Origin of the sequence: Pseudomonas sp. (assembly GCF_017744435.1) — a bacterium.
Taxonomy (GTDB): domain Bacteria; phylum Pseudomonadota; class Gammaproteobacteria; order Pseudomonadales; family Pseudomonadaceae; genus Aquipseudomonas.
Map to the genome: position 1 here is coordinate 1 of NZ_JAGIBG010000035.1, position 54,967 is coordinate 54,967.

Sequence of the window (54,967 nt, forward strand, 5' to 3'; positions counted from 1 at the left end):
CCTGTGGGAGCGGCTTTAGCCGCGAAGGGGCCGGTGCAGGCTTGAATCAGCCTTTGCCTTTGGTGCGGGTCTGATTCGGCCCGCCATTCTTCTCCAGGTGCTCGATGATCATCGCGGCCACGTTCTTGCCGGTGGTCGTTTCGATCCCTTCCAGCCCCGGCGACGAGTTCACTTCCATCACCAATGGCCCGTGGTTGGAGCGCAGGATATCCACACCCGCCACGCTCAGCCCCATCACCTTGGCGGCGCGAATGGCCGTCATGCGCTCTTCGGGGGTGATCTTGATCAGGCTGGCCACCCCACCGCGGTGCAGGTTGGAGCGGAACTCCCCTGGTTTGGCCTGGCGTTTCATCGAGGCGATCACTTTGTCGCCTACCACGAAGCAGCGGATATCCGCACCGCCGGCCTCCTTGATGTATTCCTGAACCATGATGTTCTGCTTCAGCCCCATGAACGCCTCGATCACCGACTCGGCGGCCTTGGTGGTTTCGCACAGCACCACGCCGATGCCTTGGGTGCCTTCCAGCACCTTGATCACCAGCGGCGCGCCATTGACCATCTGGATCAGGTCGGGGATGTCATCCGGCGAGTGGGCGAAACCGGTAATCGGCAGGCCGATGCCGCGACGCGACAGCAATTGCAGCGAGCGCAGCTTGTCACGCGAACGGGCGATGGCCACTGATTCGTTCAGCGGGTACACACCCATCATTTCGAACTGGCGCAGCACCGCGCAGCCGTAGAAGGTTACCGAGGCGCCGATGCGTGGGATCACTGCATCGAAACCTTCCAGCGGCTTGCCGCGATAGTGGATCTGCGGCTTGTGGCTGGCGATGTTCATGTAGGCCCGCAGGGTGTCGATCACCACCATTTCATGGCCCCGCTGGGTACCGGCTTCGACCAGGCGGCGGGTGGAATACAGACGCGGATTGCGCGACAGCACAGCGATCTTCATGCAGCACCTGTGACAGGGGAGAGGGTGGCCGGATAGGCCGGTTTGTCTTGTACGTATTTCAGGCCGGGGTTGACCACCAGCTGGCCGTGTATGAGCGCCTTGGAACCCAGCAGCAGGCGATAGCGCATGTTCTTGCGGCAGGCCAGGGTGAACTCGACTTGCCAGACTGCGTCGCCCAAGGCCAGCGTGGTGCGGATCACGTAACGGGTCTGTGCCTGGCCGTTGGAGCTCTTGATGGTCTTCATGGTCACCAGCGGCGCTTCACAGCGACGGTGGCGCAGTTGTACGACCGAGCCGAGGTGGGCGGTGAAGCGTACCCAAGGTTGGCCGTCACGTTCGAACGGCTCGACGTCGGTGGCATGCAGGCTGGAGGTGCTCGCGCCGGTGTCGATCTTGGCGCGCAGGCCCGCCACGCCGAGGTCGGGCAGGGCCACCCACTCGCGCAGGCCGATCACTGTCAGATGGTCAAATTTCTTCACGAAGCACACCCTGCGGATAAGGTGGTGAACTGTAAGCACGGCGGGGACTTTTTGCATCCGTCAGTTACGGTAGTACAGTTCGATGAAAGACAGAATTCGAGGAAACGAGATGGCACAAAAAGCCGAGGACGACGACAAGGTCCGCCTGGATAAATGGCTGTGGGCGGCGCGCTTCTACAAGACCCGCGCGCTGGCCAAGGCGGCGATCGAGAGCGGCAAGGTGCATTGCCGCGGCGAGCGCTGCAAGCCGGGCAAGGAACCTCGGGTGGGTGATGAATTCGTGCTGCGTACCGGGTTCGACGAGCGCACGGTTGTGGTCAAGGCGCTATCGGTGGTGCGGCGTGGGGCGCCGGAAGCGCAGACGCTTTATGAAGAGACTGAAGACAGTATGCGCCGGCGCGAGCAGGCGGCCGAGATGCGCAAGGCGGGGGCGATGGGGGTTACCACTGATGGTCGGCCGAACAAGAAGCAGCGGCGACAGATTCACCAGCTGCACGGAAGCTTTGAATAGCCGGGGCTGCAAAGCAGCCCCAGCGATCTAGCGGATTACCGCCAGTCGCCCGACCAACGGTAACTTCTTGGCAATAGCAAAGAGAGGTGCCGTCCAGCGCAACAGCAAGGCGCTGCCCTTGGCCGCCAACGGCGTGTGGCAACTCCAGCCCAACGCCAGTATCGCCATCAGCAGGCCGCCGATGTAATCGTCCTGTCCCCAGTGCGCCCCGGCCACTAGCCGCGGCATCATGAACAGGAAGGCCAGGCCCCAAACCACGAGGTGCTGCACCAGGCGGCGGCTGAACAGGCTCATGTACAAGGCCCAGATCAGCAGCACCGAGGCGTGATCGCCAGGGAAACTGTTGCTGGAACGGTCCTTCAGCTCCCAGGCTTTTTCCAGGTTCGGGTAGTAGCTGCTGAGGTGCACCACGTTGTCGAACACCATCGATGGGCTGTCATGTTGCCAACCCATTGCATCCACCCACTTGGAAAACAGCGCGCGAATCACCACTAATAGGAGCAGCGTGACCAGAAAGCCAAAGAAGGCTTCGCGAACATGGCTGGCCTTGAACACCCAGTTGCCACGGATCAGCATGGCCAGGAGGGTCAGACCGACGACGATGTCGAAGGGGCGCAGGCTGCCGATGGCCCAGATATGGCGCCAGGTCGTGTTGTCGGCCAGAGGCGTGTTGAGGCTATGGAATAGCCACTCGTCGAAAGTCAGGCACAGGATCTGGCCAATAGGCCATAACCAGAAACACAGTAGAGCGATGGGAAGCAGCGTACAGGCTGCCAATGGCCCCCAGGACCACCTTGCTTGGAACAGTGGTCGATTGTCCATAGAATACCTCTATTGCAAACAGGAATCAGAGCGCCTCGTGAGCGCTCTACCACGGGATCTCGCAGTGGTTCGATATCCCGTGTAACCATTTTGTCATCATTTTCAGATAGCCAAAACCTATGAGCGATTTGCCTGATACCGATTTCACCCAACGTTTCATCTTCGACGAGCGCGATGTGCGCGGCGAGTGGGTGTCTCTCGATGACAGCTACGCCGCGGTGCTGGCGCGTCATGAGTACCCGCAGCCAGTGCAGGCACTGCTTGGCGAACTGATGGCTGCCACCGCCTTGCTGGTGGGCGCGCTGAAGTTCGACGGCCTGCTGATTCTGCAGGCGCGTTCCGAAGGGCCAATCCCGCTGCTGATGGTCGAGTGCTCGGGCGAACGTGACATCCGCGGCATGGCCCGCTACGAAGCGGAGCAGATCCCGGCCGACGCTACCCTGGAGCAGTTGATGCCCGGCGGCCACCTGACCCTGACCATCGACCCGGTCAAAGGCCAGCGCTACCAGGGCACCGTCGACCTGGACGGCGCCAACCTGTCAGAGTGCTTCACCAATTACTTCGTGCAGTCGCAGCAGCTCAACACCCGCTTCTGGCTCAACGCCGAAGGTGGCAAGGCCCGTGGCCTGCTGCTGCAACAGCTGCCGCGCGATCGCCAGCCGGACGATGAAGAACGCGAAGACAGCTGGCAGCACGTGATTGCCCTGGCCAAGACGCTCAAGCCCGAAGAGTGGTCGGAAGACAACGAAACCCTGCTGCACCGTCTGTACCACGAAGACGCGGTTCGCCTGTTCGACATCCAGCCGCTGCGCTTCAAGTGCAGCTGCTCGCGCGAACGTTCTGGCAACGCGCTGGTCAGTCTGGGTGAGCACGATGCCAAGGCGCTGGTCGAGGAGTGCGGTGGCACGGTGGAGATCGATTGCCAGTTCTGTAACCAGCGCTATTTCTTCGATGCCAGCGATGTTGCGCAACTGTTTGCCGGTGGCGGCACGGAAGCGGCGTCAGAAACTCGCCACTGAAACGTTTAATTTCAGGTGAATCTCCTGTCGAATTGCGCAAAAGCGCAGTTCTGACAGGAGGGGCCTACTTTTTTTGGGCGTTTCTGGCATAATCCGGCCACTTTTTTCGCTGTAGTAGTTTTTTCGAGACAACTACAAAACGTTTGGAGCACTCGGCCTCGGGCCGGATGGGGTATCTCATGACGCAAGCCAACAACACCGTGTACACCGACCTGAGCGTCGATGAGCTGGTTAAAGAAGCGCTGTCCCGCGGTGAAGGCGTGCTGGCCGATACCGGCGCACTGGTAGTCGAAACTGGCCACCGTACTGGCCGCTCGCCGGCTGACCGTTTCATCGTCGAAGAACCTTCCACCCAGGACCAGATTGGCTGGGGCCCGATCAACCGCAAGTTCCCGGCCGACAAGTTCGATGCCCTGTGGGACCGCGTCGAGGCGTTCAACAACGCTCAGGATCACTTCGTTTCCTACGTTCACGTAGGGTCTGCTGCCGAGCACTACCTGCCGGTGAAGATGACCACCCAGACAGCCTGGCAGAACCTGTTCGGCCGTTGCCTGTTCATCAACCCGCAGCAGTACAACCCAGCTGGCCGCGACGAGTGGCAAGTTCTGAACGTCGCCAACTTCGAGTGCGTGCCAGAGCGCGACGGCACCAACTCCGACGGCTGCGTGATCATCAACTTCGCCCAGAAGAAGGTGCTGATCGCTGGCATGCGTTACGCCGGCGAAATGAAGAAAGCCATGTTCTCGGTGCAGAACTTCCTGCTGCCGGCTGCCGACGTACTGCCGATGCACTGCGCCGCCAACATCGGTGAAGCTGGCGACGTTACCCTGTTCTTCGGCCTGTCCGGCACCGGCAAGACCACCCTGTCGGCCGACGAGAGCCGTTACCTGATCGGTGACGACGAGCACGGTTGGGGCGAAGGCGTTGTCTTCAACATCGAAGGCGGCTGCTATGCCAAGTGCATCGACCTGTCCGAGAAGAACGAGCCGGTCATCTGGAAAGCCATCAAGCATGGCGCCGTGCTGGAGAACGTCGTGCTCGACGCCAACAAGCACGCCGACTACGCCGATGTCAGCCTGACCCAGAACAGCCGTGCCGCCTACCCGCTGGAGCACGTTGCGAAGGTCTCCGAGAAGAACCTGGGCGGTGAGCCGAACGCGGTCATCTTCCTGACCTGCGACCTGACTGGCGTTCTGCCGCCGGTTTCGATCCTGAACAACGAGCAGGCGGCCTACCACTTCCTGTCCGGCTACACCGCGCTGGTCGGTTCCACCGAAATGGGTTCGGGCGGCGGCATCAAGTCGACCTTCTCCACCTGCTTCGGCGCACCGTTCTTCCCGCGCCCGGCTGGCGTCTACGCCGAGCTGCTGATCAAGCGCATCAAGGCTTTCGGTTCCAAGGTCTACCTGGTCAACACCGGCTGGACCGGCGGTGGCTACGGCGTTGGCAAGCGCTTCAGCATCCCGACCACCCGTGGCGTGATCGCTGCCATCCAGAGCGGTGCTCTGGTCGGCGCCGAAACCGAGCACCTGGACATCATCAACCTGGACGTGCCGAAGGCCGTTCCGGGCGTTGAAACCGAGCTGCTCAACCCGCGCGCTACCTGGGCTGACAAGGCTGCCTATGACGAGGCCGCCCAAGGCCTGGCCAAGCTGTTCATCGAAAACTTCAAGAAGTTCGAAGTTTCCGACGCCATCAAGGCTGCTGGTCCTCAGCTGTAAGCTGACCCCGGCCGTAACGAAAAAGCCGCCCCCTGGGGCGGCTTTTTGTTTTCTGAGAACTGACACGGTCATTGTGGGAGCGGCCTTGCGTCGCGAAAGGGCCGCATCGCGGCCCCAGCAATATCTGCCTAAATGCAGAAACCCTGGGGCTGCTGCACAGCCCTTTCGCGACGCAAGGCCGCTCCCACATTGACGGTGGCAGGAAGTCAAAAACTGGAATTTCTGTTTCACTGTCTGCATCCACTGCCAAGACACGGGCCTACCAGATGACCGAATCCCCCAGCCGCACGGCTTTCTCCCACTTCCACCCAATCCTCACCCGCCCCCAGGACAACGACGTCAACGGCCACATCGCCGGCGCCACCGTGCACGGCTTCTTCGAGGCCGCCATCCAGGCCTTCCTCGTCGAACAGGCCGAGCTGGACCTGCGCGATGGCGAGCTGGCGGCTTTCGTGGTGAGTTCGGCGGCAGACTTCTTCGCCTTGCCGGGCTTCCCGGATGTGCTGGAGGTGGGGCTAGGGGTGACACGGCTGGCGGGCAGCACCGTGGAGTACCGCCTGGCGCTCTACCGTCCGGGGGAGACCGATGCATGCGCGGCAGGGACGGTGGTGCAGGTGTTCATCGAGCGCGCCAGCGGCAGGCCGGTGCCGCTGCCCGAGGCGTTACAGGCGATCCTGGCTGGCCTGCAGCTGGATACGCAGGCATGAAAAAGCCCTGCCGGTGAGGGCAGGGCTCTTTTTACCCGTGGGCTGAGCCTCAGGTATCAGTCGTGCCAGTGACGGTGCTTGCGGTGGCCATAGTGGCGGCCACGGTCATGATAACGACGGTCGTCGTAGTCACGACGGTAGCGACGGTCGTCATGGCGCTCGTCTTCATCGGCCTTGTTGCCCATGTAGTTACCCAGCGCACCACCAGCACCACCGCCTGCGGCCGCACCGATGTAGCTACCGGTGGTACCGCCCATCGAACGACCTACCACGTTACCGCCTGCAGCGCCCAGGGCGCCACCGATGGCGGCCTCGCCACGCTGGCGCTTGTCGGCACCCAGGGCGCCGCCGGCCGCACCGCCCAGACCGGCACCAATGGCGCCGCCGGTGCTACCACCGATGGAGTTGCCCACTACGGAGCCGAGTACCCCACCCAATGCGCCGCCAATGCCAGCCTCGGTATTGCCGCCTGCCATGGCAACGCCGCTGAGCAAGCTGAAAGACAACAACAGAATCGAGGAGTACTTCTTCATCAAGAGAGCCTCATAGGGATGACGTGGGCGAATTTGAGGCTACGGAGGGCGGCTGGCAACGAAAATCCGACGAGTAACACGAGTTGTACACAATTCTCTAAGTTACTGTATTTGCTGTGAAACTTTATCGTTTTTCGCGTGTCTGAGCTATTTATGACAAAGCCCTGAACCTCGCGGAACAGGGCTTTTTTCGTTTTTGCCGAGGCGTTCTGCTTACAGGATTCGGCCGTCGTCCCGGGCACGTTCCAGCTTGATGGCCACGAACTTGGACGTCGGTGTATGGCTGCCGTCGCCGATGCTTTCCAGCGGAATCAGCGGGTTCACTTCCGGGTAGTACGCCGCTGCCTGACCGGCAGGGATGTCGAAGGCCAGCAATGTGAAACCCTGCACACGGCGCACATGTTCATCGCCCCACAACGAGACGATGTCGACCTTCTGCCCAGGCTGGAAGCCCAGGCGGATGATGTCGGCCTCGTTGGCGAACAGCACCTCGCGCTGGCCGCGCACACCGCGGTAGCGGTCGTCCAGGCCGTAGATGGTGGTGTTGTACTGATCGTGGGAGCGCATCGACTGCATGATCAGGTCCGGCAATTGGCCGCTGGCGCGGACACGCTCGTCGATCAAGGTATCGGGCAGCAGGTTGGCCTTGAAGTTGGCGCGGCCCGTGGTGGTCTTCCACTGGCGGCTGCCGGCGCTGTTGCCCAGGTAGAAGCCGCCCGGGTGGGCCAGGCGCTGGTTGAAGTCGGCAAAGCCGGCAATGGTGTCGCCGATCAGGTCGCGGATGCGTGCGTAATCGGCCACCAGCCAGTGCCAGTCCACCGGCTGCTTGCCCAGGGTGGCGGCCGCGATACCGGCGACCACGGCAGGCTCCGAGCGCATCTGGGGCGACAGTGGCTTGAGTTGGCCATTGGAGGCATGGACCATGCTGAACGAGTCTTCAACGGTGACTGCCTGCGGCCCATCGGCCTGCAGGTCGATGTCGGTGCGGCCCAGGCACGGCAGGATCAGTGCTTGCTTGCCGTGGATCAGGTGGCTGCGGTTGAGCTTGGTGCTGATGTGCACGGTGAGTTCGCAATTGCGCAGGGCCTGTGCGGTACGCTCGGTGTCCGGGGTGGCCTGGGCGAAGTTGCCGCCAAGGCCGATGAACACTTTCGAACGGCCATCGAGCATGGCGTGGATCGCCTCGACGGTGTTGTGGCCGTTGTGCCGCGGCACCGGGAAGTTGAAGCGTTTTTCGATGGCATCGAGCAGGGCCACCGGCGGGCGCTCGTTGATGCCCATGGTGCGATCGCCCTGCACGTTGCTGTGGCCACGCACCGGGCACAGGCCGGCGCCCGGCACGCCAATGTTGCCGCGCAGCATCTGCAGGTTGACGATTTCCTGGATGGTCGGCACCGAATGGCGATGCTGGGTAATGCCCATCGCCCAGCACATGATCACCCGCTTGCCACGGCAGTACATGCGTGCAGCCAGTTCGATGTCGGCCAGGGTCAGGCCGGACTGCGCCTGGATGTGCTCCCAGGAGGTGGCGTCCACCGCAGCCAGGTACTCCTCCACGCCATGACCGTGCTCGGCGATGAACACATGGTCGAAGACTGCCGGCTCGCCGTTGGCCTGGGCTTCGCGCTCCCATTGCACGACGAACTTGGCCATGCCGCGCAGCAAGGCCATGTCGCCGCCCAGCGCCGGGCGAAAGAACGCGGTGTTGGTCGGGCGGTCGCTGTTGGTCAGCATCTCCAGCGGGTTCTGCGGGTGCTGGAAGCGTTCCAGGCCACGCTCCTTGAGCGGGTTGACGCAGACCACCTGGGCGCCACGTTTCACCGCGTCGCGCAGGGGGTCGAGCATGCGTGGGTGGTTGGTGCCCGGGTTCTGGCCCCAGACGAAGATCGCATCGGCATGCTCGAAGTCGTCATAGGTGACCGTGCCCTTGCCGACCCCGACGCTCTGGCCCAGGGCCACACCACTGGCCTCGTGGCACATGTTCGAGCAGTCGGGGAAGTTGTTGGTGCCGTAGGCGCGCACGAACAGCTGATACAGGTAGGCCGCTTCGTTGCTGGCGCGGCCGGAGGTGTAGAACTCGGCCTGGTCGGGGGTGGCCAGTTTGTTCAGTTCACGGGCGATCAGGGCGTAGGCGGCCTCCCAGGCAATCGGTTGGTAGCGATCGCTCTGTGGGTCGTAGACCATCGGTTCGGTCAGGCGGCCCTGGTACTCGAGCCAGTAGTCACTCTGCTGCAGCAGCGCGCTGACGCTGTAGCGCGCGAAGAACGCCGCATCGACGCGGCGCTTGGTGGCCTCCCAGTTGACCGCCTTGGCACCGTTCTCGCAAAACTTGACCATGCCGCTCTCGGGCGAATCGCCCCAGGCGCAGCTGGGGCAGTCGAAGCCGCCATTCTGGTTGGTCTTGAGCAGGGCGCGGAGGTTCTTCAGCGCGTTGTCGCTGCCGACCCAGGCCTTGGCCACGCTGCGCAGCGCGCCCCAACCACCGGCGGGGCCGTGGTAGGGCTGGTAGCGAGGAGTGGAGGCTGGGGCGTTGTCCGGGAGTTGCTGGTACGAGGTCACGGCTGTTACGACTCCGCCGCTGGGCTGTAGACCCGCGGTGCACTGTGTTTGGGCAGATGAATGAGGTTGAGGTTGTGCTTGCGTGCCCATTGCAGGGCAAGGCCGGTGGGCGCCGAGAGGCTGACCAGGGTCTGAATGCCAGCGCGCAGCACCTTCTGGATCAGCTCCAGGCTGCAGCGGCTGGTGACGATGGCCAGGCCGCCCTCGGTGCTGATGCCTTGGCGCAGCAGGGCGCCGATCAGCTTGTCGAGGGCGTTGTGCCGGCCGATGTCTTCGCGGCCCATCAGCAATTCGCCCTGGGCGTTCATGAACAGCGCAGCGTGCACGGCACCGCAGTGTTGGCCCAGCGGTGTGAACGCATCAATGCGCTCGCGCAGGCCCGCCAGCCATTGCGCCGGTGGCAACGGTGCGCCAGGCAGTGCGGTCAGCTCCGGCAGCGCCTGTTCCAGGGCTTCCACCCCGCACAGGCCGCATCCGCTGGTGCCGGCCAGCTGGCGGCGCTGGTTCTTCAGGTTCCAGAACGCACGGCTGGAGATCTCCAGGTCGGCGTACATCGCCGAGCCGCTGCCGGAGAGTTTCAGGTCATAGATTTCCGAAGTGCCTTCGACGATGCCGCTGCCAACGCTGAAGCCGACCGCGAAGTCTTCCAGGTCGGTGGGGCTGACCAGCATCACTGCCTGGTTCAGGCCGTTGTAGGCAATGGCCAGGGCGACCTCTTCGGCCAGCGGCGTGCAGGCGCGTTCGTCATCGCTGAGCTGGACGTAGTCGTAGGTGTTGCTGGCGGCGGGCAGGGCCAGAGGCGTCGAGGCCGCGCAGACCGGAGGTTTGCTTTGCATCGGGCGAGATAACCGGCGGCTATTTGATAGCACCAGCCTAGGCCGGCGGGCCGGGCGCGTCTAATCGCTAGGGTCTATGCCTTGATAGACCGCGTCGATGGGTCGCAGTGGGGCGGGCAGGGCAATCCTGGCCTAGACTCCTGGCTCCGAGGTTTACGTCAACAAGGAGCGCGTCATGAGCCTGTTCAGTTTCGTGAAGGAAGCCGGCGAGAAGTTGATCGACCTGCTGACTCCCGGCAATGCCAATGCCGAGGAACAGCTGAAGAAGCACGTGGAAAGTGTCGGCCTGGGCAACCCGAACATCTCGGCCACTGTAGAGGGTGACAAGGTCATTCTCAAGGGCGAGGTGGCCAGCCAGGAAGAGAGAGAGAAGATCATTCTCGCCGCCGGCAACATCGCCGGGGTGGCCAGCGTCGATGATCAGATCACCGTGACCGGGCCGGTCGTGGCGGCGGCAAGGTTCGTCACCGTGAAAAAGGGTGACACGCTGTCAGCCATCTCTGTGGTCGTGTATGGCAATGCCGGTCAGTACAACAAGATTTTCGAGGCCAACAAGCCGATGCTCAAGCACCCGGACAAGATCTACCCAGGGCAGGTGCTGCGCATTCCTGAATGATCCCTATCTGCTGTCCCGGCCCTTTCGCGGGTAAACCCGCTCCCACAGGTTTTTCATCACATTCAAATGTGGCGCCATATCTGTGGGAGCGGGTTTACCCGCGAAGGGGCCCTCAAAGGCCTACCAATAATTCCCGGTAGTCCTCGACCGCCGCAAACTCCTCGGTATCGCGCGGCTGCGCCTTGCTGTCCGGCTGGCGCACCGCCAGCAGATGCCCCACGCCAAAGCGCCGTGCACTGCGCAGGATGGCCAGGGTGTCATCGATGAACAGGCTGCGCTGCGGATCAAAGCCGATATCCGCTTTCAAGGCGTCCCAGAATTGCGGGTTTTCCTTCGGGTAGCCGTAATCGTGCGAACTGATCAGCCGTTCGAAATACGGCTCCAGTTCCACCCGTTCCAGCTTCAGTGACAGTGAGTCGCGATGGGCATTGGTGATCATCACCACGCGCTTGCCGGCCTTGCGAATGGCCGCGAGGAAGGTGTCGGCATCGGGCCGCAAGGCGATCAGGTCGGCGATTTCGCGCTTGAGCTCGCGAATCGGCAGATTCAGCTCGCGGCTCCAGAAGTCCAGGCAGTACCAGTTGAGGGTGCCGGCGTTGCGCTCGAACAGCGGCTGCAGCTCCATTTCCGCCATGGCCCGGCTGACCCCATGCAGCTCGGCGTAGCGCTGGGGCAGGTGGTCGAGCCAGAAGCGGTTGTCGTAGTGCAGGTCGAGCAGGGTGCCGTCCATGTCCAGCAGGACGGTATCGATGGCAGACCAGGGAAGAACAGGCATGGGAAACTCTCGATCAGTCGGCTAGCCACGGTATAGTAACCCGTTCACGCCAAGGAGCCGCCCCATGCGCCAGAAACCCACCGTACTCAGTCGCGAGATCGTCGCCAGCAGCCGCCTGTTCCGGGTCGAGGCCGTGCAGCTGCGCTTCAGCAATGGCAACGAGCGCACTTATGAGCGCCTGGTCGGCCGTGGCAACGGCTACGGCGCGGTGATGATCGTGGCGATGCTCGACGCCGAGCACGCGGTGCTGGTGGAGGAATATTGCGGCGGCACCGACGAATACGAGCTGTCGTTGCCCAAAGGCCTGATCGAGCCGGGTGAGGACGTGCTCGCCGCCGCCGACCGCGAGCTCAAGGAAGAAGCCGGCTTTGGTGCTCGCCAGCTGGAGCACCTGACCGAGCTGTCGCTGTCGCCTGGCTACATGAGCCAGAAGATCCAGGTGGTGCTGGCCAGCGACCTCTACGAGGAGCGCCTGGAGGGAGACGAGCCGGAGCCGATGCGGGTCGACAAGGTCAACCTGCGCGAGCTTTCGGCCCTGGCCATGCACCCGCAGTTCACCGAGGGGCGAGCATTGGCGGCGCTGTACCTGGCCCGTGACCTGTTGATCCAGCGGGGGCTGCTCGAAGCATGAACGACCTGCAACTGATGCACGAAGTGGTCAAGCTCGCCCAGTTGGCCGGCGAGGCCATCCTGCCGTTCTGGCGAGCCGAAGTGGCGGTGATGAACAAGGCCGACGATTCACCGGTGACGGCCGCTGACCTGGCGGCGCATCGGGTCATTGCCGATGGCTTGCTGGCGCTGGCGCCGCAGATCCCGGTGCTCTCCGAAGAGGACTGCAATATCCCGCTGGCCGAGCGCCAGGGCTGGAGCCGCTGGTGGCTGGTCGACCCGCTCGACGGCACCAAGGAGTTCATCGCCGGCAGTGAGGAATTCACCGTCAACATCGCGCTGGTCGAGAACGGCGAGGTGGTGTTTGGCGTGGTGTCGATGCCGACCAACGGGCGCTGCTATTTCGGTGGCCGCGGCTTCGGCGCCTGGCGCTCTGAAGGGGCTGCCGAGGCCCTGCCTGTTCAGGTGCGCAATGCGCCGCCTGCCGGTGGCCGTTTCACCGTGGTGGCCAGCCGTCGTCATTCCAGCCCGCAGCAGGAGGCACTGCTGGCAGGCCTGAGTGCTGCCGTGGGTGAGCTGGAGCTGGCCAATATCGGCAGCTCGCTGAAATTCTGCCTGTTGGCCGAAGGCAGCGCCGACTGCTACCCACGCCTGGCGCCGACTTCACAGTGGGACACTGCGGCGGCACAGGGTGTGCTGGAAGGTGCCGGTGGTGAGGTGATCGAGGTGGATGGCCAGCCTTTCCGCTATCCGGCGCGTGAGTCGCTGCTTAACCCATTCTTCCTGGCGTTGCCTGCCAAGGCTGCCTGGCGCCAGGCCTTCCTGAGCCTGATCTGACTCAAGCGCTAGCGCGCACTTTTGTAGGAGCGGCCTTGTGTCGCGAAAGGGGCGCGTAGCGGCCCTAGGATTTCAGCCACGCCGCATGGATCGCCGGGGCCGCTTTGCGGCCCTTTCGCGACACAAGGCCGCTCCTACAGAAGGATCGTGCCAGCCTTGTCAGCGGTGCAGGACGTACTGCCCGCTGAAGGTGACAGCGGGCTCATCGCTGCCGGCATTGCTGACCGTGGTCGCCAGTGTCAGCCGGGCCCGGCCACGGCGCTGGTACATCGTCAGGAACCGCTCCCAGGTCTTTTCGTCCGGCGCCGCGCAGCGCGCCACCGCCGCGCCGGTCACCGGCAGCGGGTAGCTGATCTGGCCTTCCTGGATGACGATATGCCCGTCATCGATGCCCAGTTCGCGCAGGCGCAGGTGCAGCCAGCCCCATCCCACCAGCACCGCGGCGCAGTACAGGCTGCCGCCGAACATGGTGCTCTTGTGGTTGACGTTGGCAGCCAGCGGCAGTTGCAGGCGCAGGGTCTTGGCTTGCCAATCGATGACCTCCAGGCCCATCTCACGGGTTAGCGGAATGTCGCCGTGCAGCACGGACTGCAGGTATTGGCTATCGGAACTCATGGGCGGTTTTCCTCGTGGTCATCGCTGCCGCTGCTACCGCCTTCAAAATGCAGGCCGTGCTTGCGCAGCTTGTCGTGCAGGGTCTTGCGCGGGATGCCGAGGGCTTCGGCGAGGCTGCGCATGGAGCTGTGGGGCTGCGCCAGTTCGGCGGCGATCAGCGAGCGCTCGAACTGTTCGACCTGTTCGCTGAGATTGCCCAGCAGTATCGGCGTCGCGCTGGCCGCAGCAGGCGGTGCCTGGCCATCGAGGGCCAGTTCCAGGCCCAAGGCAAAACGTTCGGCAGCGTTCTGCAGTTCGCGCACGTTGCCTGGCCAGTCGTGGCGCAGCAGCATGGCCCGCTGGGCCGGTTGCAGGCTGTGAGGGGGCAGGCCATGGCGCTGGCTGGCAGCATCGGCGAAGTGCTGGAACAGCACCAGGATGTCGTCACCGCGTTCGCGCAAAGGCGGGATGCGCAGCGGCGCCACGTTCAGGCGGTAGTAGAGGTCGGCGCGGAAGCGGCCCTGGTCGGCCGAGGTGCGCAGGTCTTCCTTGGTGGCCGCGATGATGCGGATATCCAGCGGGATGAGTTGGTTGCCTCCGAGCCGTTCGACCACCCGCTCCTGCAACAGTCGCAGCAGCTTCACCTGCACGTCCAGGCTCATGCTCTCGATCTCGTCGAGGAACAGCGTGCCGCCGTTGGCGAACTCGAACTTGCCGATGCGGCGCTTCTGCGCACCGGTGAAGGCGCCCGGCTCGTGGCCGAACAGCTCGCTTTCGACCACCGACTCGGCCAGCGCACCGGCGTTGATGGCCACGAACGGACCCTCGCGGCGGCTGGACAGGTCGTGCAGGGCACGAGCGACCACCTCTTTGCCCGCGCCGGTCTCACCGAGGATCAGGACATCGGCACGGGTGCCTGCCAGGGCGCCGATCTGCTCACGCAGGCGCTGCATCGACGGTGAGTGGCCGACCAGCCGGGTGGCCAGTTGCTGACGGTCGCTCAGGGCCAGGCGCAGGCTGCGGTTGTCCAGCACCAGGCGGCGCAGGGCCAGGGCGCGGCGCACGCTGTCGAGCAGGGCGTCGCTGGCGAAGGGCTTTTCCAGGAAGTCGTAGGCGCCCGCGCGCATGGCCTGCACTGCCAGCGGCACATCGCCGTGGCCGGTAATCAGCAGCACCGGCAGTTCGCTGTCGCGGCCGTGCAACTGCTCCAGCAGCTGCAGGCCGTCGATGCCAGGCATGCGGATATCGCTGACCACCACGCCCGGCCAGTCGGGTTCGATGCGCTCGGCCAGGCCTTGGGCGTCAGCCAGGGCAACGACCTTGAGCCCAGCCAGGTCGAGGGTCTGGCTCAGGGCCTGGCGCAGGTGTGGGTCGTCGTCGACCAGGATCACCTGGGCCTGGCTGTCGATGTAAGGCTCGGTCGTCATGCCGAGGAGTCCTCCGAAGTGGGCAAGGTAGCGCCGGGTGCGGCCACGCGCAGTTGCAGAGTGAGCAGGGCGCCACCTTCAGGGTGGTTGGCCAGCAGCAGTTCACCGCCCAGCGTGCGCATCAGGCTTTCGCAGATGGCCAGGCCCAGGCCCAGGCCCTGGGTGCGGGTCTTGGTGGTGAAGAATGGCTCCTTGGCGTGCTCCAGGGCCTGGCGGCTGAAGCCCGGGCCATTGTCGCGAATGTACAGGTAGACGTAGTCATCGTGCTTTTCGGCACTCAGCCACAGGCGCCGCGGGTTGGCCTTTTCCGTCAGGGCGTCGAGGGCGTTGGCCAGCAGATTGCCGAGCACCTGGCGCAGGCGGGTTTCGCCAGCCTGCACCCACAGAGTGGCTTCGGGCAGGTCGCGGATCAGCTCCACGGCCATCGCCCGACGGCGCTTGGCCAGCAGGGCCAGGGCATCATCCAGTGCCGGTTGCAGGGCCACGCTTTCCGGAGCGTGGCGGTCGCGACGGGCGAAAGCGCGCAGGTGAGCGATGATCGACGCCATGCGCCCGGTCAGTTCGCCAATCAGCTTGAGGTTGCCGCGGGCGTCCTCGGTGCGCTGATGGTCGAGCAGGACTTCGGCGTTCTCGGCGTAGCTGCGGATCGCCGCCAGGGGTTGGTTGAGCTCGTGGCTGATGCTCGCCGACATGGTGCCGAGCACCGACAGCTTGCCGGCCTGGACCAGTTCGTCCTGGGCGCGTACCAGTTCTTGCTGGGCGTTCTCGCGTTCCAGCACGGCGCTTTTCAGCCGGGTGTTGAGGCCTTCGAGGGCGGCGGTCCGCTCGGCCACGCGCTTTTCAAGCTCCTGGCGGCCACGGGCCTCAAAGTCGATGCGGTCGATGTAATGGCGGCGCCGCTGCATCACCAGGCCGGCGAACAGCATCAGCACCAGCAGCGCGCCGGCGCCGATGGCCATTACCGTCTGCACCGAGCGATCGACCAACAGGCGCGGGGCGAGGATGCTCACCTGCCAGCCGGTTTCCTTGATGTCGCGGGTCTGGGTGAGCCAGGCGTCCTGGTTCAGCATCAGCGGTTGCGGGGCCTGGGTCGGGTAGGGCTGGATGGCGACGATCGCCTGGCGCTCGGCGTCGGTCAGTTCACGGGTGGCGCGAAAGCGCCAGTCAGGGCGCGAGGTGAGGATCACCACGCCGTTGTGGTCGGTCAGCAGCAGTTGCTCAGGGGTACGGCCCCAGAGGGTTTCGGTGTGGTCCAGGTCGACCTTGACCACCAGCACGCCCACGATGCGCTCGCGGTCGCGCACGGCGGCAGCGAAGAAGTAGCCACGTTTGGCCGAGGTGGTGCCCTGGCCGAAGAAGCGACCCAGGCGGCCGGCCATGGCTTCGATGAAATACGGGCGGAAAGAGAAGTTGCGGCCGACGAAGCTGTCCTGCTTGTCCCAGTTGGAGGCAGCCAGGGTATTGCCGCTGACGTCCATCAGGTACATCACCTCGGCGCCGGTCTGCTGGACGATGTCCTTGAGCAGGCGGTTGGCGTTGGTGACTGCCTCGAGGCGGAACGGGTCGGCCAGCACGCCGCGCAGCGCCGGCAGGTCGCCGAGGATCTGCGGCAGGGTTTCGTAGCGGTGCAGGGTGCCGAGCAGGTTGGCGACGTACAGGTCGAGGGTCTGGCGGTTCTGCGAAGCCAGTTCGTCCTGGTAGTAGCGTTCGGCCAGATGGTGCAGTGGCCACAGCAGTGGCGCCAGGCACAGGGCCAGCAGGGCCAGGCTGCGCCAGCGGGGACGGCGAGGGGACGTGGGTTTTGCAATCATCGCGTAAGTGCGCCAGATGGGTCTGGCGCAATTATGCGCTACTTGAGGCAGTCGATCAGCGCTTGCTGCCAGTGCGGCAGGTGTACGTCCCACTCACGGGCCAGGCGCGAGCAGTCCAGGCGTGAGTTGGCCGGGCGACGCGCCGGGGTCGGGTACTCGCTGGACGGGATCGGCAGCAGCTCGGCGCAAGGCAGGCCGCGCGCCTTGAGTTGTTCGCCGATGGCCTGGGCAAAGCCGAACCAGGAGGTTTCGCCCTGGGCGGTCAGGTGATAGGTACCCCAGGCGCCGCGCTGCCCGGCTTGCCAGCGCTCGATCAGTTCCCGGGTGGCGGCGGCGATGGTCGTGGCCCAGGTGGGGGCGCCGATCTGGTCGTCGACCACGCGCAGCTGCGGTTTTTCCTGCAGCAGGCGTTGCATGGTCAGCAGGAAATTGCGCCCGTACAGCGAGTAAACCCAGCTGGTACGTAGAATCAGGTGCTCGCCATCCACCGCAGCGATGGCTTGTTCCCCGGCCAGTTTGCTGCGGCCGTAGACACCCAGCGGGTTGGGGCGGTCGAACTCGGTATAGGGCAGGGCCTTTTCGCCATCGAAGACATAGTCGGTGGAGTAGTGGATCAGCGGCGCACCCAGGCGCACCGCCTCTTCGGCCAGTACCCGCGGGCCTTCAGCGTTGATCGCGAAGGCCAGGTCGGGCTCGCTTTCGGCCTGGTCCACCGCGGTGTGGGCGGCGGCGTTGATGATCAGCTGCGGGGCCAGGCGCCGCAGTGGCTCGCGCAGCGCCTCGGGGCTGGCCATGTTCAGTTGGTCACGGCCAAGCAGATGCACTTCGCCGAGCCCGTTCAACTGCGCCTGCAGTGCCTGAGCGACCTGGCCATGGTGGCCACAGACGAGAATCTTCATGGGAACAGGTCCGCGTCTTTCAACAGCACGGCCGCCTGGTCCTTGGCTGACAGGGTCGGGTTCTCCACGCCCCAGTCGATGGCCAGGTCAGGGTCGTCCCAGCGGATCGAGCGCTCGGCGGCGGGGTTGTAGTAGTCGGTGGTCTTGTACAGGAAGTCGGCCGTTTCGCTCAGCACCAGGAAGCCATGGGCGAACCCCGGCGGAATCCAGAACTGCAAGTGGTCAGTGGCAGTAAGGTGCCGGGCCACCCAGCGGCCGAAGTACGGCGAGCTGCGGCGGATGTCCACGGCCACGTCCAGCACTTCGCCTTGCACCACGCGCACCAGTTTCCCCTGCGGGTTGTCGATCTGGTAATGCAGGCCGCGCAGCACGCCGCGCTGGGAGCGCGAATGGTTGTCCTGGACAAAGTGGCCGTCGAACCCGGTCTGTTTCTTGAATTCGCGGGCATTGAAGCTTTCGAAGAAGAAGCCACGGCTGTCGCCGAAGACCTTCGGTTCGATGATGACTACGTCAGGTATCTCGGTCGCTATGATGTTCATGGAAATTCTTCGGTCAGTGTGCTGAAGGTCCGACCTTGAAAGGTCCGCTCTATGTCCGCCGTCTTGGCAAACTGAGCCTAGATCGGCTGGCGGTGAGCCAGCACGCGCCCACCTGTGGATTTCATCTTCGCACCGGGTTATCGGCCACAAGCCCGGCTTCCTCAGTAGAAACATGAAACAGGTTTCATCTTGAGGCTTTTTGGCATGCTGATGCAGCCTGCGCCAAGCGATTATATCGAACGTTGAGTCCCGACAGATCCTGGCTGACCGCTTGTCGATCTATATCGGTAAAAAATAACTATTTGTTGGTTTTTAATCGTTTATCAGGCTTCTAAAGTCGATATGTATCGGTTATAAATTAGCCAATCGCGGCGGGCATGATGCACCGTCGGAAATGTCACATTCACTTGCTATCCATCGACCATCGGCCCAGTGCCTTTGCAGAGGTTACCCATGAAGACCCTAAACTCCACCCCCCGCGCCGACGGTTTCCACATGCCCGCCGAATGGGCCCCGCAAAGCCAGGTCTGGATGGTCTGGCCGGAGCGTTCGGACAACTGGCGCCTGGGCGGCAAACCAGCCCAGGCAGCACATGTCACCCTGGCCAAGGCAATCGCCCGCTTCGAGCCGGTGACGGTGGCCGTTTCCGCCGGTCAGTACGAGAACGCCCGTCGCCAGCTCGACCTGCCGAACATTCGTGTGGTGGAAATCAGCAACGATGATGCCTGGGTGCGCGATACTGGCCCGACCTTCGTCATCAACGACCACGGTGAAGTGCGTGGCGTGGACTGGGGCTTCAACGCCTGGGGCGGTTTCGACGGTGGCCTGTATGCGCCATGGAACCGAGATGAGGAACTGGCGGCCAAGGTGCTGGAGATGGAGCGCTGCCAGCGCTACCACACCGAAGGCTTCGTGCTTGAAGGCGGTTCGATCCATGTCGATGGCGAAGGCACCCTGATCACCACCGAAGAATGCCTGCTCAACCGCAACCGCAACCCGCACCTGAACCGCGAGCAGATCGAAGAGATCCTGCGCGAGCAACTGGCGGTGGAAACCATCGTCTGGTTGCCCGATGGCCTGTACAACGACGAAACCGACGGTCACGTCGACAACTTCTGCTGTTACGTCAGCCCAGGCGAAGTGTTACTGGCCTGGACCGATGATTCCAACGACCCCAACTACGCCCGTTGCCACGCCGCCTACGAGGTGCTGAAGAACACCCGTGATGCCAAAGGCCGCGAGTTCGTGGTGCACAAGATGCCAATCCCTGGCCCGCTGTTCGCCACTGAAGAAGAATGCGCTGGCGTCGATCAGGTGGCCGGTAGCCAGGAGCGCGACCCGTCGGTGCGCCTGGCTGGTTCGTACGTGAACTTCCTGATCGTCAACGGCGGCATCATTGCACCGAGCTTCAATGACCCGGCAGATGCCCAGGCCAGAGCGATTCTGGCCAAGGTCTTCCCGGGCCACGAGGTGGTGATGATCCCGGGCCGTGAGCTGCTGCTCGGCGGTGGCAACATCCACTGCCTGACCCAGCAGCAGCCGGCACCGGCCAAGCGCTGATACAGGCCACGCGAAGAAGCCCGTCGGATGACGGGCTTTTTTTTGCCCGGACGATATCCGGAAGGCTGGATGGCATACGTTTTGTATTGTTTTTCAGGGAGTTACCCAGGCAGGCCGGGCACACCGTTCTGTAACAATCACGACGTAGATTAGCCGCTCACGGGCCCAGGGAGTACGTGTAGACATGAACGCAGCAAGTGAGACGGCTTTGCGCCCATCGGCAGTCAATCACCAATCGCTCAGGGTTGTGGCGCAGTGGTTGAAACACCATGGAGGCAAGCGGGTCAGGACGACCGACCCACGACGTCTGCTTGACGGCCGCTATCCTCAAGGGCTGATCAGCGACGCTGAGCTGGATGCGCTGCTGGGGGTCTGGCACTGACCAGGGCAGGAGCCCGCCCCATGAAAAACGCCACCGCAATTGCGGTGGCGTTTTCGTTTAGGGATAACCTGTACCGGCCTCTTCGCGGCAAAAGCCGCTCCCACAGGGGCTGTGCAAGGCCCGAGGCTTGTGGTGTCCCTGTGGGAGCGGCTTTAGCCGCGAAGAGGCCGGTACAGGCCGCCAAAGTCAGAAGCTGTAGGTACCGGTCACCACCAGGCTGCGCGGGTCGCCGACCTGGATCTGCGCGGCGCTGGTCGCCGAGCTGTAGTAGGTCTTGTCGGTGATGTTGCTCAGCGCTGCCCGCACATCCCAGTCATGGGTACGGAACCCTGCCAGTGCATCCCAACGGCCATAGCCTGGCAATACCGTGGTGTTCTGGTTGTCGGCGTAGCGCTCGCCGACCAGCGTCAGCCCGGTCTCGGCATACCAGCCCAGTTCTGGTTTCCAGGTCACGAACAGGCTGCCGTTGCGTTTGGCCACATCGTTGATGCGGTTGCCTTCCTGGCCATTGTTGTCCTTGACGATGGTGGCATCCTGCAAGCCAATGCCGCCGCGCACGTACCAGTTGCCGACGATATTGCCGGTGGCCGTCAGTTCGATGCCGCGCGAGCGTTGCAGGCCGCTGAGCAGGGTGATCTCCGGGTTGTTCGGGTCGCGGGTGCGGCGGTTGTAGAGTTCCAGTTCGTAAATGGCGAGGGTGGTGCTCAGGCGTTCGTCCAGCCAGTCGCTCTTCACGCCGATCTCTTTCTGCCGGGTCAGCTCCGGGCTGGTGTCGTTGGTGTTGCCCGGCGCGCCTGGGGTAATGCCGATCAAGCCGCCGCCGACGGGCGAGAATGTCTTGCTCCACGACGCATAGAAGGAGTGGTCGCGCCAGGGGGTGTAGACCACGCCCAGGCGCGGACTGGTGGTATTGCTGTCCTGTTTCTCGGACAGGTTGCGGACCTTGTTGGTGGTCTCTACCTCGAACTGGTCGAAACGCACCCCGGCCAGCAATTGCCATTGGTCATTCAGGCGGATCTGGTCCTGCAGGTAGAGGCCGCGGCTGTCGACCACGGTGTGGTTGTCGCTCGACACCACCATGCGGCCATTGTGCTGCAGGCTGCGGTCGGGGTTGTAGACATTCAGGCTGGGGACCGGGCTGCCCCCGGCCGAGACCGGCGCCGCGGTGTACAGCGTCGGGTCGCGGCGCTGATTGCCGAACTCCAGCCCGATCAACAGTTTGTGCTCAAGGCCAAGGGTGGCGAAATCACCTTCGGCTTCCAGGTTGTTGAACAGATTGCGGGTGCTCAGGTCTTGTTGCCAGCGCTGGCGGGTGACCGTCTGGTTGCGGGCGTTGTAGCCGGTCAGGTAGGTGTTGTCGAACTCGCTGTCGAGCTTGAACAGGCCAAGGCTGTGGCGCAATTGCCAGGTTTCGTTGAGTTGGTAGTTCAGCCGAGAGCGCAGCGATTGCGCCCGGTCGTCGATGTAGTCGCGCTGGGTGTCGGCATAGGTGGTGCTGCGGCCGACATCTGCCGGGCGCCCGTCGACACCGGGAATGCCACGGTCAGGCGTGCGGTTGTAGCGGCTGTACTCGTACTGCACCAGCCAGTTGAGGTCGGGTGAAAGCTGCCAGCTCATCGATGGCGCGAACAGTTGCCGGCTGCCGTCGATGCCATCGCGGAAACTGTTGTTGTCCTGGTTGCCCATGTTCAGGCGCAGGCTGATGGTGTCGCTGGGGTCGGCACTGAGGTCGGCATACAGGCTGCGCAGGTCTTCACTGCCACCCTGGGCTTCGATCGACGAGCGACGACCCTGCTCGGGAGCCTTGCTCACCCGGTTGACGATGCCGCCCTGGCTGCCACGGCCATAAAGCACGGCTGCTGGCCCCTTGAGGACTTCGACCCGCTCGATGTTATGCAGGTCGCGAATGTACTGGCTGTCGTCGCGGATGCCGTCCAGATAGAAGTCGTTACTGGCCTCGAAACCACGAATACGGATGCTGTCGAAGCGCGTATCGGCACCGCTGCTGACGTTGGGAATGCCCTCCAGCGCCTTGCCCAGCGTATTGCTGCCGTAGTCCATGACGTTGGAAGTCTTCACCGTGTCGATGGCTTGCGGCACATAGCGCACCGGCGTCGACGTGCGGGTCGCGGTGCTGACCTCCTTGACCCGTGGGTTGTCTTTTTCGCGCTCGCTCTCGGCAGTCACCGAGAGTTCGGGAAGTGTGGTGCTGGTGGCGCTGGCCAGGCTGGGGCTGATCAACAGTGACAGGCCAAGGCCGAGGAAGGGCAGGCGATTGGGGACGGGCATCGGAACATCCGGGCAGGGGTAAATGAAAAACAGGCGCGAATGGTAATGCTTGTTATTTACTGCTGCTCGGGTATTTGTAAAGCCTTGTCTTTACATATGTATCAGTTTGTAAGTGCCGCTTTTCAACCGACTGCAGCCGAGTTTTCCCACAGAAGTCAAAATGACTGCCGATTGCGTCAAGAGGCATGAAAATGCCCCGGTCACGCCAGTGAAATTGGTTATATCAACCTGCAATTCACGATTTTTTGACATTTGTAATCGCAGGCAGCTAGGATTCGGCCAACGCTTGCTGGCCACGACTGGCCATGCTGCTGCTCAAAGCCTGCCACGCCACTGTCGGCGGGCTTTTCAGTTCGGATCCGCACAGCGTCGAACCTACGAAGGGGCGTTGGTTCCTGGCGTAATGGTGCAAAGCGTTTTTGATTTAGAAATAAGGAAAACAAAATGTTGAAAACCAGGATCAGCCTGGTCGCCCTGGCGATGATCGCCGCGACCCAGGCCCAGGCCAACGATCAGGCCGACAGCAAGGGCTTCCTCGAGGACAGCCACGCCAACGTTCTGCTGCGCAACGCGTTCATCAACCGTGACAAGAAGCACGGCAAGAACGACCAGAGCGAATGGGGCCAGGCGTTCATCGGCAAATTCTCCTCCGGTTTCACCCAGGGCACCGTCGGCGTGGGCGTTGATGCCTTCGGCCTGTACGCCCTGCGCCTGGATGGCGGCAAAGGCCGCAACGGCGCTGCCGGCATCGACTTCTTCAAGCCAAGCGACACCGACCCGAAGAACTCGCCGCACAACCTGGCCCGCGGTGGCGCTGCCATCAAGTTCCGCGTCTCCAACACCGTGCTCAAGTACGGTGACATGATGCCTGAGCTGCCGGTCCTGCAGTACGACGACAGCCGCCTGCTGCCCGAGAGCTACACCGGTACCTTCATCACCTCCAAGGAGATCGAAGGCCTGGAGCTGAACGCCGGTCACTTCACCGAGGAAGCGCGCAAGAGCGCCGAAGGTCGCGACAGCGGCCACCTGAAGTCGATCGATGTGTTCGGTGGCAGCTACAAGTTCACTGACAACTTCACCGCTTCCGCCTACACGTCGAACATCGAAGACGTGATGAAGAAGCACTACCTGGGCATGAACTACGTCTTCCCGATCGCGGCAGACCAGTCCCTGACCCTGGACTTCAACGGCTACAAGTCGGACATCAACAGCAAGTACGTCCAGAAAGCCGAGCTGACCGGTGACGAAAACACCATCTGGAGCCTGGCGGCCACCTACGCCTTCGGCCCGCACTCGGTGACCCTGGCGCACCAGCGCAGCACCGGCAGCACCGGCTACAACTACGGCTGGTACCAGGACCGCGGTGGCGTGGGTGACGGTGGTTCGACCATCTACCTGGCCAACTCCTACTGGTCCGACTTCAACGCCGAAGACGAGCGCTCCTGGCAGCTCGCCTACGGCCTGGACTTCGGCGCCTTCGGCATGCCGGGCCTGACCTACAAGATCGCCTACGTGGCGGGTGACAACATCAACACCCACGGCTTCGGCGAAGGTAAAGAGCGCGAAATCTTCAACCAGCTGCGCTACGTCGTTCAGGACGGCCCGGCCAAGGACCTGTCGGTCAAGCTGCGTGGTTCCTGGCTGCGAACCAACAACGCGGTACAGCAGAACGGCTACAACGACGACGGCAACGAAGTCCGCGTATTCGTCGAGTACCCGATCAGCATCTTCTGATCCTGACCGAGCGTCTCGAGCAGCCCCGGCCTATGCCGGGGCTGTTTCTTTGCGGCGTACGCTGGCCACTGCCGGTGCGACCGCCACCTCGCCTGTCTCCGGCGCAAAGCTGTCACTGCGCGCCATCCGCCACATCCGTGCATAGAACTCGCTTTCGATCGAGCCGCCGAGCAATTCGCCCGGCTTGAGGAATTGATGCAGGTCGGAAAACAGGCTGATCTCGCTGGTGCTGATACGCCGCGCCAGGTGCTTGGGCTTGAGCTCCGAGGGGTGCTCCAGGCCTGCGGCAGCGAGCATTTCGGCCAGGGCATGCAGGGTGTTGCGATGGAAGCTGGCCACCCGCTCGGCCTTGTCGGGCACCACCAGCGCACGCTGGCGCAGCGAGTCCTGGGTGGCGACACCGGTCGGGCACTTGTTGGTGTGGCAGCTTTGCGACTGGATGCAGCCGATGGCGAACATGAAGCCGCGAGCAGAGTTGACCCAGTCGGCACCGATGGCCAGCACGCTGGCAATATCGAAGGCGCTGACGATCTTGCCCGCTGCGCCAATGCGGATGCTCGAACGCAGGTTCAGGCCGACCAGGGTGTTGTGCACGAACATCAGGCCTTCGCGCATGGGCACGCCCATGTTGTCGCTGAACTCCCGAGGTGCCGCACCGGTGCCGCCTTCCTTGCCGTCGACGACGATGAAGTCCGGGGTGATGCCGGTGACCAGCATGGCCTTGGCGATGCCCATGAACTCCCACGGGTGGCCCAGGCAGAACTTGAAGCCCACCGGCTTGCCGCCCGACAGCTCGCGCAGGCTGGCGACGAAGTGCAGCAGCTCCACCGGGGTGCGAAACGCGCTGTGCGCGGCGGGCGAGATGCAGTCTTCGCCCACGCGCACGCCCCGGGTGGCGGCGATTTCCGGGCTGACCTTATGCGCCGGCAGAATCCCGCCATGACCGGGCTTGGCACCCTGGCTGAGCTTGATTTCGATCATCTTCACCTGCGGGCTGCGCGCCTGCTCGGCGAAGCGTTGCGCGTCGAAGTGGCCATCTTCGGTGCGGCAACCGAAGTAGCCGCTGCCGATTTCCCAGATCAGGTCGCCGCCATGCTCGCGGTGGTAAGGGCTGATGCTGCCCTCGCCGGTGTCATGGGCAAAGCGGCCAAGGCGTGCGCCCTGGTTGAGCGCGGCAATCGCATTGGCGCTGAGCGCGCCGAAGCTCATGGCCGAGATGTTGAAGATCGAGGCGGAGTAGGGCTGGCGACACTGCGGCCCGCCAATGGCAATGCGGAACGAGGCCGGGTCGGGTGTGGCGACCGGCAGCATCGAATGGCTGATGAATTCGAAACCAGGCTTGTAGGCATCGTTGAGCGTGCCAAAGGCTTTCTCGGCGCTCTCGTTCTTGGCCCGGGCATACACCAGCGAGCGCTGCGAGCGGGAGAACGGCAGCTTGTCGTCGTCACCTTCGATCAGGTACTGGCGGATCTCGGGGCGGATGGTCTCGATCAGGTAGCGGATGTTGCCCAGGATCGGGTAGTTGCGCCGCACCGCGTGATGGCTCTGGCGCAGGTCGTTGAGGCCGACCAGGCTGAGCAGGGCGGTCACCACTGTCAGCGGCCAGAGCCAACCGTGCTGGGCAAGGAACGGGATACTGGCGAAGGTGAACAGCAGGCACAGGGCCAGGCAGGCATAACGGCTGGGTAGTGAATCTTTCATGGGTCCATCGCAGGCTGGATGACGCGGCCTAGGATAGGCAAACCCCAGGTCGGGAAAACCTGGGGTTTTGGTAAAAGACTATTACCTGAACAGAAGGGCTGGATCACCTGGGCAGCAAGACACTGACACGCAAGCCACCGCCTTCGCGGTTGCGCAGCAGCAGTTCACCGCCATGGCTTCTGGCGATGCGCTGGGCGATGCTCAACCCCAGCCCGTAGCCCCCGGAGGCTTGGTTGCGCGAGCCTTCGCCGCGCACGAACGGGTCGCTGATGGTGGCCAGCAGGCCAGGCGCAATACCGGGGCCACGGTCATCGACGTGGATGTACACGCCGGTGATGGCGACTTCCAGCGTTACTGACACCTCCCTGGCATAACGCAGGGCGTTGACCACCAGGTTCTGCAGGCAGCGTTGCAGCAACAGGGCATCGACCCGCAGGCTGCCGCCCTTGCCATGCACCGGCAAGGGTTCTGCGCTGCTGGCAAGATCCGCGCACAGCCGCGTCACCAGGCGGTCGAGGTCGACGTGCTGGAGGTTCTGCTGCTCGCCGGCGCGCAGGTAGTCGAGCACCTGGCCGATCATGTTGTCCATCTGGGTGATGTTCTGCCGCAGGCGTTCGCGCTGCTCGTCGTCCGCCAGCCGCTCCAGGCGCAGGCGCATGCGGGTCAGCGGGGTTCGCAGGTCGTGGGACACGGCGGCCAGGAAGTAGGCCTTGTCGTTGACCATGGCGATCAGGCGCTGCTGCATGGCATTGAACGCCAGCGCGGCCTGGCGCACTTCCTCCGGGCCGTCCAGGGCCAGCGCTGGCTGTTCGAGGTTGCTGCCCAGCCCACGCGCGGCGTCGGCCAGGCGCCGCAACGGGCGCAGGCACAGGCGCACCGCGATCAGGCAGACCAGCAGCACGGCGACGATCCGCAGCGCATAGACCCGCAGCAGGTAGTCACTGATCAGCACCCACGCCGACTCGCCGCTCCAGCCCTGCAGCTCCTGGCCGTCGATGCTCAGCCAATGGCCGTCGGGTAACGGCACGGCGAACTGGATATGCGCCTGGGCGGTGCGCAGGCCGAACAGGCTGCGCCAGACGATCGGCTGGCCCCGTTCATCGGTCAGCAGCACCTTCAGCAGGCGCACCTCCTGGGCATGGCCCAGTTCGTACTTGAGCGCCTGTTGCAGCAACAGTTCGACGCGCCGGCGCCCGCGCCGCTGATCCTCCTGCTGCACAGGTTCGTTCTCGGCGCAACGCAACTGGTAATGCGCGGGTACCTGCAGGTGTTGCGTGTGGCAATCGGCCTGGGCAATCAATGGAGCACTGCGCGCGGCCATCAGCCGGATCGGTGCCTCGAGGACCTGGGCGAAACGCACATCGAACCAGATGCTGCTCGACATCAACTGGATCACCAGCGTGCCGCTGACCATGATCAACAGCAGCTGGCCAAACAGCGTGCGCGGCCACAGACGACGGAGCCAACGCATTTCAGCTGTCGGCCTCGGCACGGGCGATGCTCAGCAGATAGCCTTCGTTGCGGATGGTCAGGATCTGGATATCGCTGGCCGGGGCACGGCGCAGTTGCTGTCGCAGGCGGCTGACGCACATGTCCACCGAGCGATCGTCGGGGTGGTGATCGCGGCCAAACGCGCTGCGTGTCAGCTGATCGCGCGAGACCACGCGGTTGTTGGCCTCCAGCAGTTCACGCAGCACCCGGTAATCGGAGCGGGGCAGAGTGAGGGTCGCACCGTCGGGGCGGGTCAGCAGGCGCTTGACGTGGTCGAGGCTGAAGCCGGCGAAACGCTGGGCTTCGGCGGCCGGCTCTTCGGCAGGGGTATCCAGGCGTTGCGGGCGGCGCAGCACGGCCTTGATGCGGGCGATCAGCTCACGCGGTTCGAAGGGCTTGGCCAGGTAGTCGTCGGCGCCCACTTCCAGGCCGATGATGCGGTCCAGGGTGCTGCCCTTGGCCGACAGCATGATCACCGCCAGGCCCGGCGTCGCCTGCAACTGGCGGCACAGGCTCAGGCCATCTTCGCCAGGCAACATCAGGTCCAGCACCACCAGGTCGACCTTGCTCGCGGCCAGTTGCTCGCGCATGCCTTCGCCGTCTGCTGCCGCCAGTACGGTATAGCCGGCATCGGTAAGGTAATCGCAAAGAAGTTCGCGGATCTCGTCGTCATCGTCGACAACCAGCAAGGTCGTGCTCATTGGGAAAACACCTGTTCGGGGAGGGCCGGCAGCGCTCGTTACGTTCAATTACATCCCCGTACAAGCCGGGTATGGAGCCCAAAGGGCGAATCCCTAGAATCGTAACAAAAAATCATCTGCAAATACGAAGCCTTCCCAAATGAATCCCAAGAGCGCCATGAACGACTTCACTTCTGTTGTCCGGGGCGGCAGCCGCCTGCACCCGCTTGCCTTCTTCGTTGCCGTCGCCATCAGTGGCAGCGCCTTGGCTGGCGAAAGCCAGCCGCTGGAGCTGGATGCCACCCAGATCGAGGACAGTGCGCTTGTATCTGCGGATGAAACCGGCCAGCTCGGCTACACGGTAGAAAGCACCCGCAGCTCCACCGGCCTGAAGCTGACCCCGCGGCAGACGCCGCAGTCGGTCACCACCATCACCCGTCAGCAGATGGACGACCGCGATGTGCATTCCATCGAGCAAGCGCTGGACACCACCCCAGGCGTAAGTGCCAACAAGTCCGAAGTGGGCGGGCGCACCGATTTCCGTGCCCGTGGCTACTCGATCAGCAACTGGAAGGTCGACGGCCTGCAGTTCCAGGGCGGTTCCGACTTCAGCGGTGGCGGCAACGCGCTGAACATGGACCTGTACGAGCGCATCGACATTGTTCGCGGCGCCAACGGCCTGCTCGGTGGCACCGGCGACCCGTCGGCCACCGTCAACCTGATCCGCAAGGCCCCCACCAGGACCTTTGCTGGCAGCGCCTACGCCACCTACGGCAGCTGGGATAAACGCCGCCTGGGCGCCGACCTCAACCTGCCGCTGTCCGAAGACGGTCGCCTGCGCTCGCGCTTGGTAATGACCCAGGGCGACGCCAACTCGTTTCGCGACAACCAGTCCGAGCGCTCGCGTGCGGCCCTGGCCAACTTCGAATTCGACATTGACGATGCCACCACGATTGGCGCCGGTTACCAGTACGAATACAACAAGGTGGTCGGAGGCGGCTGGGGCGCCAACATCCCGATCTGGTACAAGGACGGCAGCAAGACCGACTTGCCACGCAGCACCAACGTAGTGCCGAGCTGGAGCTTCGGCGAGTACACCACCAGCACCGCCTTCGGCTCGCTGGAGCACCGCTTCGACAACGACTGGACCCTGGACCTGAAGGCCGCCCAGAGTACGGCCGAAGTGCTCAACCACCGTGGCCTGGCCAAGGTCAACTCGGCCGGCCGTGGCAGCTACGGCGGCTACTGGGACCAGGACGGCAGCGGCGCGGTGCTCAACGGCCTGCACAGCTCCAGCGACACCACCCAGCAGTCCGCGCAGATCGACCTGTCCGGCCCGTTCCAGCTTTTTGGCCGCACCCACCAGGCGATGGTCGGCTACAACGACAGCCGGACCGTGGCCTGGTCGCCGGAATACAGCTGCACCCTGGCCAGCGACGACCGCGTCAGCGCGCCATCAGTGGGCTGCCAGTTCCGCGCCAACAACGGTTTTCCGCTTACCGACTGGCACAACGGCGTGGATAGCGACTACGACATGATTGCCTCGCGCACCGGTCGCCACAGCAAGACCACCACCCGCTTGCAGGGCATGTACGCCGCCACCCGGCTGAGCATTACCGACCCGCTGTCGGTCATTGTCGGCGTGCGCACCACCGATTATTCGGCAACCACCAACAGTGTCGCCGGCGTGCGCAGCAACCAGCAGAACAACGGCATCGTCACCCCGTACCTGGGCGCGGTGTACGACCTCAACGACCACTACTCGCTGTACGCCAGCTACACCGACATCTTCAACCCGCAGACGGCCGAGACCGAAAGCGGTACCAAGGTCGAGCCGATTCGGGGCCAGAGCTACGAGACCGGCATCAAGGGTGAGTGGCTGGATGGCCGCCTGAACGCGTCGGCGGCCTACTTTCGCACCAAGCAGCAGAACAAGGCGGTGCTCGACGACGGCCTGACCACGCCAACCGGCGGTGATGCCTACAAGGCCGGTACTGGCCAGGAAACCGACGGTATCGACCTGGAAATTGCCGGTGCGCTGACGCCGAACTGGAACGTCTATGCCGGTTATACCTACCTGCACTTCCGCCGCGTCGACAGCGACGGGCGCAGCGACCCGTCGCACCTGTTCAAGGCCTCGACCACCTATCGCCTGTCTGGCCCGCTGGCCCGCCTGACCCTGGGTGCAGGGGTGAAGGCGCAGACAAACATCCGCGCGATTTCCAGCCCGGCGGGGCAGCCGGTGAACGGAGTGAGTGCGGGGGCGACCGATGTGAACTGGTCCGGTTATGCGATCTGGAATGCCATGGCCAAGTACCAGCTGACCGATGACACTACGGTGAGCTTCAACGTCGACAACCTGTTCGACAAGCACTACTACACCCAGTACGGGTTCTACGCCGGGGCGATCTACGGTGACCCGCGCAGCCTGTCGCTGACGGTCAGCACCGCGTTCTGATCAAGTGCGGCCGCTTTGCGGCCCATCGCCGGATAGCGCGGCTCCCACAATTACAGTGCAGGACTGGAAGCTGGTGATGTACCTGTGGGAGCGGCTTTAGCCGCGAACACCGGCAAAGCCGGTGCCATCCACCGCGGTGCCTGCTTCGCGGCTAAAGCCGCTCCTACAGGAAATCGCGGCGCTCTGGCGGACACTGTTCCCTTGGCGGCAGTGCAGCTTATTCATCCTCTGGCATTTCATCCGTGACCATGACACGCACATGCGAGCCGCACGGGTCTTCCATGTGCAGGCCAAAGTAACGGGAGTCGTTGGCATCCCAGAATGCCTCGACCTGCGCCATGGAGGCATTGGCAAGGAGCACTTCAGCATTGTGCTCCAAGATGATCGAGTAACGGATTTCGGCATTCATTGCAGAGGGGCTCACAACGGCGGATTGAATAAATGGATGGGCGGATGAATCGCGATGCCATTATGCCAACCTGCTGATTGTCGATCTTCGCCACTCGTCGCACGGTGCAGTCCGTCGTCGACAAGCGATGCTCCCAACATTTCTATCCCCGTCCACGGCAGTGCCGCGCTTGTCGAGGCGACGAACCGCGTCGATGGACCGCAAAGCGGTAGTGCTGCATTCGTTCGTGAAAACGACCAACAGGTCCGACCGGCATGCGATGCAGGTTGCTGAAGAACGGATGAAGGAGTTCAAGCATGAGCTTCGCAAGATGGGGTATCGGGTCTAGTTGCCAGGCGTTTGAGAGATGACGATCTGCGGAGGAGAGCCGGCATCGTTCGAGGGCAGGGTCAGGCTCGTGCGAAAGCCGAGCTTGTCGAGCATGTCCATCATGGCGTCGAGCGTGAATTTTTCGATCTTGCCATTTGCCAGCTCGGAAATGCGGGATTGGGTCACGTTCAGCCTGACCGCCGCATCATGCTGCTTGAGGCCCATTTTTTTGATGCAGTCGGTGATGAAGATGGACAGGTCCATCTTCAAGGCCATCTTGCTGGCGGTGTCGACATCATGGGTGGCGTGGAAGGGGCTTTCGTGGAATTGAAGCGCCATGGGCTGGCCTCAGCAGAAATATCTAAAATTTAAGATAAAGTCGTAGCGGCCTCTGGATGGTGAGTCAAAGCGTTTTTTTGGCGACACATTTGTCTTTGAGCTGGGTTGGCGATCCGACAATCTGGTCTGTGTGTCGGTCAAGATGCAGGGGCTGCTTTGCAGCCCATCGCAGGCTATCCGCTAACCTGTCAGCGCTGATTGGTGTTCGTATCCTATTGGATGAAGAAGCTGGATGAAGCATGGTGAGTGCGCGAGTGCAGTGCGCTAAAAACAAAAAAGGCCCACCTTTCGGTGAGCCTTTTGAGTACTGCGTATGGTGCGGCACCAGGAATCGAACCCGGGAACTACTGATTACAAGCCGTTTGCTCTGAGGCTTTTTGAGTGATCACTGAGTTGTAGGAAATATCGCCGCACCTAGGTTTTATGAGGCTTTCAGCCTGATCGTTGTCTTTCTATGTTTCACCCGATAGCGTACCTTTGCATGAGAAACGGGGAGCGAACGGGGAAAACGTGGAGGAAACGGGGAAAAATGGCTAAGCGCACGCGCATGACTGAAATGGAGGCCTACGCGGTCAAAACGAGACAGTCGGAACCGGTGGGCTCGCGTGGAAAGGGCACCCTGCTGCTTGAGCGCAAAGCGTCTGGCGCGATCCAGGCCTATTACCGAGAGCGCACACCCGACAGCGACAAGCGGCTGGCTCTGGGGATACTTTCCAAGAAGCCGCGTGTTGGCACAGGTGAGCAGACCCTGGATAGCATCCGTACCGAGGCAATGCGTATTTCGGTTGAGGCATCAGCTGTGGGCGGCCTAGCCAAGTATCTGGATTGCGTTGCCGCTCAGAAGGCTGCGGCTGAAATCGAGCGTGAGAACGCGGAGGCATTGGCGGAGGCGGAGAGGCGGGAGCGCATACGCCTGGCCGAAATAGACGCAGCCCGCGGCAGCTTCCATGATCTGTTCCTGGATTACGTCGAGTCACGTCGCGCCAAAGCGACTCCAGGCGTTGTAAAAGAGCTTGAGCGCTTATTCAAGGCCAACTTGGAGACGCCTCATCCCGAGATCATGCAAATGAAGGCCAGGGAAATTCGGTCAGAGCATATCTTGAGCATCCTCAATCCGATCTGGGAGCGTGGCTCCAAGGTTCAGGCCGACCGAATGCGTTCGTTTCTGGTCGCTGCCTTCAATCATGGCTTAACAGTGGAGAGCGTCGTAGGCCGCGCCAATGCGAAGGTGTACAGCCTGGAAATCAATCCGGCCGCGATGGTGAGGGTCGAGAAGGTTTCGGCCCCTGTCGAGCGAGCGCTGTCGGATGCGGAGCTGAGGCACTTTTGGCAGACGATCGAGAGTACAGAGGGCGTCGGTCCCGTGATGGCGCTGCTGTTCAAGTTCGTGATCGCCACTGGCGGCCAACGTATCAAGAACATCATCGAAACCACCTGGGCTGACTACGACCTAGAGGCAGGTACAGTCCTGCTGGTTCATCGGAAAGGCAGGGGTGGGCAGACCATGAGTCGACCGCATCTTGTCCCCCTCTCAGATCGGGCCATTTCCCTCATGCTGCGCGTGCGTGAGATCAGCGGCGACCATCAGTGGCCTTGGACAACCCACGGTAAGCAGCCATTCGTTATCAGTAGCCCGACACATGCAATAGCTGACTGGATGGATTCCAAGCATGCGGTGGTTGACGGAGTGCGGATACCGTCCTTTTCGCCAAGGGACCTGCGCCGTACTTGCACCCAGCTAATGCAAAGGCGGGGCATCGACGATCGGCTGTCGGACCTTCTGCAGGCGCATGGCCAGACGGGGGTGGTATCGAAGCACTACCGGAACAACCCAGACGCGGCATTGCCAGAGAAGCGCCGGGCGATGGACCTGTTCGAGCACGGATTGGCAGTTGCCTTGGGGGAGGGCAAGGAAGGTGATGGCAATGTGCTTTCAATGTCGCGTCGAAAAAAGAAGGCAGCGGGGCCGAGGTCGTAAAGGTCTTGGGGGCCGCGGTCCTAATTTAGCCGCTAAAAACTGACCACCCTCGCTTTCAAAACCATCCTTTTAGCTTTCGGCCTGTCCAGCGCATCGGCAGGGCTTGGGCTGGTAGTCTCCTGGCCGCGCAAGCCCATTCGATTCAGTCCGTCTACGATTCCCCGGTTGACGCGGCCTGCCGCCATTTCCACTTCCGAAAACCCTGCCGAAAACAGCTAGAAACAGTGCATAACAGGGAATAACAGCGAATAACGGTAAATAAGCAACGTAGAGTAATACGCAGCGTTGTTACTTGCCCGCTGGGCTGTTCTGTATGTGGAAAAAGAGCGTGCGCGCCACGAAATCGTAATTCACGTTTTTGTGGCGCGGAGTCGATTTCATTCTGCCGGTGGAACAAGAAATTGTGCTCTGGTACCGACAGCAGCATCTGGCCAGGCTGGCGGGCTTTTGGAGCTACTTCCGCTTGAGGCCCTCAAAAGTCCCTGTTCAGGCCCCAATAAAACCGGGGGTTTCACGGGTTTCCGACAAGCGGTAGGTGGCGATTTGATGGTGGGTAGTGAAAGACCAAATCGCCCTCCTGAGCACTCCTGAGCACTCAGCGGTACGCAATGGTACAAATGAGACAGCGAATTGTCCGGGGATAAAGCATCCTCGGACTTTAGTTATCTAAAGGTAACTCAGGGTCTGCCGGAAAAAGTGGTTGCGATTTCGGGACTGGCGACATTAACATTCGGCCATCCGCACAGGATCGACATTATGAAACTTCGTCGCTGCTGGTGGAACGCTGGATTGCTGAGCAGCAGACATAGAAAAGCCCCTGGCATCTCACCTCCAGGGGCTTATTCGGGTAAGGACGTTTGCGCGTCCTCTGCATGCCAGCAAGGCCAGCACACAAACCCCGAGGGCGAAGCATTTTCGAAGGGCTTCGCGGCGGACTGTAGTACTGGAAGGTGCAATGTGCAACTGGGTTTTTACTCAGTAGCCATGGGCCTCTGGCTAAATCCGTCACCTCGGTACGTCTAAAACTAGAGGTACCTATCCATGGCTCAAACCGCCAACAGCTGTACCGAAGCACCCCGCCTGCCGATCCCCGGCACTCGCGCCACCGCAGCCCAGCTCTGCGCCAAATACCAGGTCAGCCGTTCCACTTGGTGGCGCTGGTCCAAAACCCCCGGCTTCCCCACCCCTATCCGTTTCGGTCGCTCTGTCCGTTGGGAGCCCGAGTCTGTGGAGTCTTTCCTGCGTAGCCAGGAGGCTTAACCCATGATGACCAATCAACTCTGCGTGACCGCGGGGCGGGGATCGGCTGGCCTGGAAAAAGCGGTTCTATCCCTTCCTGTACCCTTAAAATTTTTGGTGCTCCGTTGCTGGGTCACTCAGCGGGATGAGGTGAACAGCCTTGGTGCTCGCTCTGAAAGCGAGGTGGCCTAAATGACTAAGGCCACGATCCCCGCAGATAAACGCAGCCAGCCGGATGGCGATATGACCACCAGCAAGCCACCGAGCAAGATCGCCCGGGTGCTGGCGTACATGCTCAATGACGGTAGCCTGCAACGGTTCGAAGCTGAGCGCCTGGGCGACCACTGCTTGCACTCGACCATCAGCAGCCTGGCCAATGGCTATGGCCTGAAGTTCCAGCGCCAGCTTGAGCGCGTGCCGAATCACTGGGGCGAGCCTTGCACCGTGACCCGGTACACCCTTCCTGCCGGCGAACGCCGCCGCGCCAGCGCCGTGCTGGAGATGTTGTGCTCGCCCTTGAAGCAGCGCCAGCGGGTGGCAGCATGAAAAAGACGACCATGCCATCGGCAGAGCCTGCCAACGACAAGCTCCCTATTACCCTGACCCAGTACAACAGTGAGCCGCGCGTGGATAGCCGCCTGCTGGCTGAACAGTTGGAGAACAAGCACAAGAACTCCATGGCGCTGATAGACCGCTACCTGGCCAAGTTCGAAGAGTTCGGGGTTGTTCCGTTTCAAACGGAGAAACCCTTGGCTGGGACTGCTGGAGGCAGGCCGGAACGCTTCGCCCTGCTGAATGAGGACCAAGCGTTTTTCCTGCTGGCGCTGTCGCGCAACAGTGACCGCGTGGTTGGTCTGAAAGCCGACCTCATCATGGCTTTCCGCGAAGCCCGGTACGGGTATGCCCGCCAGGCTCTGGAGGATCGCCGGCAGCAGGTCAGCGAATGCGGCCGTCGCTTGGCGCACTGGCGGTACGACAAGCCGGGCGCGTACCAACATGTCGCCCATTTGCGTGAGCAACTGAAGCTCCCGCTCGATCTGGAAGGGGATGCCCAATGACGCTGGCGCTCAAGACTGACGATGAGCGGTCGATATTTCTGGTTGCAGGCAATCGTGATGCTCGGTATGGTTCGCCGGTCGCTGCAAATTCAGTGACCGGGTTTGGCGACCCGACGAAATCAAGGCGCATAAGCGCCCCTATCACGATTGCAGGCGCTTTTTTTGTGCCCGCAGTCCCGTGTTATGGCGGCTGTGCGCGGGAGACCTTCGGGTCTGCCGGGTTCCTTGATTCCCGGTTCGCCAACCTGCGTACAGCTGCCACCCTAAATCGTTTGGCGACGATCGGTGGCAGCTCCTCAAATCAAGGAGCTCGACCCATGCACGCTCTCAGTCCGTCCAAAATCCGCGCATACGCCCACCGGCGCCTGGCCCTGGCCGCACTTCGCGCAAACTCTTCCCTGTCTGTCCGTCTCGCCCGCTACAACCATCACGCCGAAATCGCCCGCGCCCTGGAAGCGCAAGGCGGTGCCCAGTGACTCACATTCAGCAGGCCTCCGAAGCTGTACAGGGCTTCATCCAATCTCAGGTCGTGATCACCATGCCAGGCCAAGAAGTGTTCCGCATTCCCCCGGTGATCGGGTGCGGCATTGCTACGGATATCGCGGCCATCGTCGGCGCTGATTTCCCGTCCGCATCGATCAGCATCCAAGGACGTTGCCGCGGTTCTTTGGCGGGCCTGGATCATGCTTTGCGCGTCTCGGGTGAAGTCTCCGCCGCGCTGGAGAAATGCCAGCGCCAGCCGCGCCCAGGCACTGCCCTGGTGGAGCATTTCAAGGCCGTAGCCCAAGTAGGAGGCGCCCAATGAACCGTCTCCCAAGTGTTGCGATCCTTGAAGGCGAGGTGCTGCCCGAGGCGGTACTGGATGCCCACGAGATGTGCTACATGAACTTCGCACGGGAGGAGCACCAGAAACTGGAGAAGATCCTTCTGACGTTTGTGATCCCGGCCCTGGGCGGCTATGAAAATCAAATGGCTAGCGACATTGCCCGCCACCTTGAGCAGATCCAATCGTTCAGCGGCAACTACTGCTGGCGCCACCGCCATCTCGGCGCCTCGCATGGTCTCGTTGGCCAGCCCGCTGCTGATGGAGGCCTTGTATGACCTCCGTTATTCACGTGCCCGACGACACTCAAGACGATCTGCGCGACGTACAGGGCGTGCTGGTGCTGCTGAGTATGGCATTGGCGTTGATGGCCTCACCGGCCACGCCTGTAATTGTCGCCCGCGTCACCGCCGTGATAGCGCAGCACACCGCCATGGCCTGGGCCGAGCTGCTGGAGGGCGTGATCGCTGAGCAAGGGGGTGATCTGTGACCACTAAGACAAATACCAGCCACCTGAACCACCAGACAATCGCTAAACGTATCGAGGAGTCGCTTGATGCCATTGGCATCTTGGCCGAGGTGCTACTGAAAAACGGTGGGCATAAGGGTAACCCTGACGATGCTGATGCTTCAGATCCGATTGATGACCGCGGCGAGTCGGGTATTCAGTCTGCGATCAGCATTATCGCCTGCTTGGCCCATCGGGATTTTTGCGAACTTGCAACCGATCTGGGCATTCCGGAATAGGCCCTTAGCTCAAGGATAAGACGATGAAAATTCAAAACAGCGCGCAAGCGTTGACGGGTTCGGCTTGCCCAAAGAAAGCCACCGAGTTGTTTTACGTGAGCCATCCGAAGGTCGAACGGGCCTTGCTTGGGCCTTTCCTGAGCCAGTCAGACGCTGAGTGCGGGCGCGTAGTTTTGCGTAGCCCTGACGCGGTGGTGACGGCCTGCCTCGTCGAGTCGCTGGACGAGCTGACCTACTGGCACGCGGCGAACAACGGCCAGGTTTGCCGGGCCTTTGCTGGCGCCATGGGGGGGGAACCATGAGTAAGGTCACGCCGATTCGCCGCAAGGGTGCCGGTGGTCCGCCGACTGCTAGCGCCTTCATCGACAGCGCCAGCTATGCGCTGCTGGTGGAAACCCTGGTGGGCTTTCTGGAACTGCGCATTGCCGAGGGTGACGCAGGCCGCCACTGCCCTGAGTTGGAGCGGCTGACCAACCAACTGGAAAGGCTGGCCAAGCGATTCACGCCGCCACAGGGGGCCGCATGACCGACGCGACGATCCTTTTCCGTGATGTGCTCCAGTCGGCCTATGGTCTGCTCGACTGGCTTCCTCTGGACGATGGCGATATTCACCGTTTCCACGTCCCCGGCGACAAGCCCGGCACGCTCAATGGCTGGTACTGCCTGTTCACCGATGGCATCGCCTCGGGCGCGTTCGGGAGCTGGAAGACAGGTGGCGCCAGCACCTGGTGTAGCCGTGAGCCGGTCGACGTCCGCGAAGCCGAGCAGGTGCGCCAGCGCATCGAGCAGGCTCGGCGCCAGCGGGAGGCCGAACGGCAGCGGCGCCAGCTCAGAGCGGCCGGCCTGGCGCAGCGCTGGTGGCGTGACGCTCGCCGCGCTGACCCGGCCCACCCCTACCTGGTCGCCAAGTGTATTCGTGCCCACGGGTTGCGCCAGCGTGGTGACGACCTGCTGATCCCTCTGTACGCCGGTGGTGTGCTGGTGAACCTGCAACGGATCGCCCCGGACGGCGCCAAGCGCTTTCTGTATGGCGGTCGGATCAAGGGCGCCTATTCACCGCTGGGGCGCATCACCCCGGGCCAGCCGCTGTGCATCTGCGAAGGCTGGGCGACGGGCGCCACGCTCCACGCAAGCGGCTACACGATCGCCTGCGCGATGAATGCCGGGAACCTGAAGGCGGTGGCGCTGGCGCTACGGGCTGACTATCCAGGCATCGAAATCATCATCGCCGGCGACGACGACCGCCAGACCGAGGCCGAGGGCAAGGGTAATCCTGGGCGCACCGCCGCCCATGAGGCCGCTGCTGCGTGTGGCGGCCTGGTGACTCTCCCCGAGTGGCCAGCCGATGCGCCGCTGACCCTTACCGATTTCAACGATCTCGCCGCCTGGAGGTGCCGCCATGCGCCCGCCTGATACCAACGTCATCAACCTGCGCCCCGAAGCGCCCAAGGTCGAGCCTGATCGCCCGTGCTGGGGCGTGTACGAGCACTGGGTGACCAATGAGAAAGGTCGCAGGCTCAAGCCCGGCGTGTACTGGCATGGCTTCAAGCGCAGCGCAGGTGACGATGACGGAGACGACGACAAGGCCGACCGCCCCATCACTGACGAGTGGATCGCCACGCCCGTGACCGTCGCCGCTCGCACCACCAACAGCGACGACGGCAGCGAAGGCCGATATCTGCGGCTGCTCACCGATAGCGGCCCCAAGGACTGGATCATTCCCATGGAGGTGTTCGGCGGGAGTGGCGAAGACGCCAGGCGGACGCTGTTCGGCATGGGCGTCATCATCGCCCTGAAGAAGCGCGGCCAGTTCATGGAGTATCTGCTGGAGCAGCGGCCTGCTGAGGTGTTCGCCACCACCTGCCGCCCCGGCTGGCATGAGTCAGGCGCCTTTGTGCTGCCTGGGCGCACCATCGGCAGCGACAAGGTGCGCTATCAGGCCAGCGGCAAAGGGCAGAACCTGTTCAGCGTGCGGGGCAGTCTGGAGGGCTGGAAGGCCGAGGTGGCGGCCAAATGCGAGGGCAACCCGGTTCTGACTCTGGCGATCGGCTGCGCCCTCGCCGGCCCGCTGCTGAGCCTGGTGGGTGTGCTGGGTGGTGGTGTTCATCTGGTGGGCGACAGCTCCAGCGGCAAGTCGCTGGCGCAGTTGATCGGCTCGTCTGTGTGGGGCGACCCGGGCATCTTCGCCGCATCGTGGGACATGACCAAGGGCGGCTTGGAGATCGAGGCGTCCAGCCGTAACGACACCATGCTGCCCCTAGACGAGATCAAGCGGGCCGACCCCAAGCGCGTACAGGAGATGGCCTACTCGCTCGCCAACGGCCAGGGCAAGGGCACCATGACCCGTGACCGGGAGGCACGCGGCAAACTGAGCTGGCGCCTGCTGGCACTTTCCAGCGGCGAGCGCTCCCTGTCCGAGCACGCGGCCATCAGTGGGAATGCCGCCCACGCTGGCGCTGAGCTGCGCATGGTCGACGTGAACGCCGGTACCCGCACGCACCGCGCCTTCGATGAATTGCACGGCCTGGAAGGCGCCGACTTCCACCGCCAGCTTACGGTGGCCGTAGGAGCGAACCATGGACACATCGGGCCGGCATTCGTGGAGAAGCTGCTGGCCAGCGATGACCGTCCCGGGCTGCTTGAGGACTTCGCCGGTATCCGCGCCCAGTTCGTCGAGGACAACGCCCAGGCCGGGCGGGTGGCCGATCGCTTCGCGGTGATCGCGCTGGCGGGCGAAATGGCCATTGCCTACGGCCTGCTGCCCTGGACGCCGGGCACCGCGCTGGCCGACTGCCAGTTGCTGTACGGCGAGTGGTTGAGCCGGGTGGGCGGTGGCAACGCCGAGGACCGCCAGATCTTGGCCGGCATTCTCGACTTCATCGACAAGCACGGCAGCAGCCGGTTTTCGGACGTAGAAGACCAGACGTCGGACACCAAGGTGTTCAACCGCGCCGGGTACTGGGAGGTGGTTGGCACCAAGCGACTGTATCTGTTCAACAAGTCCGCGCTGACCGAGGCCGCCCATGGGCACGGGCTGGCGCGTGTCCTGAAGGCGCTGGAAGGCGCTGGTGCTCTCGCCAAGCACGATACCGACCGGGACAGCCGCAGGACCAAGAAGTACCGCCTACCTGCTGGTGGGTCTGCCCGCCTGTATGTGATTGATCCCGACGCCATGGATAGCGAAGGCGGTGGCCTATGACCGTCATCACCATCCAAAGCCAATGCCCGAATCCACAGGAACCTAAAAACGTGGGGAACAGGGGGAACGGGGGAACAGCCAGCAAATACGCGGCCTGTAGCCGTTCCCCCTTATTGAAGTGTTGGGGAACAGGGGGAACACAACCATGTTTTTGAATATAAGCGCCTGTGCCTTTCCAGATGTTTGGTTATCACTGTTCCCCCGTTTTTCGGGTGGGGAACACGTACCCCCGCTGGAGGCTGCGGAAACACTGGGTGTTCCCCGCGTTCCCCCGTTCCCCCGATTTTTTTTCACAGACACATTTGGGCGTTATGGGAATCAGGACGAGGTGACGCCATGAGCCTCCTTGCCGACCTGCTCAATCACATGCCGCCGAACGTTGCTGGCGCTGGCAAACCGCCCATAGCGAAACGCGCCCCGGATCGTCCGCGCCTGGTGCTGGTCGAGCCTGCGCTATTGCCGTCCAGCCCCTACGCCAACGCTGCCAATGCCACGCCTGAATGGCGTCAGGCCCGCGACCGGTACATCAGCCATGTCATGACCTGCCGGGGCTGCTATGCGCCTGGTGGTCGCCACTGCCTGGTCGGCGCCGAGCTGCGCACCGCCTACGACACCACGCCCATGGAGGCACACCCATGACGCCCACACCGACCATGCGCCTGTGCGATATCGCCTTGAAGCCAGGGATCAGCGCCAGCACGCAGCTCATCACCACCCGGCGCATCTGCCGCAACATCAGCCGCAACCTCGATTCGATCCACGCCGAGCGACGTGCCATGCGCCGTCAGGCGGACAAGCTGAAAGCGTTCTTGCCGTTCACCCGACAGGCCATTTCCGATCTGGAGGAGCAGGCGCAGACGCACCGATCGGTTGAGCGCGCCAAGGCGCTGGTGGCGCTGGCTGGGTTCGGCCAATCGCTGCTGTTCGACCATGACGGCCTGGCCCAGGCCCTGGGGTTCGAGCGCCTGTGCGACCTGCTGAGCGTGAACACCGTGGAGCGCGAACAAGCCAGGCGGGAGGGCGTCACCAGCCTGAGCGACCTGGTGTTCACCCATGCGCTGGAGGACAGCGCAGAGCGCCGTGGGCAAGACTGGAATGACGCGCCGCTGTTCAACGCCTGCCACGCGGCCATGGCGGACTTCATCAGGGAATGCCCGGACGGCGTGTTGCCTGACCCCTTCGCACCCGGGGCGCCATTCGGGCCGAAGCTGCCACCCAAGCTGAGGGCGGTGTAAGCCATGGCCATGCTGAAACAGGCTGATTCAGCCGAAAAAATGAGACACCGGGTTTCAGACGAGCAACGGCGCCTGGTGCTGGACCTGCGCCGCCGTCACTCGCTGCGTGAGGTGGCCGAGATTACCGGCCTGCCGCTGGGAACGGTGAAGACCCTGGTTTCACGCTCCGGGGCGTTCCGCGACAACGAGCAGCACCGCGCCTTGTTCACCCTGCCGCCGATCAGCGCCAGCACCGAGACGCTGTCGAGCGTGCCCGAGCTGCCGCCGCAGGAGGTGGTTACCGGCGACAAGGAAGTGGATGCGGTGCTCTGGCTGCGCTCGATCATCAGCACCGGGCAGAGCGCCCTGATTGAACGGGCCATGGAGGGCGCCAAGAAGATCAGGACGCCGCTCGATGCGCTGGAGAAGCGGTACCGGGATTACCTGGTGGCCACCAACCCTGGCCACCCATTCGCCGCCATGTCGTCGTTCGGCTTCGCTGACCTGGATGCGCTGGCCACGCGGGCCATCGAGCAGCACCGGCTACGCCTGGAAGGCGCCGCCCGCTTCGGTGATGCCCTGCTGGCCGACACCGAGGCGGAATCGTTCTGTATCGCAGCGTTACGCGGGCTGGAGGCTACCGGCCATCTCGGTGACTTCGACAAGGGCCAGGTAGCCGCCCGGTTCAACGCCCACCCTGAGCTGCTACCCCACACCTTGGCGGATTGCCTGTACGAGCTGGGCTACTGGGACCAGCTCTACCGGCTGCGCAACGCCGTGGACCGGGACGCCAGCGACGGGCCACCAGAGGCGACGGCGCGGGATTGGTTCGTGTTCGGGCTGCTGGCGCAGATCCGGCCCCGAGACAAGGCAGAGGGTCTGGCTGTGTTCCGCTACCTGGTCGCCAGCCAGCGCGATGACATGGCCGAGTCAGAGGCAATTCTTTGCAACTTGATCGGGTGACCAGCTCGATCGATCACACCACCGGGCATGTGCCCACAACAAGCGCCAGCGGCGCATCAAGGAGTTTACTTATGGCAGCTACAGCAGCTCATTACACCCCTCGGACGAAAGTGCGCCTACTCGGCTTCCTTCGGAAGAAATACTTCAAAACACAGAGTTTTCTGCTGGATCGAGGCGACACGAAGGAGGCCGTGAAAGCGATTGACGTGAACTATCCAGGCTTCGCCAAAGACGTGGCCGACGCGGAAAGCCGAGGACTACGGTTCGCGATTTTCAAGAACGGCAAAAACATCGGACAGGACGAACTAGACCTGGGCGGTGCTCGGGAGCTGTGGTTCGTACCCGTGATCCATGGCAGCAAACGGGCAGGTCTTCTACAGACAGTGATAGGTGTAGCGTTGATTGTCGTGGCTTCGTTTATGACCGCGGGGACAGCCGCAACGGCAGTCATGGGGGCCGGCATTGCAAATACGGCTGGAGGCGTAATCCAGATGCTTAGCCCGCAGGCTGGTGGCCTTTCTCAGAGCGGCGCACCAGAGAACCTTCCTAGTTATGCGTTCGGCGGCGCTAAGAATACTGTGGCGAGTGGCAACCCCGTACCGATCTGCATTGGCGAGCGCCGGTGGGGCGGAGCGATCATTTCGGCCTCGATTGTGGCGGAGGACAAGGCATGAACGTGCGTGAAAGGATCTGTCTCACGATCAAGGCTATTGCTCAAAAAGATTACGCCCAGGTCCGTCAGTTGATAGACAGCTGCCCCACTGAGCATGTGGAAGTCGCAAGCCTGGAGTTTCTCAATACGACGAGAATGCTGTGTCGTGTAGCCCAGCTGTTCGAGTGCGACATGCGCGGGTTAGCGCTGAACTTAGCCAGTACAGATACACGGGATAACGCTGGGGGGATCACCGATTGCCTCGACCAGATTGCCGCAGCACATCGGGCCTTCACCGAGTTTTGCGATGATTTCGGTGTGTGCGTAGATGACCTGCTTGGAACAGTTGGCGGCCATCATCCTGCTGTGGCGTATATGATCGGCATATCTCCAGAACCACAGGCGGATTTGGTGGGGCACTGGCGGCAAGCGTTCGCTGTTGCAGCAAGCGGGGAGGTGCTAGGCGAGAAGCGTCACTGATTGGGCTTTGCTCAAGCGCATGGTAGGTTCCAGTTTTCTTCGTAATGGATGACTGTCCCATGCGCTTTAGCAGCCTCGCTGTAATCGCAGCCGTTACCCTTTCGATTGCCGGGTGTTATTCGCCCGGCGAACTGATCCAGAGGGGCCCCACCTATGCTGCTCAGACCCACAAGTCTCCCAAGCAATATGCCTTGTGTGTTTTCCCTCAATGGCAGGAATCGAGGCCGGATGCGACCTTGAGCGAGACTGAGAATGGCTACAGGTTGCTGAGTGGAAACGACATGAACACCAATGAAATTCTGCAGGTCAGCAAAACAGCCAACGGGAGCGATGTGAAGTTCTATCAGCGCTCCTATCTGGACTTTGGGGCTGGCAAGGCGACGGCGCTGGAATCGACAAAGAACTGCCTGTGAATGTTGCCGCGCCACGAAATGCGACCTCACCGTTTTGTGGCGCGAGACAGGCAAAGGGGAACCTTTGAACTGTGTTGTCTATTGCTCCAATTTTTAAAATAAAGGAGTGCTTTCACTGTGCTTTAGTAATGGATTGCGTAATTATGTTTTCAAGATCCATTCTGTAGGTATATAGTCCGCGTTTCCAACTAAGGCCACAATACGTTCGCGCTCAGACGTAGGGGAAACCCAAATTATCTCGCCGATAGTTCCGGAGTGTTGTCCTAGTATTTTAAATACCGCACGAGCAGCATTGTCATTAGACGCTATAATGCTTTTAACCAGAATGGCAGCATCCACAACGTGTGCGTCTTTCTTTGCAATCAGCTTCTGTGCGTCGCTAATTTGTGCTGCGTCAATTATTTCCGAAACACTAGATGCTATCTTAACTCGGTCTATTTTTTTCTTCGCGGTCATTGACGAGTGCCATCTAGTCGAATATAGAGATTTATGCTTGTTCCATTCCTCTCTTAAAGTTGGGCAGAATACAGCTCTCGCCTCCGACTCTAATATGGCTTTTAGTACCTCTCGAGCCCCTTTTGATACTGGGTTCTCTGATGCCCCTGCTGCCCTTGCCACGTCAGCATCGACTACAAAACTCTGGCACTTAATTTTCATTTTCAGCGGCCTCTTCAGCGGCCTCTTCAACGGCATCAAGATATTCTTGCTCTACGTCTAGGGCTACGCTGTCGAAGTCTTCGGGCCAGTCGCCAAACGCGCCAAAGTTATCCAACTTTGATTTATTTATCTGAGTCTGACCCGTTGTTGGGTCTTGAGTGAACCAATTTAAATTAACTTGTTCGCCTTTGAGCAAGCCTTTTGCAACCAATATTTGAATTCCGCGAATTAGTATGGAGCTATGAGTTTCGATGACTACGTGTACGCCGCCTTCAATCACAGCGCTTGCGATTATTTTGGATAGTTCATACTGAGCTCGAGGGTGTAAGTGAAGTTCCGGTTGCTCCACATATACAACTTGCCCCTTCTTAGCTGAAAGCAGTGCAACGAGCACGGGCAGGGTTTGTGAGACGCCAAACCCTACATCGGCAATATTCACATAATCCGATTTGGCCGCCGCACACCCTCTATGTCGGGAGATTAGAATCTCGAGGCGCGTATCATTTATCGGAGAAATGTCAATGGATGTAGCCAGGCCCAGATCTTTCAATTGGGCAATCAAGGTTTTAAATTTCTGCTGGTTGGTTCGTGTATTTTTCCAGCGACTGATAATACTAGCTATGTATCTTTCAAAAGAGCCGGGGAATTTTGATTCAGATGAGGCTACTTTGTACGATCTTTCCGGATTTCCTCGTAGTCCGGGAACGTGAATCAACTCTGAGGTTAGTCTCTTCAAACCCTCTGCTGGCAGTATGCCTGCGGAGAATGGTAATCTTTTGGAAGAGTGGAGTTTCAGCCCCAAAAAGCAACGATCCCTAACCACTCGCCAACTCAGTCCTTCAAAGCTTTCAAATACACTCTTGAATGGTTCAAACTTTTCGTTTGTCAGAATGGATTCGATCTCAGTGTTTTTCATACCTAGGCGTATTTCAGATCCTTGGTTGAAATCACCTCCGCTCATGCTCATTTTTTCAACGGTTATTCCGCGTTTTGCATTGAATTTGTAAGACGCGGTAATGCTCTTTTCAGCTGATTCAAGCGTGACGCTAAATGAGTTCAGATTCGATTCAGGAACTTTTGATATGATTTCGCTGGAGTCAGTTAGTCTGACATTTGCACCATCTAGAAGAAGCGAGCCCGAGTCAAATTCATTCTCAATCGACTGCTTCATTAATAGAAGAGGCTGCATAAAACTAGATTTGCCTGAGCTATTAGCACCGGCAAGTATTGTTAATCCGCCAATTTCAATAGAGCGCGGTTTGGCTATGGATTTGTAGCCTTCAATTGTTATCTTCATGGCCCCTCCTTGGGGAAAAATTGTGCATTTATATCATTCGCCGCGTTCAAAAGGGAACTGGACGTTAGCCTAGGAAGCCTGGAGATATGGGCATCTAAGGGGTTGAGGCGACAGTGCTAGCTCGGCTGGCTATAACGTTACCCATCGGATGCCACCGCCTTGAGTGCGTTCTGTCCAGGGAACCCTTGAGAGGGGAGTTGGCGCTCGTCATGCTGCGAACCGTAAGGAGGTTGGCCAGGCAACGAGTAATGGCAGGCGATTCGGCTTGCAAGCCGGGCCAGTTCGCACCGGTGGTTCGCGCGCCGGGTTCGCAACCCCCATGGCGCGAACCTGGGCGCCAGTCATAGCCGGCTGGCGTCAGATTTCTACCCCACTGTGCTCGGCAATTTTCTTCCGGATAAAGCCTTTGGCTAAATCCTTCAGTAAGTCAACGCTGAACCCACCCGCAGCTTTGGCACCTTGGCGTGTTTTGCGCCATATCTCGTCATCTCGAACGGCGTCCACAAAGTCATGGCCAGACCAAGTGAGCTGCCGGAACTGAAATCCGTTCAATAGCCCTTTGCCACCCTGATCGACCAGCCCAGCTTGTACAGCTAGTTTGAGATGGTACCGAACTTCATCGTCGGTATATCCTTCGATGGCCAGTTCACCGTTGCGAAATATCAAAATTGAGTCAGCTTTGGTGCTCGCTCCTTCTAGGCGGAGCAAAAGCAAGCGCAGTAAGTCCATATCACGTTGCATCACACATCTCCTTGGTCTGAAGGCTAGGCTCACAGGTCAACTGCCCGCTGAGTATTCACCATTTCGCACCACGGTGTCGCAGAGCTGAAGCGCAATCTTCAGGCGCGAACCTGCGGGCCTGTCTGTTATCAAAAGTTATGGTTTCCAGGCGGGAGTTGCCACTCTGGTTTCCACGGTATTGCAGGCTCCCGGTGGCCCCAGCGCCAGCCGATCCGATCTCAGGTTTTCTCAGGTTCCACTATGTAGCAATCAGCACGGCAGGCTGGCCAGCAACTTTTACCGGGCCTTTACCGAATGTGAGACAGGCATGAGACGGAACCCGTATGGTCTGGGCATCCGAGGCCAGGTGCCAAGCATTGTCGGTAAAAAGCTGGTGGTCGGCGCCGTCTCACATTGCTGGTGGTGCTGGACGCTACTTTGACCACACTTTGACGGATCACGGGCCAGGCAGATGGCGGTGGCGCATGTGGCCGGGCGTCTGAGGTATGTCCGGTGCGGGAGGCCGTCAAAGTCGAGCCCGTGGCCGTCTCATACCCCTGACAGGCCTAAGACGGATTTTGGACAGCTTTGGACAGCTTTGGACGGATCGCCGCTGGTGTTGCGCAATGGTGCTGGCGCTATGGCCTGTGATGGCTGGGCTGCCGGCGTGGTGGTGGTCTGCTCCGGCCGCATGCTCGTCCAGAATAGTCTGGTGAAGCTAGACCAGCACAAGACCGTGCTAGATGGTGGTCGGCGGCCCCATTCGCTGGATCACTGGCCGGGCTTGGCCTGGGCCTATGCGTGATGGGTTGGCGCGGACATTCCCGTCTAATGCCGAAGCCCCAATTCTGGACAGGCTCTGGACGATTTCAGGGCGTCAGCAAGTGGACGGGCGGGCTGGGGAGCACGTCAGATAGGTGGTGCGCACCGGTGCCGCTGGGTCTTGGTCGAATGGCTGTCCAGAATCGCCGTAACTCTGACCCGCCCCTGACGGAAATTCTTGACCAGTCTTGACGGATTGAAACGCTGGCGCTTGAGCATGATTAGCTGTAAGCCTTGCTGTACAAGGGCTGGTGCTATATCCGGAAGACCTGTGGGAGCGGGGGCCGTCAAGAATTTCCGTGCATGTTCGTCAAGAGAAGCCAGGCAGTCCAGGACCTGACGAAACCTGACACTCCGGGCCTGCAAAAGGGGGGAGCCAAAGTGATCCACCACTGCGCAGCGGGCCATGGCCACCACCACGGCTAAGGTATGGCGGATATCACCACACCCTGGCGGCAAAGGTGTCTCCGAGACGGAGATGCCCAGTGCATTTGCCAGCCGTTGCCGATCAACTATGGTTCCTCGACAACCCAGTGGAGAGCCATGGATGAAAGAATTACGCACTGTTGCTGAGGTGCTTGAGCGCCTCAGTCATAACCAGGACGCACTGCGAGCCTCTGTAGAGGAGCTGGCCAAGTGGGTTGGCGAGCGGGGATCGGATGCGGTGGTGGGTAACGTCAACGGCGCGTTGGCGACCATGGATGACAACATCGATGCCGTGCGACAGGGAATTGCAGAGCTGGTGGCGGCGAGTGTTCGATAGCCCGGCAGAGCGGGCTGGCCAGCCTTGGCGAAACTCCCAATTCCGGCAATCTCGACTGATATTGGTAGTCTCGCCCCGCTTTGGCGAGCTAACGCCAGCAGTGGTACCTACATATACGCACAGCCCGCGCCAAGGTTTACAGCTTTGACAGCAGGTCGGAACAGGTGGCCCGGCAACCTGGTGCAAACTACCCGGATACTGGGCAGTTATCTGATAATCAAGCGCCAGGCTCACTCTCTGAGCACAACCACATCGAGGGCCGCACCATGTCCGTTATCGACTGCGACTACCTGCCCCAACCGGAGCCGGTCCAGTTCCCGCCAGAGCTGGCGCTACTGATTGTCAGGAAGGCCGCCGCCATGGCCGAGGCGTTCGAGAGCAAGGCGCTCGACCAGATGACCATGGACGCCAGCAGGGCGCTGCGCGATGGAGTGGAGCCGCGTAGGATCATCAGGCAGATGGGGCTGTAATTACGGGATTTCCCCGTAATTGCCTGGTCAAGGTGTTGCTTTCATCGCAACGCCTGGTGTGCCCATCGTTTCGGGTTAGTCAGGCCCGGCTATACACAACCCCCTGGGCATCGCTTAAACAATGGCTATACACAACCCCCCTCGCATCGCCACATTTCTGCTGAGCTGCGCCCACCATCTTTCACTGAGCACTGAGCACTGAGCACTGAGCACTGAGCACTGAGCACTGAGCAGTCTCATTCGGGAGGGTAGCTCCTGGAGGGGGTGGGCGAGGAAACGGGGAACGAACGGGGAAAATTCAGAAGCCAATGGTCCAAAAACGAAAAAGGCCCACCGCAAGGTGAGCCTAAGTCGTTGATTTATATGGTGCCGGCACCAGGAATCGAACCCGGGACCTACTGATTACAAGTCAGTTGCTCTACCATCTGAGCTATACCGGCAATGGGGCGTCATTATAACGATCGGTTGGCGCCTGTAAACCACTTCCTTGCGAAAGCGTGCAAATAGCCTAAGTCACCGGTCCAAAAGGATATTTTCTTACCAACCGCGATGGATGGTGTTGACGTTCGGCTCGCTCTTTCCTGGGTTGAAAAACAGCTTGTCGTTGTCGCAGCCGCGCTTGCGGCACGGGCTTTCGACGCGCAGGGGCAGGCCGTTGTCGCCGCCCAGCTGCATGCCGGGGGTGTTCCAGTCCAGGTTGCTGGCGGGGTGCGGGGCGGGGCTATTGCTGCAGGCGCCAAGGGACAGGGTGAGGGCCAGCAGGGCAAGGGGTTTGGCTTGGATCACGATGGTGTAGTCCGTTAGTCCATTGTCGGTTCTGGCGCAACGCCAGACGGTCGCAGGGCTGGCGGGCAGCGTGCGACGTAGCTTTTTAATGATTTGGGGGGCGGATGATACACCGGTGGGCCTCTTCGCGGGTGAACCCCCTCCCACAAAAAGCAGCGCGCTACGCTGGGAAATTGGCCTTGCGCAGCATGCACAACGAGAGCTTATGCACAAGAGGCATTGTCGCCTTGCGCGAAAGGCATGCCGCCTCTCCATACCGCCGGTCTTTGCGCAAACACCTGTTTTTACTGGGCTTGAGGCGTATGTGGGAATAAGCCAAACACTTGAAATAGCGCCTGGCTCCATTCAGTCATCAAAAGCTTGTTCACAGAGTTATCCACAGGTTGTGCTGCGGCTAACGGTCACGTTCGGCTAGTAGCAGCAGGTTGCGTGGGGTGAGTGGGTAATCGCAGAAAGTGCCCAGGCGAACGTTGTAGCCCTGATCTTCGAGGAACAAGGCACGGTCGAGCACCAACCACAGCTCCAGCGGGCGACGGAACAGGTTGCGCAGGCGCTCGAGGTTGCGCACCTCGGCCAGGCGCCGCCAGCCGGCGGCCTCCAGCGCGGCCCAGTCCGGGTTGCCTCTCAGCTCGACCTTGCGCAGGTCGGCCAGCTCACGGCAATACTGCTCGAAAGGCTTATCCAGCCAGGCGATCGGCAGGGAAGGCGTGGACAGGTATTCATCGCACTGGCGCTGTTCGCGCTGCAGCAGGTCGAAGCCCAGGCGCCGGGCCATGGAGCAGTCGCGTTGATGCCGCACGCGGGCGCTGGCGGTGACGGCTTCGTTCAGCGGCAGGCCCAGGTCGATCATGCTCAGCTGCAGCGGGGAGTGCTGTGCGGCTGTGGATAACGGCTGATAGTACTCGCCGGGGATGCGGTTGTAGCAGCAAGGTGCCACGGCCAGGTGGCGGCAGCCTTGCTGGCTTGCCTGGCGCAGCAGGTGCACGTGCAGTTCGCCGCAGGCGTGCAGGGCGACCACGCTTTTCTCGTGGTTCAGGTGCTGGGTACTGCCGGCAGCCATCACATCCTGGTGGACGTGGGTCGCGGGCAGGTGATGGTGATCGCTCAGGGCCTGGCCAGCGGCGACCAGTTCAGGGTTGTACTCCAGGCAGGTCAGCTGCTGGCCGGGTTGCAGCAGGCGTCGGCCGAGGTGGCCTTTGCCGGAGCACCAGTCGAGCCAGTGACGGGTGTGCTCGCGAAAGCCCAGGCGGCGGCTGAAGGCTTCGATCTGCTGCCATTTACGGCCCGGGACGTTGACGTCGAGGCGGTGGCCGGCGCTGGGCAGGCCGGTGTCGGGGAGCTCGCCCAGGGCTGACAGTTGCTGGGCTTGCGCGGCCAGTTGTGGGAACGGGGCGGGCAGGCCTTGCGGGTTGATGTCGGCTTCGGCGTCGGCCAGGGTGCACTGGCGCAAGTGGGCGGCGAGTTCGGGGTATTCGGTTTCCCAGTCCAGGCGCAGGGCGGTGAAGGGCCGGGGTTTCCACAGCGGCTGGTGCTCGGTCAGGAACTGGTCGAGGGCCTGGAAGCGGTCGTACAGTTGGTGGCTGTGGAGGTAGGTGGACATGGGGCAAGGCTTGAGGTGGGTGGTGGTTTTGGGGGCCTCTTCGCGGGCACGCCCGCTCCCACAGGTATAGCGCCTAACTTAAGAATGGCGCTACACCTGTGGGAGCGGGCGTGCCCGCGAAGACGGCAGTGAAGGTTCAGCGGCCCTGGCAGGCGTCCACGCGCAACCAGCGCTCCAGCAGTTTGAAGCCTTGCACCAGCACGAACGAGATCACCAGGTAGAACACCCCGGCAGCGAAGAAGATCTCTACCGGCAGGTAGGTCCGGGCAATGATCGTGCGGGCCATGCCGGTCAGGTCCAGCAGGGTCACGGTGCTGGCCAGTGCGCTGGCCTTGAGCATCAGGATCACTTCGTTGCTGTAGGCCGGCAGGCCGATGCGCGAGGCGCGCGGCAGCATGATGTAGAACAGCGTCTTGCCTCGTGACATGCCCAGTGCCCGTGCCGCTTCGATCTCGCCCTTGGGGATCGACTGCAGCGCGCCGCGCAGGATCTCGGCGATGTAGGCGGCGGTGTGCAGGGTCATGGTCAGCGCCGTGCACCAGAACGGATCGCGCAGGTACGGCCACAGCGAGCTGGAACGTACCGCGTCGAACTGCGCCAGGCCGTAGTAGACCAGGAACAGCTGCACCAGCAGCGGCGTGCCACGGAAGAAGAAGATGTAGCTGAACGGCACGGCGCGCACATACCAGTGGCGCGAAGAGCGGGCGATGCCCAGCGGGATGGCCAGGATGAGCCCGGCGACCACCGCAATGGCCAGCAGCTCCAGGGTCAGGGTCGCACCCTGGGCCAGGCGCGGCAGCCATTTGATGATGACTTCCCAATTCATTTATTCGGCCCTCGCAAAGCCGCGAGCGGCGCGTTTTTCCATGAAGTGCATGCCGGTCATGGCGATGATGGTCAGGCTCAGGTAGATGCAGGCAGCGACCATATAGAACGTGAACGGCTCTTTGGTCACGGTCACGCCGATCTGCGCGTGGCGCATGATCTCTTCCAGGCCGATCACCGACACCAGCGCGGTGTCCTTCATCAGGATCATGAACAGGTTGCCCAGGCCCGGCAGGGCGATGCGCCACATCTGCGGCAGAATGATCCGCGACAGGATGCGTCCTTTGGACAGGCCCAGTGCCAGGCCTGCCTCACGGTGGCCCTTGGGGATCGCCAGGATCGCACCACGGAACACTTCCGTGGCGTAGGCGCCGAAGCACAGGCCCAGGGCGATGACGCCGGCAGCGAAGGCGCTGAGCTCAAGGCCCGGCATGTTCAGGGCTTCGCCGAGGCTGTTCATCAGGCCTACCGTGCCGAAGTAGATCAGCAGGACCCAGAGCAGCTCGGGCACGCCACGTACCAGGGTCGAGTAGAAGCCGCCAAGCCATTGCAGTGGCTTGATCGAGGAAGTCTTGGCCAGGGCGCCGAGCAGGCCCAGGACCAGCCCCAGCAGCAGGGCGCAGAGCGCCAGTTTTACGGTCATCAGGGTGCCGGCCATCATGGCCGGACCGAATCCGTGCAGGTCGATATTCATGGGCAACTGTGTTCAAGGGACAGGCACCGCGTCAGCGGCGATGCCTGTCGGGGCGAATCAATAGATGCTGAACGGGAAGTACTTGTCGTTGATCTTCTTGTAGGTGCCGTCGGCGACAATTTCCTTCAGCGCGGCATTGAGCTTGTTACGCAGCTCGTTGTCGCCCTTGCGTACGGCAATGCCAACCTTGTCGCTGTCGTTGACCGGCTCGCCCTTGAACTCGTAGTTCTTGCCGGCTTCGGATTTCAGCCAGTCGTAGTTGGCGTATTTGTCGGCCAGGATCGCGTCGACGCGGCCGGCGGTGAGGTCGAGGTAGGCGTTTTCCTGGCCGTCGTACAGGTTGACCTTGAACTTGCCGTCCATGCCGCCGTGGTCGTCGAGCCAGGTCGCGGCCTGGGTGGCGCGCTGGGTGCCGATGGTCTTGCCTTCGAGCGACTTGTCGTCAGTCTTGAAATCGACGTTCTTCGGCGCGATGAACTGCTGCTTGTTCGAGTAGTACGGGTCGGTGAAGTCAACGGCCTGCTTGCGCTCGTCGGTGATCGACAGCGACGAGATGATGAAGTCGAACTTCTTGGCGTTCAGGGCCGGGATGATGCCGTCCCAGTCGGAGGTGACCACTTCGCACTCGACTTTCATCTTGGCGCACAGGGCGTCGCCGATGTCCTTGTCGAAGCCGACGACCTGGCCGCTGGCATCCTTGTTGTTGAACGGTGGGTAGGCGGCTTCGATACCCATGCGCAGTTTTTCCGCGGCCATGGCGTTTGCCGACATCACCAGGGTGGCAGCGGCTGCCAGGAGGAACTTCTTGTAAGTGTGCATGTATTGCTCCGTTAGCGGTGGCTGGACATGAATTGCTTGCAACGCGCCGAGGTCGGGTTCTCGAAGACCTGCTGCGGCGATCCTTGCTCTTCAACCAGGCCCTGGTGCAGGAAGACCACTTCACTGGACACCTGGCGGGCAAAGTTCATCTCGTGCGTCACCAGCAGCATGGTACGGCCTTCTTCGGCCAGTGCGCGGATAACGTTAAGCACTTCCTGGACCATTTCCGGATCGAGCGCCGAGGTCGGCTCGTCGAACAGGATGACCTTGGGCTTCATGGCCAGGGTGCGGGCGATGGCAGCACGTTGCTGCTGGCCACCGGAAAGCTGGGCGGGGTAGCTGTGGCGCTTGTCGTAGATGCCGACCTTGTTCAACAGGGCTTCGGCGGCTTCGATGGCCTCGGCCTTGCTCTGGCCGAGCACGCGGCGTGGTGCCTCGATGATGTTGTCGAGGATCGACATGTGCGGCCACAGGTTGAAGTTCTGGAAGACGAAGCCGATCTCGCTGCGCAGGCGATTGATCTGGCGGTTGTCGGCGGCGATCAGGTCGCCGTTCTTGGCGGCCTTGAGCTTGAGGCTTTCGCCGGCAACCAGGATTTCGCCCTGATGCGGGTTTTCCAGCAGGTTGATACAGCGCAGCAGGGTGGACTTGCCGGAGCCGGACGACCCCAGGATGGAGATCACGTCACCGTCGCGCGCGGTCAGCGAAATGCCCTTGAGAATTTCCTGCTCGCCGTAGCGTTTGTGCAGATTGCGGATTTCCAGCGCGGGCGTGGCCTGGGCCATGTGCGGTCCTCATGTGATCGGGTGCGTTCCCAGCTGTTGGCGGCCTTCCTGGCGAGCGCCACGCTAGCATAGCGGCAATATGACGGCCAACAGGGTCGCAGGGGGCTCAAGGCGTTGCCGGGGCAGTTTGTCGCATCGTTGCAGTGCAACGTCGCGCAGATGTCCGCAAAGGGTCTCGCCCAGCTCCATAGCCTTGATGAAAAAAGGCGCGATGGTGCCAGTTTTGGCCGGCACTGGGAAGCTGTTTTAGACCATTCGCGGCCCATTCGCGGCTCTGGCCTGCTGCTGCGGGTGCGACTACGACCTGTTGATCCGGAGACTTGAGGTTGTACCTTTGGGTTGCGCTTCTGTGCCTTGCGCGGGTG

Annotated in this window: 60 protein-coding genes and 1 tRNA gene; 33 read left to right on the forward strand and 28 right to left on the reverse strand. The window is 61.9% G+C overall.

Going from position 1 to position 54,967, the window contains the following annotated elements:
* Nucleotides 1–46 precede the first annotated feature (46 nt).
* Entirely contained in the window at nt 47–952 is a 906-nt protein-coding gene (gene rimK, locus J7573_RS20770; protein WP_103448592.1) for a 30S ribosomal protein S6--L-glutamate ligase, read from the reverse strand.
* Complete coding sequence (locus J7573_RS20775; protein ID WP_294339810.1) at nt 949–1,431, reverse strand: ATP-dependent zinc protease; 483 nt, start codon at nt 1,429–1,431, stop codon at nt 949–951. The genes rimK and J7573_RS20775 overlap by 4 nt, the downstream gene beginning before the upstream one ends.
* A gap of 109 nt (nt 1,432–1,540) precedes the next feature.
* Here J7573_RS20775 and J7573_RS20780 point away from each other — a divergent pair, with 109 nt between their 5' ends.
* A complete protein-coding gene (locus J7573_RS20780; protein WP_294339812.1) occupies nt 1,541–1,942 on the forward strand; it encodes a S4 domain-containing protein in 402 nt (133 codons plus the stop codon).
* Nucleotides 1,943–1,969: 27 nt separating this feature from the next.
* Here the strand turns inward: J7573_RS20780 and J7573_RS20785 are convergent, their stop codons facing one another.
* Entirely contained in the window at nt 1,970–2,764 is a 795-nt protein-coding gene (locus tag J7573_RS20785) for a phosphatase PAP2 family protein (protein ID WP_294339813.1), read from the reverse strand.
* A gap of 119 nt (nt 2,765–2,883) precedes the next feature.
* On the opposite strand from J7573_RS20785, the gene hslO reads away from it, so the two are divergent.
* From hslO to J7573_RS20800, 3 genes are all read left to right on the forward strand, one after another.
* A complete protein-coding gene (gene hslO, locus J7573_RS20790) occupies nt 2,884–3,783 on the forward strand; it encodes an Hsp33 family molecular chaperone HslO (RefSeq protein ID WP_085678662.1) in 900 nt (299 codons plus the stop codon).
* A gap of 179 nt (nt 3,784–3,962) precedes the next feature.
* Nucleotides 3,963–5,504 carry a phosphoenolpyruvate carboxykinase gene (locus J7573_RS20795; RefSeq protein WP_294339857.1) on the forward strand — a complete coding sequence of 514 codons (1,542 nt, stop codon included), beginning with the start codon at nt 3,963–3,965 and terminating at the stop codon, nt 5,502–5,504.
* Between the two features lie 266 nt (nt 5,505–5,770).
* The gene (locus J7573_RS20800) at nt 5,771–6,211 is read left to right on the forward strand and encodes a thioesterase family protein (RefSeq protein ID WP_294339859.1); all 441 of its coding nucleotides are present in this window, start codon (nt 5,771–5,773) and stop codon (nt 6,209–6,211) included.
* A 56-nt stretch (nt 6,212–6,267) separates the two neighbouring features.
* On the opposite strand, the gene J7573_RS20805 is transcribed toward J7573_RS20800, so the two are convergent.
* The 3 genes from J7573_RS20805 to fdhD form a co-directional block, all read right to left on the reverse strand.
* A complete protein-coding gene (locus J7573_RS20805) occupies nt 6,268–6,744 on the reverse strand; it encodes a glycine zipper domain-containing protein (protein ID WP_294339861.1) in 477 nt (158 codons plus the stop codon).
* Nucleotides 6,745–6,957: 213 nt separating this feature from the next.
* Nucleotides 6,958–9,303 carry an FdhF/YdeP family oxidoreductase gene (locus J7573_RS20810; protein WP_294339863.1) on the reverse strand — a complete coding sequence of 782 codons (2,346 nt, stop codon included), beginning with the start codon at nt 9,301–9,303 and terminating at the stop codon, nt 6,958–6,960.
* 5 nt (nt 9,304–9,308) lie between these two features.
* Nucleotides 9,309–10,139 carry a formate dehydrogenase accessory sulfurtransferase FdhD gene (gene fdhD, locus J7573_RS20815; RefSeq protein WP_294339865.1) on the reverse strand — a complete coding sequence of 277 codons (831 nt, stop codon included), beginning with the start codon at nt 10,137–10,139 and terminating at the stop codon, nt 9,309–9,311.
* Nucleotides 10,140–10,314: 175 nt separating this feature from the next.
* Here fdhD and lysM point away from each other — a divergent pair, with 175 nt between their 5' ends.
* Entirely contained in the window at nt 10,315–10,755 is a 441-nt protein-coding gene (lysM, locus tag J7573_RS20820) for a peptidoglycan-binding protein LysM (RefSeq protein ID WP_294339867.1), read from the forward strand.
* A gap of 112 nt (nt 10,756–10,867) precedes the next feature.
* Here lysM and yrfG read toward each other — a convergent pair whose 3' ends face one another.
* Entirely contained in the window at nt 10,868–11,530 is a 663-nt protein-coding gene (gene yrfG / locus J7573_RS20825) for a GMP/IMP nucleotidase (protein ID WP_294339869.1), read from the reverse strand.
* A 64-nt stretch (nt 11,531–11,594) separates the two neighbouring features.
* On the opposite strand from yrfG, the gene nudE reads away from it, so the two are divergent.
* Together nudE and cysQ are read left to right on the forward strand one after the other, a co-directional pair.
* Nucleotides 11,595–12,161: an ADP compounds hydrolase NudE gene (gene nudE, locus J7573_RS20830; RefSeq protein ID WP_015268611.1), complete on the forward strand. Its 567-nt coding sequence runs from the start codon at nt 11,595–11,597 to the stop codon at nt 12,159–12,161.
* Nucleotides 12,158–12,976 carry a 3'(2'),5'-bisphosphate nucleotidase CysQ gene (gene cysQ, locus J7573_RS20835; RefSeq protein WP_294339874.1) on the forward strand — a complete coding sequence of 273 codons (819 nt, stop codon included), beginning with the start codon at nt 12,158–12,160 and terminating at the stop codon, nt 12,974–12,976. The genes nudE and cysQ overlap by 4 nt, the downstream gene beginning before the upstream one ends.
* Nucleotides 12,977–13,135: 159 nt before the next feature.
* Here the strand turns inward: cysQ and J7573_RS20840 are convergent, their stop codons facing one another.
* From J7573_RS20840 to rfbC, 5 genes are read right to left on the reverse strand one after another with little or no spacing between them, the layout of a single operon-like run.
* Nucleotides 13,136–13,591 carry a YiiD C-terminal domain-containing protein gene (locus J7573_RS20840; protein WP_294339876.1) on the reverse strand — a complete coding sequence of 152 codons (456 nt, stop codon included), beginning with the start codon at nt 13,589–13,591 and terminating at the stop codon, nt 13,136–13,138.
* Nucleotides 13,588–14,997, reverse strand: coding sequence for a sigma-54 dependent transcriptional regulator (locus J7573_RS20845; protein ID WP_294339878.1), 1,410 nt, complete (start codon nt 14,995–14,997; stop codon nt 13,588–13,590). Before J7573_RS20845 ends, J7573_RS20840 begins: the two co-directional genes overlap by 4 nt.
* A complete protein-coding gene (locus J7573_RS20850; RefSeq protein WP_294339880.1) occupies nt 14,994–16,808 on the reverse strand; it encodes an ATP-binding protein in 1,815 nt (604 codons plus the stop codon). The genes J7573_RS20845 and J7573_RS20850 overlap by 4 nt, the downstream gene beginning before the upstream one ends.
* A gap of 38 nt (nt 16,809–16,846) precedes the next feature.
* On the reverse strand, nt 16,847–17,707 hold the full coding sequence (rfbD, locus tag J7573_RS20855) for a dTDP-4-dehydrorhamnose reductase (protein WP_294339882.1): 861 nt from the start codon (nt 17,705–17,707) through the stop codon (nt 16,847–16,849).
* Entirely contained in the window at nt 17,704–18,246 is a 543-nt protein-coding gene (rfbC, locus tag J7573_RS20860) for a dTDP-4-dehydrorhamnose 3,5-epimerase (RefSeq protein ID WP_294339885.1), read from the reverse strand. The genes rfbD and rfbC overlap by 4 nt, the downstream gene beginning before the upstream one ends.
* A gap of 453 nt (nt 18,247–18,699) precedes the next feature.
* Between rfbC and aguA the strand changes: the two genes are divergently transcribed.
* A complete protein-coding gene (gene aguA, locus J7573_RS20865; RefSeq protein ID WP_294339886.1) occupies nt 18,700–19,806 on the forward strand; it encodes an agmatine deiminase in 1,107 nt (368 codons plus the stop codon).
* Between the two features lie 184 nt (nt 19,807–19,990).
* Nucleotides 19,991–20,188, forward strand: a complete 198-nt coding sequence (locus J7573_RS20870) for a hypothetical protein (RefSeq protein WP_110637838.1) — start codon at nt 19,991–19,993, stop codon at nt 20,186–20,188.
* A gap of 186 nt (nt 20,189–20,374) precedes the next feature.
* On the opposite strand, the gene J7573_RS20875 is transcribed toward J7573_RS20870, so the two are convergent.
* A complete protein-coding gene (locus J7573_RS20875; RefSeq protein ID WP_294339894.1) occupies nt 20,375–22,477 on the reverse strand; it encodes a TonB-dependent siderophore receptor in 2,103 nt (700 codons plus the stop codon).
* A 444-nt stretch (nt 22,478–22,921) separates the two neighbouring features.
* Between J7573_RS20875 and J7573_RS20880 the strand changes: the two genes are divergently transcribed.
* Nucleotides 22,922–24,211 (forward strand): OprD family porin, encoded by a 1,290-nt coding sequence (locus J7573_RS20880; RefSeq protein ID WP_294339897.1) that lies wholly within the window; start codon nt 22,922–22,924, stop codon nt 24,209–24,211.
* A 30-nt stretch (nt 24,212–24,241) separates the two neighbouring features.
* On the opposite strand, the gene J7573_RS20885 is transcribed toward J7573_RS20880, so the two are convergent.
* From J7573_RS20885 to J7573_RS20895, 3 genes are all read right to left on the reverse strand, one after another.
* Nucleotides 24,242–25,912 (reverse strand): FMN-binding glutamate synthase family protein, encoded by a 1,671-nt coding sequence (locus J7573_RS20885; RefSeq protein ID WP_294339899.1) that lies wholly within the window; start codon nt 25,910–25,912, stop codon nt 24,242–24,244.
* Between the two features lie 103 nt (nt 25,913–26,015).
* Complete coding sequence (locus J7573_RS20890; protein WP_294339901.1) at nt 26,016–27,383, reverse strand: ATP-binding protein; 1,368 nt, start codon at nt 27,381–27,383, stop codon at nt 26,016–26,018.
* Nucleotide 27,384: 1 nt separating this feature from the next.
* Complete coding sequence (locus J7573_RS20895; RefSeq protein WP_294339903.1) at nt 27,385–28,104, reverse strand: response regulator transcription factor; 720 nt, start codon at nt 28,102–28,104, stop codon at nt 27,385–27,387.
* 139 nt (nt 28,105–28,243) lie between these two features.
* Between J7573_RS20895 and J7573_RS20900 the strand changes: the two genes are divergently transcribed.
* Nucleotides 28,244–30,541, forward strand: coding sequence for a TonB-dependent siderophore receptor (locus tag J7573_RS20900; protein ID WP_294339906.1), 2,298 nt, complete (start codon nt 28,244–28,246; stop codon nt 30,539–30,541).
* A gap of 217 nt (nt 30,542–30,758) precedes the next feature.
* On the opposite strand, the gene J7573_RS20905 is transcribed toward J7573_RS20900, so the two are convergent.
* A complete protein-coding gene (locus J7573_RS20905) occupies nt 30,759–30,950 on the reverse strand; it encodes a hypothetical protein (protein WP_054885888.1) in 192 nt (63 codons plus the stop codon).
* 193 nt (nt 30,951–31,143) lie between these two features.
* Between J7573_RS20905 and J7573_RS20910 the strand changes: the two genes are divergently transcribed.
* The gene (locus J7573_RS20910; RefSeq protein ID WP_294339912.1) at nt 31,144–31,278 is read left to right on the forward strand and encodes a type II toxin-antitoxin system RelE/ParE family toxin; all 135 of its coding nucleotides are present in this window, start codon (nt 31,144–31,146) and stop codon (nt 31,276–31,278) included.
* Here the strand turns inward: J7573_RS20910 and J7573_RS20915 are convergent.
* Nucleotides 31,275–31,598, reverse strand: a complete 324-nt coding sequence (locus tag J7573_RS20915) for a helix-turn-helix transcriptional regulator (protein WP_294339914.1) — start codon at nt 31,596–31,598, stop codon at nt 31,275–31,277. The genes J7573_RS20910 and J7573_RS20915 overlap by 4 nt on opposite strands.
* Nucleotides 31,599–32,127: 529 nt before the next feature.
* On the opposite strand from J7573_RS20915, the gene J7573_RS20920 reads away from it, so the two are divergent.
* The 18 genes from J7573_RS20920 (at nt 32,128) to J7573_RS21005 (ending at nt 44,364) form a co-directional block, all read left to right on the forward strand.
* The gene (locus J7573_RS20920; protein WP_294339916.1) at nt 32,128–33,576 is read left to right on the forward strand and encodes a tyrosine-type recombinase/integrase; all 1,449 of its coding nucleotides are present in this window, start codon (nt 32,128–32,130) and stop codon (nt 33,574–33,576) included.
* Nucleotides 33,577–35,007: 1,431 nt separating this feature from the next.
* Nucleotides 35,008–35,361 (forward strand): hypothetical protein, encoded by a 354-nt coding sequence (locus J7573_RS20925; protein ID WP_146073862.1) that lies wholly within the window; start codon nt 35,008–35,010, stop codon nt 35,359–35,361.
* Nucleotides 35,358–35,873: a Rha family transcriptional regulator gene (locus tag J7573_RS20930; RefSeq protein ID WP_294339920.1), complete on the forward strand. Its 516-nt coding sequence runs from the start codon at nt 35,358–35,360 to the stop codon at nt 35,871–35,873. The genes J7573_RS20925 and J7573_RS20930 overlap by 4 nt, the downstream gene beginning before the upstream one ends.
* A 317-nt stretch (nt 35,874–36,190) precedes the next feature.
* Nucleotides 36,191–36,349, forward strand: a complete 159-nt coding sequence (locus tag J7573_RS20935; RefSeq protein ID WP_294339921.1) for a hypothetical protein — start codon at nt 36,191–36,193, stop codon at nt 36,347–36,349.
* Nucleotides 36,346–36,678, forward strand: a complete 333-nt coding sequence (locus J7573_RS20940) for a hypothetical protein (RefSeq protein ID WP_294339923.1) — start codon at nt 36,346–36,348, stop codon at nt 36,676–36,678. Before J7573_RS20935 ends, J7573_RS20940 begins: the two co-directional genes overlap by 4 nt.
* On the forward strand, nt 36,675–36,974 hold the full coding sequence (locus J7573_RS20945; RefSeq protein ID WP_294339925.1) for a hypothetical protein: 300 nt from the start codon (nt 36,675–36,677) through the stop codon (nt 36,972–36,974). The genes J7573_RS20940 and J7573_RS20945 overlap by 4 nt, the downstream gene beginning before the upstream one ends.
* Nucleotides 36,971–37,186, forward strand: a complete 216-nt coding sequence (locus J7573_RS20950; protein ID WP_294339927.1) for a hypothetical protein — start codon at nt 36,971–36,973, stop codon at nt 37,184–37,186. The genes J7573_RS20945 and J7573_RS20950 overlap by 4 nt, the downstream gene beginning before the upstream one ends.
* Nucleotides 37,183–37,443, forward strand: a complete 261-nt coding sequence (locus J7573_RS20955; RefSeq protein WP_294339929.1) for a hypothetical protein — start codon at nt 37,183–37,185, stop codon at nt 37,441–37,443. Before J7573_RS20950 ends, J7573_RS20955 begins: the two co-directional genes overlap by 4 nt.
* 23 nt (nt 37,444–37,466) lie before the next feature.
* Complete coding sequence (locus J7573_RS20960; RefSeq protein WP_294339931.1) at nt 37,467–37,745, forward strand: hypothetical protein; 279 nt, start codon at nt 37,467–37,469, stop codon at nt 37,743–37,745.
* Nucleotides 37,742–37,969, forward strand: a complete 228-nt coding sequence (locus tag J7573_RS20965; RefSeq protein WP_294339934.1) for a hypothetical protein — start codon at nt 37,742–37,744, stop codon at nt 37,967–37,969. Before J7573_RS20960 ends, J7573_RS20965 begins: the two co-directional genes overlap by 4 nt.
* A complete protein-coding gene (locus J7573_RS20970; RefSeq protein WP_294339937.1) occupies nt 37,966–38,856 on the forward strand; it encodes a toprim domain-containing protein in 891 nt (296 codons plus the stop codon). The genes J7573_RS20965 and J7573_RS20970 overlap by 4 nt, the downstream gene beginning before the upstream one ends.
* Nucleotides 38,843–40,642 (forward strand): DUF927 domain-containing protein, encoded by a 1,800-nt coding sequence (locus tag J7573_RS20975; protein WP_294339940.1) that lies wholly within the window; start codon nt 38,843–38,845, stop codon nt 40,640–40,642. Before J7573_RS20970 ends, J7573_RS20975 begins: the two co-directional genes overlap by 14 nt.
* A 336-nt stretch (nt 40,643–40,978) precedes the next feature.
* Nucleotides 40,979–41,281, forward strand: a complete 303-nt coding sequence (locus tag J7573_RS20980; RefSeq protein ID WP_095115914.1) for a hypothetical protein — start codon at nt 40,979–40,981, stop codon at nt 41,279–41,281.
* Nucleotides 41,278–41,877 (forward strand): hypothetical protein, encoded by a 600-nt coding sequence (locus J7573_RS20985; protein WP_294339956.1) that lies wholly within the window; start codon nt 41,278–41,280, stop codon nt 41,875–41,877. The genes J7573_RS20980 and J7573_RS20985 overlap by 4 nt, the downstream gene beginning before the upstream one ends.
* 3 nt (nt 41,878–41,880) lie before the next feature.
* Entirely contained in the window at nt 41,881–42,819 is a 939-nt protein-coding gene (locus J7573_RS20990) for a hypothetical protein (RefSeq protein WP_294339957.1), read from the forward strand.
* A 71-nt stretch (nt 42,820–42,890) separates the two neighbouring features.
* Complete coding sequence (locus tag J7573_RS20995; protein WP_294339960.1) at nt 42,891–43,493, forward strand: tail assembly protein; 603 nt, start codon at nt 42,891–42,893, stop codon at nt 43,491–43,493.
* Complete coding sequence (locus J7573_RS21000; protein WP_294339963.1) at nt 43,490–43,951, forward strand: hypothetical protein; 462 nt, start codon at nt 43,490–43,492, stop codon at nt 43,949–43,951. The genes J7573_RS20995 and J7573_RS21000 overlap by 4 nt, the downstream gene beginning before the upstream one ends.
* Nucleotides 43,952–44,010: 59 nt before the next feature.
* A complete protein-coding gene (locus tag J7573_RS21005) occupies nt 44,011–44,364 on the forward strand; it encodes a hypothetical protein (protein ID WP_104148289.1) in 354 nt (117 codons plus the stop codon).
* Between the two features lie 141 nt (nt 44,365–44,505).
* Here the strand turns inward: J7573_RS21005 and J7573_RS21010 are convergent, their stop codons facing one another.
* The 3 genes from J7573_RS21010 to J7573_RS21020 form a co-directional block, all read right to left on the reverse strand.
* Nucleotides 44,506–45,057, reverse strand: coding sequence for a hypothetical protein (locus tag J7573_RS21010; RefSeq protein ID WP_294339974.1), 552 nt, complete (start codon nt 45,055–45,057; stop codon nt 44,506–44,508).
* The gene (locus tag J7573_RS21015) at nt 45,011–46,318 is read right to left on the reverse strand and encodes an AAA family ATPase (protein WP_095115905.1); all 1,308 of its coding nucleotides are present in this window, start codon (nt 46,316–46,318) and stop codon (nt 45,011–45,013) included. Before J7573_RS21015 ends, J7573_RS21010 begins: the two co-directional genes overlap by 47 nt.
* Before the next feature lie 357 nt (nt 46,319–46,675).
* A complete protein-coding gene (locus J7573_RS21020) occupies nt 46,676–47,059 on the reverse strand; it encodes a DUF2513 domain-containing protein (protein ID WP_294339979.1) in 384 nt (127 codons plus the stop codon).
* A 595-nt stretch (nt 47,060–47,654) separates the two neighbouring features.
* Between J7573_RS21020 and J7573_RS21025 the strand changes: the two genes are divergently transcribed.
* From J7573_RS21025 to J7573_RS21035, 3 genes are all read left to right on the forward strand, one after another.
* A complete protein-coding gene (locus J7573_RS21025; protein WP_143499769.1) occupies nt 47,655–47,843 on the forward strand; it encodes a hypothetical protein in 189 nt (62 codons plus the stop codon).
* 564 nt (nt 47,844–48,407) lie between these two features.
* Nucleotides 48,408–48,623 carry a hypothetical protein gene (locus J7573_RS21030; RefSeq protein ID WP_095115901.1) on the forward strand — a complete coding sequence of 72 codons (216 nt, stop codon included), beginning with the start codon at nt 48,408–48,410 and terminating at the stop codon, nt 48,621–48,623.
* A 266-nt stretch (nt 48,624–48,889) separates the two neighbouring features.
* Nucleotides 48,890–49,093, forward strand: coding sequence for a hypothetical protein (locus J7573_RS21035; protein WP_104148469.1), 204 nt, complete (start codon nt 48,890–48,892; stop codon nt 49,091–49,093).
* A gap of 364 nt (nt 49,094–49,457) precedes the next feature.
* Here J7573_RS21035 and J7573_RS21040 read toward each other — a convergent pair.
* The 7 genes from J7573_RS21040 to J7573_RS21070 all read right to left on the reverse strand — a co-directional run bounded on the left by J7573_RS21040 (nt 49,458) and on the right by J7573_RS21070 (nt 54,602).
* Nucleotides 49,458–49,533: transfer RNA gene (locus J7573_RS21040), tRNA-Thr, on the reverse strand.
* 97 nt (nt 49,534–49,630) lie between these two features.
* Nucleotides 49,631–49,879, reverse strand: a complete 249-nt coding sequence (locus J7573_RS21045) for a hypothetical protein (protein ID WP_294340009.1) — start codon at nt 49,877–49,879, stop codon at nt 49,631–49,633.
* Nucleotides 49,880–50,273: 394 nt separating this feature from the next.
* The gene (locus J7573_RS21050; protein ID WP_294340011.1) at nt 50,274–51,479 is read right to left on the reverse strand and encodes a methyltransferase; all 1,206 of its coding nucleotides are present in this window, start codon (nt 51,477–51,479) and stop codon (nt 50,274–50,276) included.
* 136 nt (nt 51,480–51,615) lie between these two features.
* Nucleotides 51,616–52,305, reverse strand: a complete 690-nt coding sequence (locus J7573_RS21055; protein ID WP_294340013.1) for an ABC transporter permease — start codon at nt 52,303–52,305, stop codon at nt 51,616–51,618.
* On the reverse strand, nt 52,306–52,998 hold the full coding sequence (locus J7573_RS21060; protein ID WP_085677909.1) for an ABC transporter permease: 693 nt from the start codon (nt 52,996–52,998) through the stop codon (nt 52,306–52,308). It abuts the gene before it with no gap.
* Between the two features lie 57 nt (nt 52,999–53,055).
* Complete coding sequence (locus J7573_RS21065; RefSeq protein ID WP_060512252.1) at nt 53,056–53,817, reverse strand: ABC transporter substrate-binding protein; 762 nt, start codon at nt 53,815–53,817, stop codon at nt 53,056–53,058.
* 11 nt (nt 53,818–53,828) lie between these two features.
* Complete coding sequence (locus J7573_RS21070) at nt 53,829–54,602, reverse strand: ABC transporter ATP-binding protein (RefSeq protein ID WP_085677911.1); 774 nt, start codon at nt 54,600–54,602, stop codon at nt 53,829–53,831.
* Between the last annotated feature and the right edge of the window lie 365 nt (nt 54,603–54,967).

Coding starts and splice junctions, on each gene's coding strand:
- rimK (WP_103448592.1), bottom strand. CDS start 952: ATGAAGATCGCTGTGCTGTCGCGCAATCCGCGTCTGTATTCCACCCGC.
- J7573_RS20780 (WP_294339812.1), top strand. CDS start 1,541: ATGGCACAAAAAGCCGAGGACGACGACAAGGTCCGCCTGGATAAATGG.
- J7573_RS20785 (WP_294339813.1), bottom strand. CDS start 2,764: ATGGACAATCGACCACTGTTCCAAGCAAGGTGGTCCTGGGGGCCATTG.
- hslO (WP_085678662.1), top strand. CDS start 2,884: ATGAGCGATTTGCCTGATACCGATTTCACCCAACGTTTCATCTTCGAC.
- J7573_RS20795 (WP_294339857.1), top strand. CDS start 3,963: ATGACGCAAGCCAACAACACCGTGTACACCGACCTGAGCGTCGATGAG.
- J7573_RS20800 (WP_294339859.1), top strand. CDS start 5,771: ATGACCGAATCCCCCAGCCGCACGGCTTTCTCCCACTTCCACCCAATC.
- J7573_RS20805 (WP_294339861.1), bottom strand. CDS start 6,744: ATGAAGAAGTACTCCTCGATTCTGTTGTTGTCTTTCAGCTTGCTCAGC.
- fdhD (WP_294339865.1), bottom strand. CDS start 10,139: ATGCAAAGCAAACCTCCGGTCTGCGCGGCCTCGACGCCTCTGGCCCTG.
- lysM (WP_294339867.1), top strand. CDS start 10,315: ATGAGCCTGTTCAGTTTCGTGAAGGAAGCCGGCGAGAAGTTGATCGAC.
- yrfG (WP_294339869.1), bottom strand. CDS start 11,530: ATGCCTGTTCTTCCCTGGTCTGCCATCGATACCGTCCTGCTGGACATG.
- nudE (WP_015268611.1), top strand. CDS start 11,595: ATGCGCCAGAAACCCACCGTACTCAGTCGCGAGATCGTCGCCAGCAGC.
- cysQ (WP_294339874.1), top strand. CDS start 12,158: ATGAACGACCTGCAACTGATGCACGAAGTGGTCAAGCTCGCCCAGTTG.
- J7573_RS20840 (WP_294339876.1), bottom strand. CDS start 13,591: ATGAGTTCCGATAGCCAATACCTGCAGTCCGTGCTGCACGGCGACATT.
- J7573_RS20845 (WP_294339878.1), bottom strand. CDS start 14,997: ATGACGACCGAGCCTTACATCGACAGCCAGGCCCAGGTGATCCTGGTC.
- J7573_RS20850 (WP_294339880.1), bottom strand. CDS start 16,808: ATGATTGCAAAACCCACGTCCCCTCGCCGTCCCCGCTGGCGCAGCCTG.
- rfbD (WP_294339882.1), bottom strand. CDS start 17,707: ATGAAGATTCTCGTCTGTGGCCACCATGGCCAGGTCGCTCAGGCACTG.
- rfbC (WP_294339885.1), bottom strand. CDS start 18,246: ATGAACATCATAGCGACCGAGATACCTGACGTAGTCATCATCGAACCG.
- aguA (WP_294339886.1), top strand. CDS start 18,700: ATGAAGACCCTAAACTCCACCCCCCGCGCCGACGGTTTCCACATGCCC.
- J7573_RS20870 (WP_110637838.1), top strand. CDS start 19,991: ATGAACGCAGCAAGTGAGACGGCTTTGCGCCCATCGGCAGTCAATCAC.
- J7573_RS20875 (WP_294339894.1), bottom strand. CDS start 22,477: ATGCCCGTCCCCAATCGCCTGCCCTTCCTCGGCCTTGGCCTGTCACTG.
- J7573_RS20880 (WP_294339897.1), top strand. CDS start 22,922: ATGTTGAAAACCAGGATCAGCCTGGTCGCCCTGGCGATGATCGCCGCG.
- J7573_RS20885 (WP_294339899.1), bottom strand. CDS start 25,912: ATGAAAGATTCACTACCCAGCCGTTATGCCTGCCTGGCCCTGTGCCTG.
- J7573_RS20890 (WP_294339901.1), bottom strand. CDS start 27,383: ATGCGTTGGCTCCGTCGTCTGTGGCCGCGCACGCTGTTTGGCCAGCTG.
- J7573_RS20895 (WP_294339903.1), bottom strand. CDS start 28,104: ATGAGCACGACCTTGCTGGTTGTCGACGATGACGACGAGATCCGCGAA.
- J7573_RS20900 (WP_294339906.1), top strand. CDS start 28,244: ATGAATCCCAAGAGCGCCATGAACGACTTCACTTCTGTTGTCCGGGGC.
- J7573_RS20905 (WP_054885888.1), bottom strand. CDS start 30,950: ATGAATGCCGAAATCCGTTACTCGATCATCTTGGAGCACAATGCTGAA.
- J7573_RS20910 (WP_294339912.1), top strand. CDS start 31,144: ATGGACCGCAAAGCGGTAGTGCTGCATTCGTTCGTGAAAACGACCAAC.
- J7573_RS20915 (WP_294339914.1), bottom strand. CDS start 31,598: ATGGCGCTTCAATTCCACGAAAGCCCCTTCCACGCCACCCATGATGTC.
- J7573_RS20920 (WP_294339916.1), top strand. CDS start 32,128: ATGGCTAAGCGCACGCGCATGACTGAAATGGAGGCCTACGCGGTCAAA.
- J7573_RS20925 (WP_146073862.1), top strand. CDS start 35,008: ATGACTAAGGCCACGATCCCCGCAGATAAACGCAGCCAGCCGGATGGC.
- J7573_RS20930 (WP_294339920.1), top strand. CDS start 35,358: ATGAAAAAGACGACCATGCCATCGGCAGAGCCTGCCAACGACAAGCTC.
- J7573_RS20935 (WP_294339921.1), top strand. CDS start 36,191: ATGCACGCTCTCAGTCCGTCCAAAATCCGCGCATACGCCCACCGGCGC.
- J7573_RS20945 (WP_294339925.1), top strand. CDS start 36,675: ATGAACCGTCTCCCAAGTGTTGCGATCCTTGAAGGCGAGGTGCTGCCC.
- J7573_RS20950 (WP_294339927.1), top strand. CDS start 36,971: ATGACCTCCGTTATTCACGTGCCCGACGACACTCAAGACGATCTGCGC.
- J7573_RS20960 (WP_294339931.1), top strand. CDS start 37,467: ATGAAAATTCAAAACAGCGCGCAAGCGTTGACGGGTTCGGCTTGCCCA.
- J7573_RS20965 (WP_294339934.1), top strand. CDS start 37,742: ATGAGTAAGGTCACGCCGATTCGCCGCAAGGGTGCCGGTGGTCCGCCG.
- J7573_RS20970 (WP_294339937.1), top strand. CDS start 37,966: ATGACCGACGCGACGATCCTTTTCCGTGATGTGCTCCAGTCGGCCTAT.
- J7573_RS20975 (WP_294339940.1), top strand. CDS start 38,843: ATGCGCCCGCCTGATACCAACGTCATCAACCTGCGCCCCGAAGCGCCC.
- J7573_RS20980 (WP_095115914.1), top strand. CDS start 40,979: ATGAGCCTCCTTGCCGACCTGCTCAATCACATGCCGCCGAACGTTGCT.
- J7573_RS20985 (WP_294339956.1), top strand. CDS start 41,278: ATGACGCCCACACCGACCATGCGCCTGTGCGATATCGCCTTGAAGCCA.
- J7573_RS20990 (WP_294339957.1), top strand. CDS start 41,881: ATGGCCATGCTGAAACAGGCTGATTCAGCCGAAAAAATGAGACACCGG.
- J7573_RS20995 (WP_294339960.1), top strand. CDS start 42,891: ATGGCAGCTACAGCAGCTCATTACACCCCTCGGACGAAAGTGCGCCTA.
- J7573_RS21000 (WP_294339963.1), top strand. CDS start 43,490: ATGAACGTGCGTGAAAGGATCTGTCTCACGATCAAGGCTATTGCTCAA.
- J7573_RS21005 (WP_104148289.1), top strand. CDS start 44,011: ATGCGCTTTAGCAGCCTCGCTGTAATCGCAGCCGTTACCCTTTCGATT.
- J7573_RS21010 (WP_294339974.1), bottom strand. CDS start 45,057: ATGCCGTTGAAGAGGCCGCTGAAGAGGCCGCTGAAAATGAAAATTAAG.
- J7573_RS21015 (WP_095115905.1), bottom strand. CDS start 46,318: ATGAAGATAACAATTGAAGGCTACAAATCCATAGCCAAACCGCGCTCT.
- J7573_RS21020 (WP_294339979.1), bottom strand. CDS start 47,059: ATGCAACGTGATATGGACTTACTGCGCTTGCTTTTGCTCCGCCTAGAA.
- J7573_RS21030 (WP_095115901.1), top strand. CDS start 48,408: ATGAAAGAATTACGCACTGTTGCTGAGGTGCTTGAGCGCCTCAGTCAT.
- J7573_RS21035 (WP_104148469.1), top strand. CDS start 48,890: ATGTCCGTTATCGACTGCGACTACCTGCCCCAACCGGAGCCGGTCCAG.
- J7573_RS21050 (WP_294340011.1), bottom strand. CDS start 51,479: ATGTCCACCTACCTCCACAGCCACCAACTGTACGACCGCTTCCAGGCC.
- J7573_RS21055 (WP_294340013.1), bottom strand. CDS start 52,305: ATGAATTGGGAAGTCATCATCAAATGGCTGCCGCGCCTGGCCCAGGGT.
- J7573_RS21060 (WP_085677909.1), bottom strand. CDS start 52,998: ATGAATATCGACCTGCACGGATTCGGTCCGGCCATGATGGCCGGCACC.
- J7573_RS21065 (WP_060512252.1), bottom strand. CDS start 53,817: ATGCACACTTACAAGAAGTTCCTCCTGGCAGCCGCTGCCACCCTGGTG.
- J7573_RS21070 (WP_085677911.1), bottom strand. CDS start 54,602: ATGGCCCAGGCCACGCCCGCGCTGGAAATCCGCAATCTGCACAAACGC.